The sequence below is a fragment of the Hyphomonas chukchiensis genome, assembly GCF_000682695.1.
GTDB lineage: Bacteria > Pseudomonadota > Alphaproteobacteria > Caulobacterales > Hyphomonadaceae > Hyphomonas > Hyphomonas chukchiensis.
In genome coordinates, this window is the sequence record NZ_AWFG01000014.1 from 1 (window position 1) to 53,975 (window position 53,975).

Sequence of the window (53,975 nt, forward strand, 5' to 3'; positions counted from 1 at the left end):
TTTCGGGCTTTGGGTGATGATCGAAATGCCGCTCGCGATCCTCAATATCCAGGAGATTGCCGAAGCCGCGCACCGCACGCGCCTGACCACATTCGTCATGGGCACGAATGACCTGGCCAAGGAATATCGCGCACGCCCAACGCCTGACCGGCTGGCCTTCCAGACAGCGCTGGGCCTCAGCATGGCAGCGGCGCGGGCCTATGGCCTTATCGCAATTGATGGCGTCTATAATGACATCAAGAACGAGCCCGGCCTGATCGACGAGTGCGAACAGGGCCGCACACTCGGTTTTGACGGCAAGACGCTGATCCACCCGTCGCAGCTGGAAGCGACCAACCGTATCTTTGCGCCCAGCCCGCACGATGTGGAGCAGGCAAAAGCCGTGATTGAGGCATTCGCCGATCCGGAAAATGCCGGAAAGGGTGTGCTGAAGGTCAACGGCAAGATGACGGAGCTGCTGCACCTCGACGAGGCGCGCCGCACAGTCGAGATGGATGCCGCCATCAAGGCCTTCGAGGCCGCGTGATGACCTATACCTATCTTCACAATCCGGGCTGCAGCACGTCGCGGAAAGGACTCGAACTGCTTGAGTCCAAGGGCATCAAGCCGGACGTGCGCAAGTATATGAATGCTTCCGAACAGCTCAGCGTGGCGGAGTTGAAGGATATTGCGAAGAAGATGGGCGGTGTCAGCCCGCGCGCCTTCCTGCGCGAGAAGAATGCGGCTGAGGCGGGTCTCGCCGAAGACGCCAAGGATGAGGTCGCCTATGCCGCCATGGCGGAGAATCCGAAGATCATCCAGCGTCCCATTCTGATTAAGGGTAACAAGGCCGTCCTGGGCCGACCGATCGAGAAGCTGCTTGAGCTGATCTGAGCATCCGAAATCAGCGCCAAAAAGGCCAATTCGATTGAATTTCATCGATTGGGGCGACGGAATATCAGCTTTGATGGGTGATAAGCGGATCATGATGCTGATCCTTTTCACCCTCGCCGCACTCCTCCTCGTGTTTGCCGCCTTCTGCATGTTTGGCCTGCCCTACATGCTGATGGGTCCGCGCGTGTTTGACCAACTGGCTGAGCGCCGGGAACAACAGGTCATGGCTGGCCTCTTGCTGGCTGCGGCGATTTCGCTCGTTCTGGCGCCTTTTTTCGCTTCCGGCTTGATTTCGGACGGTAGCCGCGTGCAGGTGATGGCCGAAACCCTGACTGGCTTCATCGGCCGCGCCTGATAGCTGAGCGCCGCCGCTGAAGCCTCATTGAGCGAGGCGGCAGATGGCAAGCGTACAGAAATCCAATCCCGGCAATTATTTCGAAGATTTCCATGTCGGCATGGAAATCATCCACGCAACGCCGCAAACGCTGACCGAAGGCGATGTCGCCCTCTATCGCGCCATGACGGGCAATCGCTTCGCACAGTATTCCTCAGCTGAATTTGCCAAGGCCGCCGGCATGCCGGGCCTCTGCATTGATCCGCTACACGCTTTCCATGTCGTATTCGGCAAGTCTGTACCGGATATTTCCCTCAATGCTGTGGCGAACCTTGGCTATGCCGATGGACGTTTCTTCCTGCCTGTCATGCCCGGCGATACGCTGAACACGGTGTCTGAAGTGATCGGCATCAAGGAGAACTCGAACGGCAAGACAGGCGTCGTATGGGTGCGCACGACTGGCTTCAACCAGCGCGGCGAGACGGTGATGTCCTTCGTGCGCTGGGTCATGGTCAACAAGTTCGAGATGGACAATCCGACGCCGGAGCCGGTTGTTCCGGACCTGCCTGAAGTGGTTCCCGCCATCGAACTGGTCGGCCACCCGGACATGAAGGCATGGGACATGGCCCTCGCGGGCAGCCCGTACACGTTCGACGATTATGCCGTCGGTGAGAAAATCAACCATGTCGATGGCATGACCGTGGAAGAGGCCGAACACCAGATCGCGACGCGTCTCTACCAGAACACGGCCAAGGTGCATTTCGATGCGCACGGCCAGAAGGACAGCCGGTTCGGCAAGCGCCTGATCTATGGCGGCGTGGTGATCTCGATTGCCCGGTCGCTGGCCTTCAACGGCCTCGCCAACGCAGGCCAGATGCTGGCGATCAATGCCGGTAGCCATGTCAGCCCGCTTTTCGCCGGTGACACGATCTATGCCTGGAGCGAAGTGCTGGACAAGGCCGAGCTGTCCGACACATGCGGCGCATTGCGCCTGCGCCTTGTTGCCGTGAAGGACCAGGACCCCGGCGCCTTTGCCTACAAGGATGATGCAGGCAAGTATGCTGCTGGGGTGTTGCTGGACTTCGACTATTGGGCCGCTATCCCCAAGCGCTGACGCGATCGCCGCTTCCGTCCGGCTTCGCCATGCTTATATAGGCGGTATGAGCGGATACGGTCCCTTTGACGGTTTCACGATTGCGGCCATTGCGGTGGCCGTGATCCTGTCTGCGCTGGTGAGCCTGATCGGCACATCGGCGCGCAAGCGCACAGTCGCGCTCGGCGAGGCGAAGGCTGAGGATCTCGCGGAAATGACGGGCATTATCGATCCGAAGCAATTACTGGCCGCCTTTGGCCCTCCGGACATGGGGCGTGTCTGGCGCACGGTCACGCTGCTGGATGTGCGCAAGGCCCGCCAGCCGCAGGGGTGGCTGATGTCGAGCGATCTTGTGGATTACGGATGCGCCGGGATTGCCGTGCTCGCGTTTTTCGTGTCGCACCCGCTTGTGTACGGCGCATTGCTGTTTGCGCTGTGCATTCAGATTGGCGGCTGGGTCGTCTCCACCCGGCTGCCGAAATAGGCCTTCAATCGCCAGCTATGCTGCTGGCCGAAAACGGAATACACACGCGCGATGAGAGTCTGGAAGATGAATGGCGCCGGCAATGCGTTTGCCGTGTTTGATGCCCGCTCGACGCCCTTCGCGCCGACGGCAGACCAGGTGCGCCAGATCGCGGCTGACCTGCAGGCCGACCAGGTGATCGCGCTTGAGCGTGATGCTACCAAGGACGTGTTCATGCGGATCTGGAATTCCGACGGCGGGGAAGTGGCTGCCTGCGGCAATGGCGCGCGCGCCGTGGCGCATCTCATCCTTGAGGAAACCGGCAAGCCGATGGTCACGATCCAGACCGAGGCCGACATGCTGAAAGGCTTCAAGGCCGATGGCGGTCTCGTTACCGTCGACATGGGCTCGCCCTTGATGGGCTGGGAAGACATTCCGCTGGCCGAGAAAATGGACGTGCGCGGCGTCGATGTGAAAGTCGGCCCGATGGACAATCCGACGCTTTCGCGGCCGGCTGTTGTGTCCATGGGCAACCCGCACGCGGTCTTCTTCGTGAAGGATGTCGATGCCTATGACATTCCGGCACTTGGGCCACTCGTGGAATGGCATCCGCTGTTTCCGGAAGGCACCAATGTCGGATTTGCGCAGGTGATCGACAAGGAAACCATCCGGCTGCGCGTGTGGGAGCGCGGCGCTGGCCTGACCAAGGCCTGCGGCACTGGCGCTTGCGCGGCGCTGGTTTGTGCAGCGCGCGCCAAGCTCACCGGGCGCAAGGCGCGGCTCGTGCTGGATGGCGGCACGCTGATCATCGACTGGCGCGAAAGCGACGACCATGTGTACATGACCGGACCAGTCGAGATGGAATTCGAGACCGTTATCTGACCGTTCACTGGCCCATTGGGCTTGATTCTGTGTCCAGACGGCGCGATGTGGCCCATCGAACCTGCCATGACTGATGCAACCATGCCTCCCAGCCCGACGCTGATTACGCTCGGATGCCGCCTCAACACCTATGAATCGGAGGTGATGCGCAGCCATGCCTCAGAGGCGGGCCTGAACGATGCCGTCATCATCAATACGTGTGCCGTCACGTCGGAAGCCGTCCGCTCGGCCCGTCAGGCGATCCGCCGGGCAGCCAAGGACCATCCCGGCGCGCCGATCCTGGTGACGGGCTGCGCCGCGCAGGTGGATCCGGCCATGTTTGCGGCCATGCCGGAAGTCACCCGCGTGATCGGCAATCATGAGAAGATGCAGGCCGAGACGTGGAAACCGGCGACGCTTCTGGGTGGCCACGAAAAGGTTCGCGTCAACGATATCATGTCGGTGCGCGAGACGGCGGCCCACCTGATTGACGGGATGGAGGGCCGCGCCCGCGCCTATGTGCAGGTACAGAATGGGTGCGATCATCGCTGTACGTTCTGCATCATTCCCTATGGCCGGGGAAATTCACGCTCGGTGCCCGCCGGAGAAGTCGTTGCGCAGGTGCGCCGGCTCGTCGAGACGGGCCATCATGAAGTCGTCCTGACCGGCGTGGACCTGACGAGTTGGGGCGCAGACCTGCCGGGCGCGCCACAATTGGGCAATCTGGTGCAGCGTATCCTGAAACTGGTCCCGGATCTGGCGCAGCTGCGCATTTCCTCCATAGATGCCATCGAGATTGACGATGCGCTGGTTGAGGCGCTGTCGGATGTGCGGCTGGCGCCCTATATGCATCTCTCTCTGCAGCACGGAGATGACCTGATCCTCAAGCGCATGAAGCGGCGCCACTCGCGCAACCAGGCGATTGCGCTGACGCAGCGTCTGCGCGACGCGCGGCCCGACATGGCCTTCGGTGCGGACCTGATTGCCGGTTTTCCGACCGAGACCGAAGCGCATTTCGACAATTCGCTGCGCCTCGTGGAAGAGTGCGGCATCAGCTTCCTGCATGCCTTTCCCTACAGCCCCCGGCCCGGAACGCCTGCTGCGCGCATGCCGCAGGTGGCGAAGGCTGAAATCAAGGCGCGTGCAGCGCGCTTACGTGCGGCGGGTGACAAGGCGCTAGTGGCCCATCTCGCCCGTCATGTGGGATCGACAACAGACGCGCTGGTTGAGCGCGGCGCGACTGCCCGCCTGCCCGACTTTACGCCTTTGCAGATCGAGGGCGACTTGCCGCCTGCTGGACGCGTCGCGCGTACCCATATAACCGGGCACAACAATACGCATCTGGTTGGGACTTTGGCATGATCCTGTGGTTCGGGAAAAAGAAGAAACAGGACGAGGCAAAGGCGGCTGGCGCGGCGATGGACGCGCCGGAACTCTCGGCAGACGAGATTGCCGCCCGCGATGCCGAAATCGCTGCGAAAGCGGCTGAAAAGGCTGAAATCGAGCGCGTCGTTGCCGAGGCCAACAAGGCCTGGGAAGACCGTCAGGCGCGCGAAGCGAGTGAGGCCGCCGCTGAATCCGCGCGCCTTGATGAAGAGGCCCGCAAGGCCGACGCCGCGCGCGCCGAGGCGCTGGCCCGGGCTGATGCCGAAGAGGCCAGGCGGCTCGAAGCTGAAGCCGAAGCGGCAAGGCTCGCCCGCGAAGAGCGCGAAGCCGCCCGCGCCAAGGCCGCTGCCGAACTAAAAATTCTGGAGGACCGCCGGGAAGCGGTGCGACTGCGCGAGGAACGTGAAGCAGCGGCCCGCGCGGCGCTGGAGGCGGAAGCCAATGATCCGGGCTTTGTGGCCAGGCTCGGCTCCGGTCTTGCCCGTTCGTCGTCGCGCCTTGGTTCGGGCCTCGCGGCCTTCAACAAGCGCAAGCTCGATGATGAAACGCTCGAAGATCTCGAAGACCTGTTGATCACGTCAGACCTCGGCGCGGCCGTGGCCCGGCGCGTGACGAAAAACCTGTCGAAGGAGCGGTTCGACAGGGAAATAAGCGAAAACGAGATCAAACAGGCGCTCGCGACCGAAATTGAGGAAGTTCTGTCGCCGCGCGAGAAGATCGTCGACTTCTCCGATGGACCGCGACCGCGCATTGTTCTCTTTGTTGGCGTCAATGGATCCGGCAAGACAACGACGATTGGCAAGATTGCCTCGAAACTGAAGGATCAGGGCGCCAAGGCCTTGCTCGTGGCGGGTGATACATTCCGCGCTGCCGCCATTGAGCAGCTGACAGTCTGGGGTGACCGGGCGGGCATTCCGGTCATGTCCAAGCCGACAGGCGCCGATGCGGCGGGTCTTGTCTATGAGGCGATCGAACGGGCACGCGAAGAGGATCTCGACCTCGTGCTCGTCGATACGGCCGGACGCCTTCAGAACAAGGCCGAGCTGATGGCCGAACTCGCCAAAGTGGTTCGCGTCATCCGCAAGATGGACCCGGACGCCCCGCATGATGTCATTCTCGTGCTCGATGCGACGGTTGGCCAAAATGCGCTCAGCCAGGTCGAGGCTTTCCGGCATACGGCCGGCGTGACAGGCCTAGTGATGACGAAGCTGGACGGTACCGCCAAGGGCGGTGTGCTGGTCGCGATTGCCGAAGCGCATGACCTGCCGATCCACTTTATCGGGGTTGGCGAAGGCGCCGATGACCTGCGCCCCTTCAGCGCCCACGCATTTTCGCACGCGCTGGTCGGGGCGATTGAGTAGGGCCTATTCCGCTGCCGTAGCGGTATCAAGGCCATCATCGAAAATGTCTTCAATACCTCGCCCGAACAGGCGGGCGATAGAGAAGGCGAGTGGCAGGGACGGATCATATTTGCCTGTCTCGATGGCGTTGACGGACTGGCGGGAAACGTCCAGCCGGTCAGCCAGTTCTGCCTGACTCCAGCCGCGTTCGGTTCTTAGGGCGCGCAGGATGTTCTTCATCGCCTAGACCGTCGGTCCCATGCAGTTGCGGTAGTAAGACAGGCCAAAGGCAATAAAGTATGCCGGACCGAACCAGAAAACTTCAATTGTGCCGATCACGGCAAAGATCTGAAGGAATCCGACGAGGAAAGCACCGCAGGCCACGATGGCGCCTGCCTCAGCAAGGGCACGCATCTGCCGGGCGCGGGTATATTCATCGGTTTCTCTGGCCTGGCGAAGGATGGCCCAGATCGCGGCAACGAGCGGCGCCGTCGTTGCGACGGCAAAGCCAGCGCGAATCCAGAGGGGAGTCGTGTCTTCATCGACCAGCCATTTCGCCGTGAGGATAAGCGCGACGTAAAGCGCCATCATGGGCCAGAACAGTCTTTTGTAACGTTTGTTGGCAGTACGAAATCCGAGCGTTGCCATGAGCACCTCCTTGTCTAGTGTGCTTTACACTTAGACAAGCAAGCTTGACATGTCAAGCAGGCTTTACAAAAGATCTATTCCGCTGCAATGGCGCGCGTTGGCGCGGCCTGTGCACCCCGCACGAGCCGCCCGGGCTTGGCGCCGGTCGGGTCGCCATCGCGATGTGTCACCTGCCCTACCAGAATCGTGGCCGTATAGCCGCTCGCCCGTTGCATCAGGCGCCTGCCACCAGCGGGAAGGTCGTGAATGACTTCCGGCAGGTGGAGCTTCATGTTGCTGGCATCGATGACATTGAGATCGGCGCGATATCCAGGTGCAATAAGGCCGCGATCATTGAAACCCATCCAGCGGGCGGTCTTCTGTGTCTGACGGTGGATCAGGTATTCCAGCGGCAGTTTCGGCCCGCGTGAACGATCACGGGCCCAATGGGTCAGCATGGTCGTGGTGAAGCTGCCATCGCAGATCATGCCGACATGGGCGCCGCCATCGGAAAGTCCGGGCAATGTCGCCGTGCTCTCCATCATGGCGCGGATCGGCTCGAGGCTGCCCTGCGCATAATTGAGGAAGGGCAGGTAGAGCATGCCGCGTCCGCCGCGCTCGAGCATCAGGTCGAGGGCCGCCTCTTCATTACTGACACCGCGCCGTGCTGCGATTGCCTCGATCGTGCGATCGGGGCCGGGCTCATAATCAACTGGATCAGTCAGCTGGAAGATCTTGCCGAAGCTGCGCAGCATGACTTTGAGGAAGGGGTTGTCGGTATCAGGCGCGTCGGCGAGCAGGCGCTTGCGAAAGTCCGCATCGTTCAGACGGCGCACTTTTTCTTCAAAGGGCAGGTCAGCGATTTCCCTGAATACGGGATGCGCACTGAATGTATTGAGTGTTAATTCAAGACCCAGCAATACGCCAACTGGGCGGGGCGCAACCTGCGCCGCCATTGGCAGGCCGTCATCCACTGCCTGTTCAATCGCGCCCAGCAACGCGCGCCAGCCTTCCGGCGCAACATCAGCCTGCGCGAGGGAGACCGATAGCGGACGGCCAGATGCCTCGACGATCCGGCGCAGCATGGCCGCTTCCTTTTGCGGATCGTTGAAATCGGACACGAACTGCAACACGCCGCGGCCGGCCTCTGACAGACCCATGGCGATACCGGTGAGTTCTGCTTCACTTGCCGTGAGCGTCGGCGTCGGCTGGCCGTCCGACGTGCGGTGGTTCAGCGTGCGCGAGGTCGAAAAGCCAATGGCGCCGGCCATGACGGCTTCTTTAGCGAGGCGCGCCATTTCCTTGATCTCGGCTGGCGTCGCATCCTCGCGATTGGCGCCCCGGTCGCCCATGACATAGACGCGCAGGGCCGCGTGGGGGAGCTGGGCGGCAAGGTCCACATCGAATTCGCGCTCGCCTAAAAAGTCGAGATAGTCCGGGAAGCTTTCCCAGGCCCAGGGCAGGCCCTCGGTGAGGACCGGGAAGGGGATATCCTCGACGCCCTCCATCAGGCGGATCAGCCGGTCATGATCCTCGGTACGGCAGGGCGCAAAGCCGACGCCGCAATTGCCCATCACGGCCGTCGTTATGCCATGGAGGGATGAGGGGCTGATCTCGCTCCCCCATGTGGCCTGACCATCATAATGCGTGTGCACGTCGACAAAGCCTGGCGTCACGATCTGGCCACGGGCGTCGATTTCCTCTCGCCCCTTGCCGTTTACCTTGCCCATGCCTGTGATCACGCCGCCATCGACAGCAACGTCCATCTCGCGGGGAGCAGCGCCGCTACCATCAAATACGAGCCCGCCGCGCAGGATAATGTCGTGAGTGGCCATGCGTTTCTTCCTCTTTTGGATCCAGAATGAAGGCGGGCTGTGAATAGTCAAACCCTGACGCCGCGTCGGGCTTCCCCGGCGCGCCAAACCCACGCATACACCTGCCGCCATGACCAGCACGCTCCTCCCCGTTGCTCTTTGCCTGATGTCTGCCGTCTCATTGGCGGCGTCGAACGTTTTGGTGAAGCGCGGTGGTGATATCCTGACGGCCCGTATGGTGCTGTCTATCGTAATGGCGCTCAGCGTTCTGCCGTTTGCGTTTTTCGTACCCTTCCCGCCGCGCGAGACCCTGCCTTTTTTTGCCGTCTCGATGGTGGTGCACTGGTTCTACCAGTTCAGCGCCATTCGCGCGCTGCATCGCGGGGACCTCTCGCTGGTCTTCCCGGTCATGCGCGGGCTCGGACCCTTGGCGACGGCGTTGATCGCGAGCCTTGTTCTGCACGAGAGCTTGTCGCCGTGGCAGATCGTTGGTCTCGTCGCTGCCAGCGCATCCATCATCGTCTTTGCCATGCCGACCGGCGCCACACTGGATGCCCGCCGGCTCGACCGGGCGGCGCTTTTCTGGTCAGTGATGACGGCGGCGGGGGTCGGCCTGTACGCCGTTGCGGATGCACGCGCGGTGAGAGAGATACCGACACCGATGACCTTCATCGTGTGGCTTTTTCTCATCGATTGGATTGGCGTCACGACCGTAACGCTCTGGCAGCGCAAGGGCGCCCTCATGAAGGCGGTCCGCCCTCAAATACGGGGAGGAATTGTCGCGGGCGTGCTGGGCACTTTTTCCTACGGCCTCGCCATCTTCGCCTACACGCTGACCGACACGGCGATTGTGACGGCGTTGCGGGAGACATCGGTCGTGTTCGCCGCGGCGTTCGGTGCTTTTCTTCTCCACGAAGGATTCGGGCGAAGGCGTACGATTGCCGCCGTTGTTCTCGCGTGCGGGCTCCTCCTGATGCAGGCGGGCGCCTGAGCGCAGGTCTGGCCCCGGCGCGCGGTGTATGCCAGAGAATGAGAAACATCCGGGAGCGGCTCTGCCGCGTATAGATATTCATGACTGACATGCCTGAAAAGAACTCCGCGCCAGCGGCCACCCGCAAGCCCGGCAATGTCTGGGCGGAACTTGGGCCGACGCTCGTCTTTGTCCTGATCTACAATGTGCTTCTGCGCTTCCCGGAAGGCGACGGCCTGCTCACGAAAGACACGGCGCTTTACTGGGCAACGGGCGCGCTGATTGTCATGACGATCGCCGTCATCGTGCAGAAGCTGGTCAAGAAGGAACGCATCCCGCCTTTCCTGATCGTTTCCTCCGTGCTGATCGGAACATTCGGCACGATCGGCATCGTGCTGCAGTCGAAAACCTTCCTCTTCATCAAGCCGACGATCATAAACCTTCTCTTCGCCGGGGTGATATTCGGCGGGCTCGCGGTCGGTCGGAACGTCTGGAAGATGTTTTTTGATGGTGCATTCCAGCTACCCGACTTTGCATGGCGGACGCTTGCGATCCGTTGGGGACTTTATTTTGTCGCTCTGGCGATCTGGAATATTATTCTCTGGCAGTTTTTTTCGGAGGAAACCTGGGCCAATTGGCGGCTGGGTAATATGGCAATTGGTTTTGTCTTTGCGCTCGCAAACGTGCCTTACACACTGAAGCATATGCTGCCGTCCGAGGACGCCGACAAAACCGCCTAGCGGGTGAGCTTTTCCGTTCCCGGCGGATTGGTGAAGGGTGGAAAAGCGGCCAGATGGCGCGTGGCGGCATAATGCGTCAGGGCCCAGACGACTGTCGGAAATGCAAGCTCGGACCAGGGAATGTTTCGCCAGTCGAACATGCCCACTTCAAGGCTCTCTGGCCCTGTATTTATTGAAGATTCCAGAGTTGCGCGGAACATGATCTGCACCTGGCTTATGCGTGGAACGGAATAAACCGCCAGCATTTGCTGAATGCGGATATCAGCGCAGGCCTCTTCTTTTGCCTCGCGCTGGGCGGCGTGCTCAACCGTTTCATTCTCTTCCATGAAGCCGGCTGGAAGGGTCCAGAACCCCCTGCGAGGCTCGATCGCGCGCCGGCACAAAAGCACTTTTCCATCGCTATCAGTCACCACCGATCCGGCGACTATTTTCGGGTTCACGTAGTCGATAAAGCCGCATGTGGCGCAGATCCGCCTTTCCCGGTTGTCGTCTGCGGGAACACCTGTTCTGAAATCAGGCGATATGGAACCATTTGCTAAGTCATCCGTCATCAAATCTTCAACCTATGTCTCTTATGGAGAAAACTGTTGATCCGCACACGGGCCAGCTGCTTTAAGCGGGCCACCAACCCAATTCCAGCGGGAAACCGCGCCAAACCCTGAAAGTAGAGCTTACAATGGCAACGACAACCAGTTTCAACCTCAACAAATCGCCCAGCCATTTGTTGCATCGCGCGCAGCAGATTGCTGCCAATCATTCGGCTTCCGCCCTGAAGGCGGCCGGCGTCACGCTGCGCCAGTTCTCGGTGCTCGCTGCCCTGTCCGGCAACGAAGGCGTCAGCCAGTCCGATCTCGTCAATGCAACCGGCATCGACCGTTCGACCCTCGCTGACATGGTCGCCCGTATGGAACAGGCTGGCCTGATCAAGCGCGTCGCGTCCAAGACCGATGCCCGCGCCAAGTCCGTTTCGCTGATGGCCAAGGGCCGCAAGGCGCTGGAAAAAGCCCAGCCGGCTGTCGACGCGGCCGATGCTGCCCTCTTCGAAGCGATGCCAAAGACCAAGCAGGACGCGCTCCTCTCGGGTCTTACCAAACTGGTTGACGATGCTGAAGCGCCTGCGCCAACCGCCAAAGCAACGGCTGAACCAGCGCCCGTGATCGTGCCAAAAGCGAAAGCCAAGCCGAAGGCAAAAGCCAAGCCGAAAGCGAAAGCCAAGGCCGCTTCGGAATCCAAGCCGGTGATCAAGTCGAAGCCTGCGCCAAAAGCCAAGGCCAAGCCTGCCGCCAAGAAAAAGAAGTAAGACTTTGGGGTCAGTTGCGGGGCGTGTCCAGCGCCCCGCTCACCTCTTTCACATCGTCCGGGCCCAGCGGCCCTGCGACATGTAACAGGATCTCGCCCTCGCTTGAGATCACGAATGTTTCCGGTACGCCGGTCAATCCAAAATCCAGTCCGCCCTGACCGTCAGGATCCTCCGCCACCCTGGCGAACGGATTGCCCATGCGCTGAAGGAATTCAGCGCCATTCTCGGCTGTATCCTTGTAAAGCACGCCATAGACGCGTCCGGGAAACCGTTCAGACAGGGCCATAAGCTGCGGGTGCTCCGCCTCGCAGGGGGCGCACCAGCTGGCGAACAGGTTCACGATAATGGTTTCATTTCCGGGCGGGGGCGCAAAGGCGATCTCTCCGCCGTCCAGCGTATTAAACGGGCGGTCAGGCGCAGCGCGGGATAGGCGTTCGAACTCGCCCTTTTTCGGGCTCAGCAATTGCGACAAGGCCAGTCCGGCAAAGAGGACAAGCAGTGCGACCGGGATGGCAGCGAGCCAGCGTTTCATGCTGCGTCCTCATCGCTTGCCTGCATGCGTTTGAGGGCCGCCTTGGCTGCGCGCGCCTTCAGGACGGTGCCGACAACGGCGCCGCCGATGAGAAAAGCGCCCAGTCCGTAGCAGGCCCAGATATAGGCCGCGTTCTTTCCGAGGTCGGGGAGGAGTTCCATCATGCGCCTGCCAGCAAGCGGGCCCGCTGGCGCGCTGCGCGCCGGGTCCAGATTTCTGCCCGCATCAGGGTCATCACCAATGCTCCGAACAGCAGGGAATGCCCAAGGCCGCTCATCATCAGCGGCCAGAGATAGACGGCCGCCATCTTGGGTCCGTCTGCTGTTATCACGCTCGCGTCCTGATGGAGCGAGGTGAACATGTCGACCGAGAACTTGATCAGCGGCACATTGAGGGCGCCCACCATGGCGAGGATGGCGCCGGCGCGAGCGGCCTTCTGGCGTGAGTCCATCGCTGCGCGCAGGGCCATGTAGCCGAGGAAGAGGAAGAAGAGGAACAGCACGCTCATCATGCGCGCATCGTCCCATTGCCACCATGTGCCCCAGGTCGGTTTGCCCCAGATCGATCCGGTCGCAAGGCAGAGCACGGTCCATACTGCCCCAAGCGGGGCAATGGCCTTGGCGGCAATATCAGCCAGCTCATGGCGCCAGATGAACCAGATGAAGCTGGCCGCAGCCATGGCGGAATAGCTCGCCATGGCGAGCCAAGCGGCGGGGACGTGGATGAACATGACGCGCATTATGTCGCCGCCCTGATAGTCGTCCTTCGGCACAACCCAGAGCCCCTGCCACAGGCCCCACGCGATCAGCGCAGCGCCAACCACATAGAAAAGCGGCGCGAGCCAGTGCGACAAGGCAAGAAACCGGTGCGGATTTGCAAAGGCTGACAACATGCCCATTCAGATACCCTTCCCTCAATCCGCCGCCAAGCGCAGGGCCGCAGCCATGGCAAACGGCGCCGCCGCCAGCGCAAATAATGTCGATGCGGCCAGCAATAGTGGCGCGGTATCGCCGAGGGCTGCCCCGCGCATGGCCATTGATCCGAATATCGCCGTCGGCACATAAAGCGGCAGGGCGATCAGGGCTATAAGTAATCCTCCGCGTCTAACGGTGGCCGAGAGCGCGGCGCCGACGCCGCCCCAGAAGAAGAAGGCCAGCCCGCCAATGCCGTAGATCAAAGCACCTGTCAGGAGACCGATGCCCGCTTGTGCCTGAAACATCAGGGCCAGGACCGGGCTCATCAGGGCCAGCGGCAGGCCGGCCGTCAGCCAGTGCGCGAATGTCTTGGCTGCCGCGATCGCCGACACGGGCGCGCCTGCCTGTAGCCACAGATCCAGAGCGCCGTCTTCGACATCGGCCTGGAAGATGCGTTCAAGCGTGACAAGACTGGATAGCGCAAGTGATACCCAGAGGATGCCGGGGCCGACAGCGCGCAGCATGCCGGGTTCAGTTCCGATACCCAGTGGTACAAGAACGGCTGCACCTGCGAAGAAGCCAAGCGGCAGGAGCGCGCCTGCGCCACCGGCCCAGGATTCCCCGAGCGCCTGCCGGAAAGCAGAGAGGATGGGTTTCGGGCTCACAGGGTGACCTCCCGGCTCGCCACAAAACCTGCGTCGCCATGGATGGCCGCAATAATCGCGCCTCCGCTCTGGCGATGGTTCGCCACCAAGGCGAGCAATTGCTCACGTCCGTCGGCATCGAGTGCCGTGAAAGGCTCGTCGAGCAGCCAGAGCGGGCGCCGATCCAGCATCAACCGGGCCAGCGCCGTGCGTCGCCTTTGCCCGGCGGAGAGGTAGCGTGCGGCTACTTCAGACGGGCGAGAAAGCCCCATTTCCCGGAGAATGGCGTCAATATCGGCGTCAGAGCCCCAGGCCTGTGCCCAGAGTTTCAGGTGCGCCCGCGGTGTCTCGTGAGGTTTCAGGCCCTCGCGGTGCCCGATCCAGTGGTGGGTGGCCCGGCGGTCCACTTGGCCGGCCTCAGGGCGCGTCAAACCACCCAGAATGCGCAGCAAAGTGGTCTTTCCTGCCCCGTTCGCGCCCCGCAGAACGACCGCTTCGCCGGGCGCAACGCTCAGCGACACGCCCTCGAACAGGACGCGCTCGCCCCGCAGGATCCCGAGATTGGTGGCGGTCAGCAACAGTAATTCCCCTCGGAATAGACCCTTTGTCCCAATTGCATCAGGTGCTTACCCTCTATATGACACGAGGCAACGCGCCGCCCGACGCGGCACCCACATGTACACATCAAGACGCGAGGTCTCCCGCATGCCGTCTCTCGACAGCTTTAAATCAAAACGCACGCTTACCGCTGCTGGCAAGACGTACACTTATTATTCGCTCGCCGCAGCCTCTGAAAACGGCCTTGGCGATGTGTCGCGCCTCCCGGCCTCGCTGAAAGTTCTCCTCGAGAACATGCTGCGTTTCGAAGATGGCAAGACGGTCACCAAGGACGACATCATGGCCTTCAAGGCCTGGCTCGACAACAAGGGCGCCACAAGCCACGAGATTGCCTACCGCCCCGCCCGCGTTCTGATGCAGGATTTCACGGGCGTTCCAGCCGTTGTTGACCTTGCCGCCATGCGCGACGCTGCCAAGAAACTTGGCGCCGCTGCTGACGCCATCAACCCGCAGGTGCCTGTTGATCTCGTCATCGACCACTCGGTCATGGTCGACAATTTTGCCCACGCCAATTCCTTCGAGAAAAACGTCGAGCGCGAATATGAGCGCAATGGCGAGCGCTACGAATTCCTGCGCTGGGGGTCCTCGGCCTTCAAAAACTTCCGCGTTGTGCCGCCGGGCACGGGCATCTGCCACCAGGTGAACCTGGAATACCTCGGCCAGACGGTCTGGACGAAAGAAGAAGACGGCGAAACGGTTGCCTATCCTGACACCTGCGTGGGCACGGACAGCCACACGACCATGATCAACGGCCTGTCGGTTCTCGGTTGGGGCGTTGGTGGCATCGAGGCCGAAGCGGCAATGCTCGGTCAGCCTGTTTCCATGCTCATTCCACAGGTTGTCGGTTTCAAGTTCACCGGCAAGCTCGCAGAGGGCGCGACCGCGACCGACCTCGTCCTGACCGTGGTCCAGATGCTGCGCAAGAAGGGCGTTGTCGACAAGTTCGTCGAATTCTTCGGCCCCGGCCTTGCGAACCTCACGCTGGAAGACGAAGCGACGATTTCGAACATGGCGCCGGAATATGGCGCGACCTGCGGCTTCTTCCCGGTCGACAAAGAAACCATCACATATCTCACGGATACCGGCCGCGATGCGGATCGCGTTGCGCTGGTTGAGGCCTATGCCAAGGCGCAAGGCTACTGGCGTCCAGACATGGCTGACCCGGTCTTCACCGACACGCTGGAACTCGACCTTGGCGACGTTGTCCCGTCGCTTGCCGGCCCGAAACGCCCGCAGGACCGTGTCCTGCTGACGGATGCGGCCGCGCAGTTCAAGAAAGACGTACTCGGCATCAAGGGTGGCGGCGTCGACAAGGACAAGGCGCCGGAAAGCGAAGGCGAATCCCGTTTCGCCGACGAAGGCGCCACGATGAACAAGACCATCCCGGACGATTATGGCGTACCGACCTTTGCCGTCGAAGGCAGCGACTATCACCTGCATGACGGCTCGGTCGTGATCGCGGCCATCACGTCCTGCACCAACACATCCAACCCGTCGGTCATGCTCGCCGCTGGCCTGCTCGCGCGCAATGCGCGCGCCAAGGGCCTTGTGTCGAAGCCATGGGTGAAGACGTCGCTCGCACCCGGCTCTCAGGTCGTCACCGACTACCTGCTGCGCGCGGGCCTGCAGGACGATCTTGATGCCATGGGCTTTAACCTTGTCGGCTATGGTTGCACCACCTGTATCGGCAACTCCGGCCCGCTGCCGCCGGCAATTGCCAAGTCGATCAACGAAAACGATCTCGTTGCCTGCTCGGTCCTTTCCGGCAACCGCAACTTCGAAGGCCGTATCAGCCAGGATATCCGGGCGAACTATCTCGCCTCCCCGCCACTGGTCGTCGCCTATGCGATCGCCGGCTCGCTTCACAAGAATCTGACCACCGATCCGCTCGGCATGGATCAGGACGGCAACCCTGTTTACCTGAAGGACATCTGGCCAAGCTCGAAAGAGATCGCCGAAGTCATGCGCGCTTCCGTGACGCCTGAAATGTTCCGCAGCCGTTATGCGGACGTGTTCAAGGGTGACGAGAACTGGCAGGGCATCAAGGTATCCGGCGGCCAGACCTATGACTGGCCAATGGCATCGACCTATGTTCAGAACCCGCCCTATTTTGACGGAATGGGGCTTGAGCCGGAAGCACCGGAAGATGTGAAGAACGCACGTGTCCTCGGCCTCTTCGGCGACTCGATCACGACCGACCACATCTCCCCAGCTGGCAACATCAAGACAGATGGCCCTGCAGGCGACTACCTGCGCGAGCATCAGGTGCCCGTGCTGGACTTCAACTCCTACGGCGCGCGCCGCGGTAACCACCAGGTCATGATGCGCGGCACGTTCGCCAATATCCGCATCAAGAACCAGATGGTGCCGGGCGTCGAAGGCGGCGTGACCAAGCATTATCCGGGCGGCGAAGAGCTGCCGATCTATGATGCTGCGATGAAGTACAAGGATGAAGGCGTTCCGCTGGTCATCTTTGCGGGCCAGCAATACGGCACCGGTTCGTCGCGCGACTGGGCCGCCAAGGGCACGATCCTTCTTGGCGTGCGTGCCGTCATCGCTGGCAGCTTCGAGCGTATTCACCGCTCCAACTTGATCGGCATGGGCGTCCTGCCGCTGGAATTCACCGGCGACACGACTTGGGAATCGCTTGGCCTGAAGGGCGACGAGCAGGTTTCCATCGCAGGTATCAGCGACATCACCCCGCGCATGATGCTGCCGGTCACGATCACGAAGGCTGATGGCTCGACCACAAGCATTGAGTGCCGTGTCCGTATCGATACGGAAAACGAGCTCGATTATTACCGCAATGGCGGCATCCTTCACTATGTGCTGCGCAACCTGGCCCGTGAGGCCCTCTAGGGACCGCGTTGCACAATCTGATCTTCAAAAGCCCTCCGCGTTTGCACGCGGGGGGCTTTTAACAGTCCTCACACCCCTGTGATTGTCATGCGATTTGGCATGGGCCTATAACGAGACTGTCATGAAACACGCCCGCATCCTTGTTCTTGCCATCTCGCTGTTCGTTGCCCTGCCTGCAGCGGCGCGCCAGCCGATGTCTGTTGCGGATACCTCGCCCGTCCTGGTGGAGCTGTTTGCGTCGCATAATTGCCGGGCATGCCCGAAAGCGCATCGCACGCTTGCGGAGGTCGATTCCCAGCGTGATGATGTGCTTATCCTGACATGGTCTGTCGATTACTGGGACTATCTCGGTGAGAAGGACCCGATGGCGATGGCCGAGTCCAAGGATCGCCAGCGGGCCTATGTCGACCGTTTCCGCCTGCGCGGACCCTACACGCCCCAAACCGTCTATAATGGTGTTGAGCAGTGCCCTGGTAACAAGCTGCCACAGGTTGAGTCCGCGCTGGAGCGGACGAACCGCGTTGCTCCGTCTCCGGCCCACCTCACACGCAAGGGCGGCAAGATCGAGCTCACAGGCAATGTGAAAGAGCTGACGGACATATTCGTGATTGATTATCTGGATGGCGATGCCAACCCGACGGACATGGTCCACCCGGTGACCCATGTCACCTCCATTGGTCCATGGCTGGGCGGCCGGGTCGAGATTGATCCATCGGTATGCAAGTCGACCTGTGCGCTGGTCGTTCAGGAAGCGGGCTTTGGCCGTGTGCTCGCCGCGATGGACCTGCCAGCGCGTTAGAAATTGTTGTCGAATGACAGCCGGAAGTGCAGCCCGCCTGACAGCCATTCACTCGATGCGTCGCCATTGATCTGCCGGCAGCTCAGGTTGATCATCCGCGATCCGAAGCCATCCTTGCCCACGCGGGCCGCGTCGGTTGCGGGTCCGCCAATTTCTTCCCAGCTCAATACGACGCGTTCCACGGCTTCTTCCGCATCGTGCTCTACATGCCAGAGTGTGCGCACCACACCCGCATGATCGGTCGACCATGCGCCATACTTGACGGCATTGGTGGCGAGCTCGTGGATGATCAGGCTGAGCGGCGTCACCACGCCGGGGGCAAGATCAATATCCGCGCCTTCGATTTCATGCGCATTCTGTCCCAAGGCATAGGGCTCAAGCAGGACGTCGACGAGGTTCTTCAGTTTGACGGGACTTTTATCCTTTTCACTGCGAAGGGCGGCAGCATGCGCCAGGGACAGGGCATGAATGCGGTCGTGGATGACTTCACTTGCAGCGGCATGTTCCGGGGTTGTGCGACCCGATTGCCTGACCAGCGACAGAACGATGGTGAAGAGGTTTTTGACGCGATGATTGAGTTCGTGTGCCAGCAGGTCTGTCTGGTCCTTGGCGGCGCGGGCCAGCGCAAGGGAACGTTCGGCCCGTTCAGCGCGCAGGGCGCGCCAGAACAGATAAACCATGCCAGGTATGACGGCGAGCGCTGCCAGGCCGAGAAACAGGAGCAAGTACCGCGCACGTCTCTCGGTCGACTCGGCCCGGCTCATGGCATCATGCAGAATGCGGACTTCCTCGTCTTCAAGGGTTGCTGCGATCTGCCTTGCCTCGTCAAGCAGGGCCTTTCCCCTGTTCGTTCCCAGTGCCGCAATGGCGCCATCCCGGTCGCCTTGTCTTGCTTGATCCACGGTACGGTCGAGCTCGGCAAACTTCTGGTCCAGCAATGATGTCAATTGCGGCAGGAGTTCTGCCTGCAAGGCATTCAACTCCCCATCCTTGGCCTGATAATAGGCTGCCATGGCGTCATCATACGCCTGACGACCTTCGATATAAGGTTCAAGATAAGAAGGATCTTCCGTCAGGAGGTATCCGCGCTGGCCCGTTTCGGCATTGATCGCCGACAGGAGGACGCGCCGGATTTGCATTGTGCGTTCCGAGCTGAGGACAGCCTGATCACGGCTTTCAATTCCTGCCGAGAAGGCTTGCAATGTGAGATATCCGACAAAGCCCATGCCTGCGATAAGTGCGCCCAGGAGTAACAATACCCAGCGGGCGGCGCTTTGAAGGCGGTCTATGGCCATGGGTTCATTTCTCTTTGGTGACCGCAGCGGGCCGAAGGTAAAGACTACCGTTACTTGATCGGCCTGCTCAAGCTCATTTTCATGGCTGTGCTGGAGAGGCGGTGTCGCTGGGGAGCGGCGGTCGCACAATGGATGAGATCGGCGGCGTGAACTCATTCCAGTCGAATTCGGTCAGTTCGAAAGCCCAGCCTGACGCTTTCTGATTGATTGTGCTGCCGCGCTGTGCGCCTTCCCCGGCTTCGATTGCACGCAGCGTGACGAAATAGCCGTCAGGCTCCCTATAGGCCTGAAGGTCCACTTCCAGCCCGTCATGCGTTTCGGTGATGTGACGCCCGACCGGGCGGGTTGTCAGCTTGCGGGCCGGTTTGACGCCTATGGGCTGGAAGCGTGACAGCGCCAAGGCAGGCGTGGAGGCCGCAATCCGGCTGACGAGGCGATAGTCCTGATAGGGCGGTGCGGGCCGAAAGCTGCGATCACTGCTGCCGACAGAGCGTTGCAGGTAGAGACTGTTGCCGCGCGCATCAAACAGGCGCACGGCCGATACGGCATCCGAATGGATGTCGATGATGTCGAGATCCAGCCAGGCATCATGATTGTAAAGCGGCGGCAGGTCGCCGTTCACGCGGAAGGCCTGTTCTTCCCCTGGCAGGCGGGCATAGACGTTCGGGCCCTTCCGGCCGGTGATCAGGGAAGCTGTGACCGTATCCGCCTCGTTGATGATCTCGATCAGGGCGCCGGTCCCGCCCTCGCGCGGATCGCCGAGGCCGATACGGTTCATCTTGCCAGGATCGCGTGTGCGGCCTTCGCCCCATGTGAGGTCGCCCAGACCGCCGGCGAGGCTTGCCAGCCGGTCAGCGCGCACCGGATAGCCACCGGAACCCTCAAGCGTCCAGCCATCGGGGCCGTTGATCAGGCTATAGGATTCGTCGGCCAGCGTGATCCGGATTTTTGCGGCATCCGCCCGCGCCTCCGCAAAATCCGGCAGGACCGGTTTGCCCATGCGGCCGGTCGACTGCGGCGTCTCTTGTCCGCCCAAATTCAGAAAGACAGCCAGCAGGGTCAGCAGGCCCGCCAGGGCTGCAAGCGCCTGAAGGCGCCGTACGCGTTGGACGTGGCGAATGTCGGTCACGCGCTACGCCCCTGACGATGACGCTGGCGGCGCCAGACCAGCAGGCCGATGAGTCCGACCAGCAGGGGGCCACCCCAGATATTGATGACCTTGAGGGTTCCCTCAAGCCGGTCAATCTCCCGGCGGTAATCGCGCTCGATTCCGCGCAGGCGTCCGCGCAGCTCGATAATATCCGAGCGCAACTGCGTCAGCTCGGTACGCTCGGAATCATTCAGGTCTGCTTCAAGGTCACCGGAGAAGAATCCGTCAGCCGCGCCGATTTCCTGAAGCTCCTCAAGCCGGGCCTGCGCTGTTTTCAGGCGGCTTTCCAGCTCAGCCTGCTGGCGGAAATATTTCGCTTCGGCGTTTTCACGCATCTTGTCGATCCGGGTCATCGGGCGAAGGCTGGGTGAGCGCGAGCGGAGACTCGACAGCTCGCCACCGCCCGAAAGGGCGTCAAGGGCATTCAGCACGAGTGCGCCGTCATCCGCCACAACGGTCCCGCTACCGGGCACGATGTAGAAATCATCCGCAATCGTATCAACATCCGCAATCAGCACAATCTGGGCATCGGTCTCGCTCTTGCTGATATGCGGCGGCGCATTGGCCGCTTCTGCGCGCATCAGTTCGGCCAGAGTGGGATCGGACGGCTCGTCAAGTGCAGGCGCGCCCGCGGGAAAGGCTGTCACCAGCGGGCCCGACAGACGGCCCGCCAGAACGAGCGGCGTGGGCGCCGTCTTGTAGGATTTGAGAACATCGCCAGGCTTCATGTCGCGCACGGCCTCGGCTGCGTCGATATAGGACGGGCTGGGTCCGGTCTCTATGAGCGGAGAAAAGCTGACCCCCTTCGGCAATGTGCCGGTGACAAACGCGCCGGGTGCGCCGAAATTGACCCTCCGGGTCAAGTCGGCCGTGACGAGATCGCCCTTGTTCATGTCCGATGAGGGGGCGCCTATGAACAGGGGGTGAGCCAGTTCTTCGGTGCGGCCATTGCCGGTATCGACGGGTACGGGCAGCGCGTTCGCCGCATCGGCCACCGCATCCTCCGAAAGGTTCACGCCCCAGGCCTTGCCCAGAACGCCAAGATCGGAGCGGGGGTGATCATTGGCCCGGTCGAACATGCTGGTGCCGACGGCGGTCTTGGCTGCGGGATCGACCATGATGACGGCGCGGCCATGACGCAGGACATATTGGTCGATCAGCCATTCCTGGCGCGGGGCCAGTTCAGGCGGATGCGCAATGAAGAGGACATCCAAGTCCTCAGGCAGGGACTGGAACTCTTCCGAGATCGGAACGATCTCGAACGATTTCGCAATGTCGGAGAGGAGCGTATAGCCGCCCTCGCCACCGGGCGCTGTCATGCCCGGCAGGGACGAGAGGATGCCGACGCGCGGCGGATCCGGATCATCCAGGCGTGCCACCATGCGCGTCAGGTCATATTCGAGCGTGACTTCGTGCTCGGGCGCCAAGAAGGGGATGACGCGCTGGTCGTCGACGGCGTTGCGGCCAATTATGCCGAAATAGAGCGGGTCCGTGCCACTCGTGCCCACGGCGGTGATGCCGGCGGCCAGCGCTTCGTCCTCGGCCTCGGAAAAGGGCGAAGGGTCAATCTCGCGCACGATCACCTGACCATGGGATTGGCTGCGATAGGCTTCCAGCAGTTCACGCACACGCGCCGCATAGGCACGCACCGCCGGATATTCCTGTCCCACACCGCGTGTGTAAACGAAGGTGATTTCGACCGGTTCGGCGACGCCTCTCAGCGTGTCCTTGGTGCCTCGCGACAGCGTGTAGAGATTGTTCTCGGTGAAATCCACGCGCGCGCCGGACAGCAGCTTTTGCATGACCAGGTTGCCCGACACGAAGATCGTGGCGGCAAGGGCCGTGGCGGCGAACATGTAATGCTTCGCCTTCATCCTATCCGAGCCTCTGCCGCGTCGCCCAGAGGCCGTTCAGCGTGGCCCAGAAAGCCGTGAAGCCGAGGAAGAATACGACGGCGCGCAGTTCCAGCACGCCGCGCTGTGCGCCTTCAAACTGGGTCAGGAAGGAGAATGAGGCAACGAGTTCAGCGCCGCCCGTTCCGAATACGGACTTCACGCCAGAGAGGACCAGTGGCCAGCCGGCCGCCGTGAAAACGAAGGCGATGACCACGCTGATCACGAAGGCCGTGACCTGGCTGCCCGTCAGGGCCGATATGGCTGCGCCGATTGAGAGGTAGGCCCCCGCCATCAGGAAGCTCACCAGATAGGTCAACATGATGGCCGCATTGTCCGGGCTGCCAAGCACATTGACCGTCACCCACATGGGCGCCGTCAGTGCGAGACCAACGCCGGCAACGGTCCATGCGGCCAGTAGCTTGCCGAGCACAAGTCCCGGCATGCCGAGCGGCAGGGAGAGGAGTAATTCATCGGTCCCGTCGGATCGCTCGTCTGCCCAGAGGCGCATGGCGAGGGCCGGCAGGAAGATCATGTAAAGCCAGGGATGCCAGACGAAGAAGGGCGCGAGATCGGCAGAACCGGTATCAAAGAACCGGGAGGCTTCCCAGGTGAACACGCCCAGCGCGAGCAGGAAGACTGCAAGGAAGACATAGGCCATGGGCGTTGCGAAATAGGCGCCCAGCTCGCGTCTGTAGGTGGCGGTGAATCCGCCGAACTGTTCGCGCAGCCACATCTTCATGCCGATTCTGCCTCGGCCTGATCGGTCAGCCTTGTAAAGGCGCCTTCCAATGTCCCGTCTTCCGACTTCTTCGCCAGTGCTTGCGGCGTGTCATCGGCAATTACCATGCCCCGGTCGACCACGATCGCGCGCGAGCACATGGCCGGCACTTCGGTCAGCGTATGCGTCGAAATCAGAATGGCTTTGTGCGGCGCCATGCGGGCAATCAGCGCGCGCACGGCGCGTTTCTGATTGGGGTCGAGACCGTCTGTCGGTTCGTCCAGCAGAAGCACAGGCGGATCATGCAGGATGGCCCCGGCAAGCCCTACGCGGCGGCGGTAGCCCTTGGAAAGCGAACCGATACGCTGGTCACACACGGTAGAGATACGCGCGTCAGCGATGGCGCGCTCAACGCCATCCTTGCGCGCAACGCCCTTCATGCCGCGCGCGGATGCCATGAAAACCAGGAATTCCGGCGGCGTCATGTCTTCGTAAAGGGGGGCGCCTTCCGGCAGGTAGCCAAGCGCCCGCTGTGCCTCGCGCCGATTAGAAAGAATGGATTTGCCATCAATCAGCGCGTCGCCGCCATCCGGCTCCAGCACACCGGCAATCATGCGCATGGTCGTGGACTTGCCGGCACCATTCGGCCCGAGAAAGCCGAGCACTGTGCCCTTCTCAAGCCGGAAGGACACCCCGCGCACAGCATGCTTTGCGCCAAATGATTTTTCCAGCCTCTGAATGTCGAGCATGTATCTGGTTCGCACGCCTTTCTGGAAGCATACTTTGATACCGCCCTTCGCTGCGTGTGGCCAGAGTCCCCGCTGTAGTCGGGCGTGTCATTTCACGCAGAAAAGCGCGCGACGTCTTCCAGCATGGCCTTGGCGGCGGCCTCGACAATCTTGCCGCCATCTTCCGCGTTGGACTGGGTCGGGTCAGACCCGATCCGGCCATCCGGGAAATCACGCCGATACTGGACGGCGTCGCCGATCTTGCCATTGGGCGCGATTTTCGGGCTCATTTCCACCTCGGGCCGCGCCCGGTCCGGATAGGCATGATAGGTCACCGACACTTCGGAGGCTGTCGCATGGCTGCCATGGCCAACGGGATAAAGCTTGTTGCAGAGGCCCATCACGTCCCGGAAGTCCCACCAGTCGCGCCGCTTCAGTGACAGGCCCGGGCGATTGTCCTCGCCGCGCGGGTCGAAACTGCGCCGCGCGTGAATCTCGCTGAACGCCGCCTCGATCGTGTGGATATTGCCGCCATGGCCATTGTACCAATAAAGGCGCTCGAAACCGTGCCGCATCAGGCTCTCGGTCCAGTCCGTCATCGCGGCAATCATCGTCGTGGGCCGCAGGGTGATCGTACCGGGAAAGCCAAGATGGTGCTGGGCGCAGCCGACATTGAAGGTCGGTCCGACCAGAATGTCATCCGGCGCGAGGCTCTCGGCATGGCGGGCGATGATTTCCGGGCAAAGGGCATCCGTGCCGATAAAACCGTTCGGCCCGTGCTGTTCCATCGAGCCAATCGGGATGACAATGGTACGCGACTTGGTGAGCCAGCGTTCGATGTCCTGCCAGGTCGATACGGGAAGCAGCATGGGCTTAGTCCTTTCGCGGTCCGAGGCGCGTGGTAATATGGCCCATCTTGCGTCCGGCGCGCGCTTCGCGCTTGCCATAGAGTGTCAGCGTCTCGTTCGGGGCCAGCATGGCCGGATCGATCAGGCCTGCTTTCCCGATCAGGTTTAGCATCTCCGCATCAAAAAGCCGATGCGTGTCGCCCAGCTTCCAGCCGGCAATGGCCCTTATGTGCTGTTCGAACTGACCCGTCTGACAGGCTTCCGGTGTCCAATGGCCGGAATTGTGGACCCTCGGGGCAAATTCATTGGCAATGAGGCTGCCATCCGCCATGACAAAGAATTCGAGTGCCAGGACGCCGACATGGCCGAGCGCATCGACCAGCGAGACGGCCTGGCGCCGTGCCTCCATCTCAACTTCGCGCGACAGGCCTGAAGGCACGATCGAGCGCGCCAGGATGCCCTCTTCATGCACATTGCGGGGCGGCGCCCAGCTGGCGGTCTCGCCGCCGCTTGAGCGGGCCACAATGACCGAAATCTCGCGTTCGAAGGCGACGGCGGCTTCAAGCACGCAAGGCGCGCCCTCTACGGCTTGCCAGCCTGCCGAGATATCGCTCTCAGTCTTCAGCCAGGCTTGTCCCTTGCCGTCATAGCCGTCGCGGCGCGTTTTCAGGACACCCTTGCCGCCGAGGACGGCAAGAGCAGGGGCGATATCAGTCTCGGCATCAATCGTCCGGTAATCCGCAGTCGCGATGCCGATACTGTTGAGAAAGGCTTTCTCGTCAGCCCGGTCCTGCGACACGGCCAGCGATTTTGCGCCAGGATGCAACGGGGTGCCGGTGGCGGCAATCGCTTCCACAGCGCTGACCGGGATATTCTCGAACTCCAGCGTGACGACATCGCAGGCGCGGGCAAAGCCCGACAGCGCATCATCGTCATCATAGCCGGCCTGCCAGTGTTTCATGGCAACGCGGGCAGCAGGCGCATCATCTTCCGGGCAGAAGACGTGCACATCAAAGCCAAGCTGGCTCGCCGCACTCGCCAGCATCCGGCCCAATTGTCCGCCGCCAAGGATCCCGATCACGGCGCCGGGTGGCAAGGCAGTCATCCCTCGGGAACCTCGGCTACGCCGTCAGTCTGGGCGGCGCGATAGGCGTCGAGCTTGGCCGCGACGGCGGCGTCGCTGAGGGCAATGATGGCCGCAGCCATCAGGCCGGCATTCACCGCGCCAGCTTCGCCAATGGCCAAGGTACCGACCGGCACGCCGCGCGGCATCTGAACGATTGAAAGAAGGCTATCGAGCCCTGACAGGGTCTTGGACTGGACGGGCACCCCGAGAACGGGCAGCGGCGTCATGGCCGCCGTCATGCCGGGCAGGTGCGCTGCGCCACCGGCGCCCGCAATGATCACTTTCAGGCCGCGGCCCTTGGCGGCCTTGGCATATTCGGTCAGGCGGTCAGGCGTGCGGTGCGCGGAAACGATCTTCGCCTCGTGGGGCACGCCCATCTCTTCAAGAATGGCTGCCGCATGGCGCATGACTGGCCAGTCCGACTGACTGCCCATGATGATACCGACTTTAGGTGAAGTGGTCATTCTGATCCTGCTTGTTCCGGCAAATGACAGACTGCTTCGACATTGTTCCCGTCAGGGTCGAACACGAAAGCTGCGTAATAATTCGGGTGGTAATGGGCGCGCAGACCCGGTGCGCCATTGTCACGGCCACCTGCTTCAAGTGCCTGCCGGTGGAAAGCGTCCACACCCGCGCGCTTGTCTGCGACGAATGCTATATGCAGACCGCTATGGGGCGACGAAGACTGGGTGATCCAGAAGGAAGGTTTGTTGCCACGTCCATAGCCACATGACGGCGGTCCGCCTGCTTCTTCGGGTTTCACCATCACCATAGCTGCGCCGATCGGGCCAAGGGCCCTATCATAGAAATCCCGCGATCGTTCAAAGCTCGCAACATTGATAGAGAGATGATCGATCATGAAGACACCGGGCTTTTAAGCGGCAGGGCTGGTCATTGTGGCCAGAAAGCGCGCACCATAAGAATGCCGTGCGCGCGGTCAACTGGTGCCCTGTTTACACGTCACAGGTGAATCATCTGCTGCACGTCTCCCCCTCGCCACAAATCGCGTATATCCTTGGACCATGACGGAAGAATTCCATCAGGTTTCGCAGGATCAGCGCCGCGCATTGCTCGACATTCTCGGTGTCGATCTCGCGACGCTTGGCCGCCGCGAACGGGCAGCTCTGGAGGCGCTCAGCGAAGAGGTGATCGCCCTGCGCGAAGAGGCAGCGCGCCTGCGGGCGGAACTCGCCGATGCCGAGCTGCTTGCCGACAATGACGCGCTCTGCCCTGTATTCAACCGCCGGGCCTTCGAGCGCGAGGTGCGGCGCGAAATTGCGCTGGCCGGGCGTTTCCGCACCCCCCTTTCGCTGATTTTCATTGATCTCGACCATTTCAAGAAGGTCAACGATGTCTTCGGGCACGCCGCGGGTGACGATGTCTTGCTACGCATATCGGATATTTTGCTGAAGAATACGCGCGAAACCGACATTGTCGGACGCCTCGGCGGCGACGAGTTCGGGATTGTGCTGGCGCAGGCGAGTCATGCTGACAGCCTAGCCAAGGCGCGCCAGCTGACACACCTGATCGACCAGTTGATTGTCTGCAATGGCGCGGATGAGGCGGTGCCGAAGGTTCATATTGGCGCGTCATGCGGTGTGGCCGAATGGCAGGAAGGACAAGGCGCAGACACGCTAGTGGCGCGGGCTGATCAGGACATGTTCGCCCAAAAAGCGCGCAGGAAATCAGGTCGGCCGCTCCACGCGTGATCCGACACCATTAAACTCACGAAATGCGTGGTTCGCCCCCTTAACGCCACCCTTCTTCTATGATTAAGTGTGGCAATAAAGACACAAGTTCTTAACCGCAGAAGGAGACTGCCCATGTCGCTCAACGGTCGGATCAGTGAGCTCGCCAACAAACACCGCGAACTGGATGAGAAGATTTCTCAAACCCAGAAGCACCCGTCGGCTGATGCTCTTGAGCTAAAGGATTTGAAGCGACAGAAACTCAAGATTAAAGAACAACTGCAATGGTTGAAGGCCAGCTAGCGCAGTAGAGGCGGAACAGGTCCTCCGCCGACGCGCCTGGAACTGGTGCAGCAACGGGCGGAGGACGACCCATGCGAGATATTCTAGACCAGGACCGGCCGATGACACTCGGTGCGGTGAAACTGGCCACAGTCATTCTGGGGCTGGCGCTCCTGATGGCTGCGCTTTTCGTCCTGCTCGGGGCCTTGCTGGCCTTGTTCAACGGGCATGTCATCATGGCGCTGACCCGGCTCGCGTTCGGGTTTGCCCTCATAATTTTCCTGTTTGTCACCGTTCGGCTGCTTGGCGAGATCCTTGCGGCCCTGCACAGGCTGAACGACCGGCTCGCCATTCTGGGCGACGATATTCGAACGACCAGCCGCGTAGCGTCCGCGCCGCCTGAAACAGACGGGGAATAGCCGCAATGGGCGAACCCGTCACAGCGATCCTCGGCCTTGGCCGGGAAGTCGGCGATGCCATCGCGCGCCGTTTCAGCGAAACCGGCCACCGTGTAATGGCGGCTGATCCAAGCGCAGAGCGTCTGGTTACAGCGCGTAATGCCGTGCCGGAGGACGTCGTGTTTCACCATGGCGAACTGCATACGCGTCTCGGCCTGCGCAACGCCTTCACCGCCGCCGTTGAAGGCTTTGGCCGCATCGACAATGCGGTCATCATTCCCGAACTGGAGGCGCCGGACACGCTTCTCGACTTTGCCAGCGAGAAATTCGACAAGGCAATCGCCAAGTCAATTCGTGGTACGGCCCTCGCACTGCAGGTTTTCGCCGAGCGCCTCTCCGAGCAGGAAGACCTGCCAACCGTGGGCGTCGAGCGGTTGCGGCAGAAGGGAACGATCACTTTCGTCCTCTCCTACTCCGCGATTGCCTCCATGCCGGGCCAGTTCACTGAAACCATTTCGCAGAATGGCGTGCTTGGCGTCATGCGCGCTGGCGCAGTCGAACTTGCCGAGATGTCCATTCGCGTGAATGCCATTGTCGCCGTTCGCCCGAGTGAGGAGCGTGTCCAGAGCTGGACGACACGCCGCACGCCACTGGGGCGCACGGCGCAGGCTGATGAGATAGCCGATGCCTGCCGTTTCCTGGCGTCGCCTGAAGCCGCCTTCATTACCGGCGAGGCGCTGCGGCTCGATGGCGGCCGCATGCGCCTCTCCGGCTTGCTGGACTAGTATCTAGGCCCGTGTGAGGGCCGAGACACCTTTGGCTTCCGGCATAACTTCATAGGTCGCAACGCGCTCTGCCGTGAAGTCGGTCGATAGGACCGTGGACACTTTGACGAACTCGCCTGTCGCCCGTTCCGGGGTCAGCGTCATCAGGATGTAGCCGTGGCCATCCGGATCGTGCCATTCGACTTCCGGGTTGGCGTCGGCAAACCGCTGGCCCAGGTCCGGCACGTCGGTAATGTAGGCACTGATGCCGGGTGAGGTGATCGATGTCGTCACGAATTCCACGCCAACGCGCTCGCCCTTGTCGTCAAGGAGCGTATCGGCCCAGGCCGAGTGAATATCGCCTGTCAGCGTCACGAGGCGGGCGCCGGCGGCCTCAACGCTGTCATACAGGCGTCCGCGCGCGGCAGGATAACCGTCCCAGGCGTCCAGATTGAACGGCAGGCCAAGGGCCGAGAAGCCGATCATCTGTTGTACTTGCGGTATCGCCTGGGCGATTTGCTCCGGGGTAAAGGCTTTCGACATGTCGGGCAGGGCGACGCGGGCCATCATGACCTGATTGGCGATCACCTGCCACGTCTTGCCGTTCGCGACAGATGCCTTCAGTCCCTTGTCGATCCAGGCTTCCTGTGCGGCGCCCATCATCGTGCGCGCGGGGTCATTGATGACTTTCAAATGCGCCTCGATCTGGGCCTTCATTTCGGTCTGGTCGGATGTGGTGACGGCATCGGTCCAGCCAATGCTGGGCGAGCGACCAGTGAGGCGGGTTTCCGTTGCAAAAATCGTTGCCACATCGCCAAACGTGAAGTCGCGCCAGACGGCCGAGGTGATGTTGCCGGATTCCGGTTCGCGCATTGGCATCCATTCGAAATAGGCCTGGATGGCGCGCAGCTTGCGATCAGACCATTCGCCTTCGCCCTTGTCCGGATTGTGGTTTTCGGCGCCGGTGCGATAGCTGTCATTGGCGCTCTCATGGTCGTCCCATGTGCAGATCCAGGGCGCAGCGGCATGCGCGGCCTGCAGGTTGGGGTCTGTCTTGTATTGCGCATGGCGCTTGCGATAGTCGTCGAGCGAGACAATTTCCGTCGCTGGCTCGTGTAGGCGGCCAAGGGCCTCGGCCGTTTGCGATCCATAGCCGTCGACGCCGTATTCATAGAGATAGTCGCCAAGGTGAATGATCGCGTCGAGATTCGGCTCGGCGGCGAGGGCCTTGTAGGCGTTGAAATAGCCGAACTGCCAGTTGGAACAGGAAACCACGCCAAGCCGGATAGGCGTCGTGCCAGAGGTGGCGGTCGTGCGTGTCATGCCTTCGGGCGAGGCCACATCGCCTGCGCTGGTCAGCGCGGTGAAGCGGTATGTGTAGCGGGTTGCCGGGCTAAGGCCCGCAACGTCCACTTTCACGCAAAAATCATGCGATGCCTCGGCGCTGGTCATGCCGGTAATGAGGGGTGTCTCGTTGTTATCGGCCGCGAACACATCAAAGCGCACAGGGATCGGGCCCGTGCCGGACTTCGGCGTGATGCGTGTCCAGAGGATCATCTTGGTTGGCAGCGGATCGCCGGATGCCACGCCATGGTCGAAGGAAACCTCGCCCTCATAGGCCGGCGCGGCGGGCGCCAATGCATTGGTGGCTGGCTTTGCGCACGCGGCAAGGCTAAGGGCTCCGGTGGCTGCGGCGCCAAGAAGGCCGCGTCGGGTAACTGCGCTCATGATATCCTCCAGTGAGTTCGGGCCGCTTGTAGGGCGCGACTACGACAACTGAATGACGCTTGGCGAACTCCGAGTCTATAAGGGTGCAAATGGAAAAGATTTCTCTCACTGCCAGCGCAACAGACGCCGGCCTGCGCCTCGACAGCTTCCTCGCCGACAAGGCCGGGTCCCTCTCGCGTTCACGCGCCAAGTCGCTGATCAAGGAGGGTGCCGTCATGATCAATGGCGTGCCGACTGACGATCCGCGCAAGGCCGTTGTCGAAGGCAGCACCTATACGCTGGCCCTGCCAGAGCCCATTCCCGCCGTCCCGCAGCCCGAGGATATCCCGCTCGAAATCCTGTTCGAGGACGAACACCTCATCATCATCAACAAGGCCTCCGGCATGGCCGTTCATCCTGCGCCCGGCAGCTGGGACGGGACGCTGGTCAATGCGCTCCTCTTCCATTGCGAGGGCCAGTTGCCCGGCATCGGCGGCGTCGAGCGGCCCGGCATCGTCCACCGCCTCGACAAGCTGACGACGGGCGTGATGGTCGCGGCCAAGACCGAAGCGGCCCATGTCGGTCTGTCCGCCCTCTTCGCCACCCATGATATCGAACGGTCCTACCTCGCCGTCACGCGCGGCGCGCCCCGGCCCTTGTCGGGCACAATTGACGAACCGATTGCCCGCGCCACCGGCGACCGCAAGAAAATGGCCGTCGTGCGCAATCCCGACGGGACGCACGGGCGTGAGGCGATCACGCATTACAAGGCGCTCGAAACATTCGGCCTGCGCGACAAGGGCACCGGCCTGCCGGCTGCGGCGCTCGTCAAATGCACGCTCGAGACAGGCCGCACGCACCAGATCCGCGTTCACATGAGCCATGTCGGCGCCAGCCTGATCGGCGATCCCGTCTATGGCCGGTCAAAAGGCGTCACCGCCTGGGGCTCAGGTGAGGATTTCGATACGGCGCGTGATGCGGCCCGCCGGTTTGAGCGTCAGGCCCTGCACGCGGCCGTTCTCGGCTTTGTCCACCCGATCACAGGCGAAGACCTCCACTTCGAGGCCCCGCTGCCTCAGGACATGACGGACCTCATCGCAGCCTTGCGTCTCTTGCCCAAGGACGATCACGATTAGGTCCGGCAAGGTCGGGGCTGTTGCCCCTGCCCTTACTGACCATTCGAGGTGACAGCCGCTTCTTCCGTTACAATCGGTTCAAACCGCAGTTTCCTGGCCTGTAGCGTGATCTTGCCGATCTTGTCGGTGTCGGCCTGGATCTTCACGGGCACTGTCGCGCCATTTTCCAGCGGCGCCAGCCACATGCGCAGCGGGCCATCAATGCCTGACAGGTTGTCCTTGTTGGACTCGCCCTTCTTGTAGCCGGCGACTTTTTCCATCGTCACATGACATTCGATGGCATTGCCCGACCAGGCATCGGTCTTGACCTGTTTCATGCCGGCATTCTTGAGGTGAAGGTAGGTCAGCTGGCGCCCGTCGAAGATGCGGATTGGCCCGCCGCAAGGGTCGGCGCCCGGTGCGCGGGGCTCCAATGCAAACGTGATCAGCGCCGTGATCGGGTCATTTGTCTTAAGCACCTGCTCGGTCGTTGCGGCCGGGTCGCCCAGGTTCCCGAATTCCGGCTGGGCCTTCATCGTGAAGCTGTCCGGCCCGATGGTCAGGTTGACGCGGCGGTTCTTCTTCCCGTCGCGGTTCTGCGAGACATAGGAATAGGTTTTCAGCGCATTGTCGCGCGTATAGCCGGACGCCTGCAGGACCATGTCATAATTGATGAACCAGTCGGCAATGCCGGTCACCTTGACCCGGGAATTGATCACGTAATTGTCGGGCTTCATGTCGACGGTAAAGCTCGCACGGCCCGTTGCCGGGATGAACAGCACATAGGCCTTGGCTTCCAGTTCATAGATCATGCGTGTCGGCGTTCCGGCCTTCACGCCCGCCAGCACTGTCGGCGCAGCTGAGCTGGCCGGCGCTGTATCAGCCACGGCAATGCCAGCCATTGCGAGGGCAAGGCCGGAAGCAAGCAAGTATGCGCGTTTCATCAGGTCGTATCCTTCGGATTAGGGCCCATCGCACTCTTATATAGGGGTGCAACACCAACAGCGCCTGAACAAGATTGCCCCTATAATGCCCCAATCAGGCATAGGGTTGCAGTCAAGATTCATGACAGGCCATGACATGGGGCTGCAAAACTCTTGCCTGGCATGTGGCTTCGGAGTTGACACAGGCCCCTCCTACTGTGTAACGACGCGCCTTCGAGACAACCCTGAACATGCAATCGGAGCGAGGCCCATGTCCCGCGAATGTGAACTTACCGGCACCAAGCCGATCGTTGGCCACCTGGTGAGCCACTCCCAGGTGAAAACCAAGCGCCGGTTCCTGCCGAACCTGATCGACGTGACGCTTCATTCCGAAGCCCTCGACCAGAAATTCAAGATGCGTATCGCGGCGAAAGCCCTGCGCTCCGTCGACAAGCTCGGCGGCCTTGACGGTTTCCTGGCCAAGGCAAAGGACGACAAGCTTTCGTCCAAGGCCCTCAAGATCAAGCGCGACATTGCCAAGAAGGCTGTTGCTGCTGCCGCCTGATCGCTCCTGGCGACCGGCAAACTGAAAAACGCGCTCCTTCGGGGGCGCGTTTTTGTTTGTCCGGAAGTCTGGAAGCTGAAACAGGCCGCGCGCCCCGGCGAGCAAAATTGTAAAACATGTTGGACATTTCCCCGGACCATCGCTATGTAAAACATATCTTACATGGCTGGGAAAGGACAAGCACATGTCATGGACTGAAATCCGCGCCCTCGGGTCGCTTATCATCGCCACATGGGCCCTCTGGTTCCTGCAGATGCGGTTCCTTGATGGCGGGCAGGTCGTGGACCTGCCGCCCGAGCGCATGTTCAGCACATATCTCTCCGTCATCGTCGTGACGATCATTGGCGAAATTCTCGTGACAATCGGCATTTCGATTGTCGGCGTCGTCCTGAATAGCGGGACGGTCGAAAGCGCGGACTTTGAGGACGAGCGGGACAAGCAGATTGAGCGACGCGCCGGGATTATTTCATACTGGTTCCTGATCGTGGTCGTGAACATACTCGCGCTTCGGCTCATCCAGCAGGAAATCTATACGAGCTCGGTCTTCGCGCCGCTCGCGATTGCATCGACCAGCGGCATCGTCTTCACGCTTCTGGCCGTGCTGTTTGCCGCCCATATCGTGAAGATGGCCGCCAAACTTATCCTCTACAGGGTATAGGTCATGGCCAAGGGCAAGGTCCGAAACCGCATCAGGGAGTTGCGCGCCGAGACGGGCGGCATGACCCAGTCGCAACTCGCTGAAGCCGCCGGGGCCACGCGCCAGACCATCATCGCTATCGAGCAGGAGAAGTATGCGCCGTCGCTTGAGCTTGCCTTTCGCATATCGCTTGCGTTCGGCGTGCCATTCGAGGCGGTCTTTTCGTTCGAACCTTGACTTCCCGTAATGCGCGCCGTCTGCTCGGTCATCTTCAGACCTGACCGGAAGGCTGCCATCCATGCGCACCCCCTGCCTCGCCCTTTTCGCCCTCCTGCTCACCGCATGCGGCGGAAATGCACCGCCAGCGCCTGAAACACCTTCGGCCGCAAAAGTCACCGTCATCACTGGCGGCACGATCTATACGGGCAATCCGGACCAGCCGACGGTCGAAGCCGTTGTCGTCGGCGCGGACGGGCGCATCACGGCGACCGTTCCGCCAACCTCTGCCGACTGGAGCGACGATGAAGTCACACTCATCGACCTCAAGGGCGGGGTCATGTTCCCCGGCTTTACCGATGCGCACGTTCACCTGCTGGGCGTTGGCCAGCGCGAACTGACCCTGAACCTTGAAGGCACCGCGTCCGTCGCCGAGCTCGTCAGCCGCGTCGAAGCGGAAGTGACCGACAAGGCGCCCGGTTCCGTCGTGTTCGGTCGCGGCTGGATCGAAACCGGCTGGCCTGAGGCGCGTATGCCCATGGCGTCGGACCTCGATCCTGTCAGTCCGGACCACAAGGTCATCCTGCAACGTTCCGATGGCCACGCCATGGTTGTGAACGCCGCTGCGCTTGCCGCCGCAGGGATCACGAAGGACACGCCCGATCCTGAAGGCGGCCGCATTGAGCGCACTGAAGACGGCACGCCAAATGGCCTCCTCATCGACAACGCGATGAATCTCGTCGCGCCGCTGATAGTTGCGCCGGATGCCGAGGGCCTGAAGACGGCGCTTGAAACTGGCGCAAAGCTTTATGCGTCGCGCGGGTGGACGGGAGGTCACAATATGAGCGTCGCGCCCGAACAGATCCCCCTGATGGAAGAACTGGACCAGGCGGGCCGCCTGCCGATCCGGCTCTACAATGCGCTCGATGTTGAAGGCTTTGACATTGCCGCAGGCCGCCAGATGGAAACCGACACGATCACCAACCGCGCCGTGAAGATCTACATGGATGGCGCCCTCGGCAGCCGCGGCGCCCTGCTGATCGAACCCTATAGCGACCGCCCGGATACGTCTGGCCTCGCCCTGATGAGCCCGGAAGACCTCGCGGCGATCATGGCCCGCGCGGATGCCGCCAATGTCCAGCTCGCCATGCATGCGATCGGCGACCTGGCCGATCGGCGCATCCTCGAAGCGGTCGAGGCGGGCGGCTATGATGCGTCCCATCGCTGGCGCATCGAACACGCGCAGAACTTCGCTTTGGCGGACATACCCCGCGTCGGCGCAGATGGCCTGGTGGCCTCGATGCAGCCCTCCCATGCCATTGGCGACCTTTTCTTTGCGCCCTCGCGCCTCGGCATGGACCGCCTTGCCGGCGCCTATGCCTGGCGCAGTCTCTGGGATAGCGGCGCAGTGGTGGCTGGCGGGTCCGACGCGCCCGTCGAGGTTGGATCGCCGCTGATCGAGTTCTACGCTGCCGTCTCCCGCAAGAGCCTCAAGGGTGAATCCGCCGAAGGCTGGCACCCGGAACAGGCCCTGACACGGGAAGAGGCGCTTGCCCTCTTCACATCAAACGCTGCCTATGCCGCCTTCGAGGAAGACGATCTCGGCACGATCGAGCCCGGCAAGCTCGCCGATTTTACCGTCTTCGACCGCGACCTGATGACCGTGCCGGAAGCGGAAATCCTTCAGGCCAAACCGCTGATGACCATGGTGGGCGGCGAAGTTGTCTGGACGGCGCTGAACTAGGCGTCTGGAAAGTTCCGCTCCCAGAAGGGCTGAAGCGCTTCAAGTGCCTTGGCCCTATTGGCAATTGCATCGAGTTTCGGCGCGTTGGCCGAAAACCATGCCTGGCGCGGTGTCCAGTGCACCATTACGCCGACATAGAGGTCAAGCGCCGAAAACCGCTCGCCGAGAAACCAGGGCGCGCCTGCGACCTCTTCAACAATATGCCACAACCGCTCACGATAGGCCGCGACTGCAGCCTTGAAAGGCGCCTGCGCCGCCTCAACGCTGACAAAGCGGGACGGGTCATCCACATAGGTAAAGGTCGGATAGATATTGGCCACGAGGTAAATCAGCCATCGCAGGAAAGCGGCCTGTTCCGGCGCGCCATTGCCCGGCACAAGATCATCCCGGCCTGTATGCTGGGCGAGCCAGAGCGTGATCGCCGCGCTCTCTGTCATGATCTGCCCGTCGGGCAGAACCAGCGTCGGGATCTGCTTCAGCGGATTGACGTTTTCCAGCTTGGCGCGCGCTTCGGGTTCCTTGAACAGGTTGCCGACCTTCTCGAAACGGTAGTCCAGTCCGTAATGATCAAGCTGCGCCTCAACCAGCGCCGAGCCCCATCCGGGCGTGCCATAGAGTATGAAGCCTGCCATTTTTACAGCTACGGGCTCTCTTTCGATTTGGTCAAGTCCTTGCTCCAAACCTACCGGCGACATGAGTTTTCCCCTACGTCGCACTAGGCGTGTGCGCGTCGCGTGCTAGAACCTATACTGAAACGACACATCCTCCCCGACGAGACTGATATTTCATGACTGTAATGAGCGAAACCGATGCCCTTGAGGGCCTGAAGCCAACAGAAAAAGTCAACGTGAAGAAGGTCTTCGGCCTCGACACGGCCATGACCGTTCACGGCTTCAAAACCCGCACCGAATACGTGCCCGAGATCGATCCGTCCTACCGGTTCGACCCGCAAACGACCATGGCTGTTCTGGCCGGCTTCGAGCACAATCGCCGCGTCATGGTCCAAGGCTATCACGGCACAGGCAAGTCGACCCATATCGAGCAGATCGCTGCGCGCCTCAACTGGCCGATGATCCGGGTCAACCTCGACAGCCATGTCAGCCGGATCGACATGGTCGGCAAGGATGCCATTGTCCTCAAAGAGGGCAAGCAGATCACCGAATTCCGCGAAGGCATCCTGCCCTGGGCCCTTCAGCGCCCGGTCGCCATCTGTTTCGACGAATATGACGCCGGCCGCCCGGACGTGATGTTCGTGATCCAGCGCGTTCTGGAAGCGAGCGGCAAGCTCACACTGCTCGACCAGAACCGCGTCATCGCGCCGAACCCGTTTTTCCGTCTCTTCGCTACGACGAACACGGTCGGCCTCGGCGACACGACCGGCCTCTATCACGGCACGCAGCAGCTGAACCAGGGCCAGATGGACCGCTGGAGCATCGTCACGACGCTGAACTATCTTGAGCACGATGCTGAAGTCGAAATCGTGAAGACCAAGGCGACCGGCGTGGATGATGACACACTGTCCAAGATGGTTACGCTCGCTGATCTCACGCGGAACGCCTTCATGGCGGGCGATCTCTCCACCGTGATGAGCCCGCGGACCGTGATCACATGGGCTGAAAACTATGCGATCTTCCAGAATCTCGGCCATGCCTTCCGCATGACCTTCCTCAACAAGTGCGATGAACTCGAGCGGCCTCTCGTGGCCGAGATGTACCAGCGCTGCTTTGCCGAGGAACTGCCCGAGAGCGCACTGATGGTGAAGGTCGCCTGAGCGGAGACACCTGAATGACAACGACCAGCCTGACCCTTAAAAGCCATGACGGCTTTACCTTTGGTGCCGTGCGCATCGAAGCAAAAGGTGTACGCAAGGGTGGGCTGATTGTCGTACAGGAAATTTTCGGCATCAATTCCGACATGATCCGCGCTGGCGAGCGCTTCGCGGCTGAAGGCTACGAAGTGCTCCTGCCGTCCATGTTTGATCGTCAGAAGCCCGGCTTTGCCCGCGAAGACCATTCAGTCGAAGCCATGACTGAGGGGGCTGGTTATGCGCGGGCCAATGGCCTGGACGCGGCTATGGCCGATATTGGCGCCTGTGTTGATGCCCTGGAGCGCCCGGTCTTCATCACCGGCTTTTGCTATGGCGGATCGATTGCCTACCTGGCCGCCTGCCGGCTGAGGGGCATTGTTGCGGCTTCCGCCTATTATGGCAGCCTGTTGCCATCCTTCCAGACGGCGGAACCGAGATGTCCCGTCGCGGCCCATTTCGGCAGAAACGATCCGCACATCCCGATGGAAGGTGTTGAAGCCTTCGCGGCGGCCCGCAAGGATGTGCAGGTACACATCTACGACGCTGGCCACGGCTTTGCCCGGCAGGGGTATGATGATCATGATGCCGCCAGTGATGCCCTTGCCTTCAAACGCACGCTGGACCTGTTCTCAGACGCGGTGCAGTGATGGCAAAGGAAACAAGCCCGCAGGAACTCTTCAAGCAGGCCCTCGCCGCCACGACCAAGGCGATGAGCGCCGACCGCGAGGTCGAAGTCGGCTTTGGCAATGATGCCGGGTCAGATGCCGCGCGCATCGTGCTGCGCCCGCCGCCGGTCGAGGTGCCCGCGCCTGTGGCCGCCCGTATCCGCGGCGAGGCAGATGCCGTGGCGCTCCGCCGGGCCCACCATAATGAGGCCGCCCACCTCCAGCACCGTCCGCAGGGCGACCTGCCGCGCCGCGTCTATGATGCTGCCGAACATGCGCGCATCGAAAGCCTCGGGGCCAACGCCATGCGCGGTACGGCCAATAATCTCGATGCCGTGCTGGAACATCGCAGCAAGTCCGGCGAATTCGCCATGGGCGCCGAAGAGCCCGAGGCGATCCTTGCGCCCGCGCTTGAATTCCTCCTGCGCGAAAAGCTGACAGGCCGCCCCCTCCCGGAAGGCGCGAAACGCGTGGCCGATGTCTGGCGCGAACGCGTCGAGGCCGATACAGGCGGCGCGCTCGACAAGCTGATTGGCCAGTTGCACGACCAGTCCGGTTTTGCCCGCACCATCCGCGAAATGATCCGCGACCTGACGGCAGGCGACCAGTCCGGCGACGAGTCGCAATCCGAGGACGAGCAGCAACAGGAAGAAAGCGAAGACGACCAGCAATCCCAGCAGGGCGAGCAGGACATGGAGTCCGAAGAGCCCATGGGTGCCTCTGCCGAGGAGATGGAAGCCGGCGACACCGAGGAAATGGACGGCGAGGAAACCAATGTCAGCGTCGATCAGGACGCCGACATGGAAGCCGATGACGAACCGGACGACAGCGATGACGGTTCCAAGCCGTTGCGTCCCAACTTCCGTGACGGCGACGAGCGCGACCGCTTCAACTATCAGGTCTTCACGCGCGCCCATGATGAAGTGGCGCAGGCCCCCGATCTTTGCGACCCGGAAGAACTGACCCGGCTGCGTGCCTATCTCGATCACCAGCTTCAGGGCCTTCAGGGCGCCGTGTCGAAACTGGCCAACAAGCTGCAGCGCCGCCTCATGGCGCAGCAGAACCGCTCGTGGAGCTTTGACCTTGAAGAGGGCGTGCTGGATACGGCCCGTCTCACGCGTGTCATCACCGATCCGACAGCGCCGCTCAGCTTCAAGCAGGAAGACGACAGCAATTTCCGCGACACGGTCGTCACGCTCCTGCTCGACAATTCCGGCTCCATGCGGGGTCGCCCGATCATGGTCGCGGCCCTCTGCGCTGACATCCTTGCCCGCACGCTTGAACGCTGCGGCGTGAAGACCGAGATTCTCGGCTTCACCACAAAGGCATGGAAGGGTGGCCTGTCGCGTGAGGACTGGGTGCGCGGCGGCAAGCCGAACGGCCCCGGCCGTCTCAACGATATTCGCCACATCGTCTACAAGCAGGCCGATGCCCCATGGCGCCGTGCCCGCAAGAACCTTGGCCTGATGATGCGCGAAGGCCTGCTGAAAGAGAATATCGACGGCGAGGCCCTGCTCTGGGCGCATGACCGCCTGCTCGCCCGCCCCGAACAGCGCAAGATCCTGATGGTGATTTCCGATGGTGCGCCGGTGGATGATTCCACGCTCAACGTGAACATCGGCAACTATCTGGAGCGCCACCTGCGCCAGGTCATCGACGAGATCGAGAATCGCAGCCCGATCGAACTCATCGCCATCGGCATCGGCCATGACGTGACGCGCTATTACAAGCGCGCCGTTACCATTGTTGACGCCGAACAGCTCGGCGGCGCGATGACCGAACAGCTCGCCAGCCTGTTTGACGAGAACGGCCCCAATCCGCAGGCCATGGCCATCCCGCCGCTGACGGAGCGTACGGTGCGCGGCGCCGTCTCCGGGGCCGCAAGCGGCGCGCCGAGTTATGGCGGCCGCAAGGTCGATCTTGGCCGCGACGTCAAAACCACGACGCTTCAGGCCGTGAAAGGCCCGAAACGCTAGGCAAAAGCCTGTCCCATATTTTTGCCTTCATGCTAGGGTTTGATGGGGCAAGTCAGGGGACGAAACGATGCTGCAAAAAATGATCCGCACGCCTGTAGCCAAGCTTGCCTGCGTGGCCCTCTTCGGCCTCATGGCTGCCTGTGCCTCCAAGCCGGAACCCGACCGCCTCGTCCTGCTTGGCGATGCGCAGGCTGCCGGGGACACCGCCGAACAGGTCGCCCAGGCCCGCGCCCTGCTCGCTGATCCTACTGTCACGGGCGACCTGCGCGCAGACCTTGGCGATATCCTCGCAGACGCCGGCCAAACCGAAGCCGCCCTCGTCGCGTATCGCCAGGTGCTGACCGAGGCGAGCGCCGCGACGCCGCCCGACTATGCCTACCAGATAGACCTGCGCGCCCGCATGGCCGAGATCGCCCTTGCTGCGGGCGACAAGCCGCGCGCCACCGAAGAACTGTCCGCCGCCATCAGGCAGGTCCGCATCCATCTCGGCGCAGACCATCCGCGCCTCGCCCCGCTCCTCGCCTTCGCCATCGAGAACGATCTCGATACAGCCCGCATCACTGAGATTACGGGCCTCAATGTCGGTGATGCGCTGGCCGAAAGCGTGGAGCGTGGCCGCGAGCGCACCTTTGCCGCCGCCTCGACCCGCGGCCGCGCCCTCGGCCCGGAACCGGACTTTGACCTCGTCCGCGTCTTCTTCGGCACCAACCGCGCCCCCACGATCAAGCGCGTCGCCATGGTTGACGGCAAGCCGGTCTTCGATCCCTATAAATACTATGGCGGCAAGCATGCCCCGCTCGCCACGGGCAGCGTCATGGTCTCCGTGCCGCGCAACCGCGCCGTCGGCGACATCCCCAAGCCCAGCATTTTCAGCTTCGACCGCCGGCCTGATCCCGCCAAACATGTCATCCTCGGTGACATGCAGGTGGACGCGACCATGGCTGAATTCCTCGCCAATGTGCGCATCTCGCTCGCCCGCTCGCAGCGCCGCGAGATTTTCATCTTCATCCATGGCTACAATAATGATTTCCCGACAGCGGTTGAGCGCACCGCCCAGCTCGCCGTAGACCTCGAAATCGACGGTGCACCCGTCCTCTACTCATGGCCTTCGGCCGGCAGCGTCTTCGGCTACAAGGCCGACCGCGCCCAGATCACGCAGGCCACGATCGACGACCTCGAACATTTCCTCCACGTCCTCACCGAGCAGACCGGCGCGGAGCGCGTCAATATCGTCGCCCATTCCATGGGCAATGAATTCCTCGTCCGTGCCCTGCAGGAAATGGCCGACGACGAGCGCGCCGTGCCCTCGCCCTTCGATCAGGTCGTCTTCGCCTCGCCCGATGTCGACGCCGATGACTTCATCGAGATGATGAACCGCGTCCATGGCCTCGCCAGGGACATGACGCTCTATGCCAGCGCAAAGGACCGCGCCCTGCAGGCCTCCAGCCGCTTCAACAAATCCGGCCGCCGCGCAGGCGATGCGAGCGAGCCGGTCCTGCTCGCGGGCCTCAACACGGTCGACACGACACCGGGCTCAACGGGCGGCCTTGCGCTTGGCCATTCCGACATCTTTGGCGCCGCCTTCCCGGATTTCCAGGCCATCACATGGCTCAGCCTCGAGCCGGAGCAGCGCTGCGTCCTCGGCAAGCGCGAAGGCAAGACCGGCACGGCCTGGATCTTCGGCACGCCGCGGGCGGACTATTGCGACGCCGAAGACTTCGCCACCGCCATGACCGCCGTCCGCCGCCTCGGCCCGGACAAGGCGCTCACCGAACTCCAGTCCCGCGCCCTCTCCGGCATCGGCGACGCCGCCCGCTGGCAATCGGCCCTGCGAATTGTCGAGAGCCTGAACGAATAGGCCGGTTCATCCCGGCCGCTGTGCCACGGCCGCAAAGGCGGGTCTTATCTCGTTCAGGTACTTGATCGCCTTCTCGCGATGCTTAGTCGATTTCGCCTTCTTGGGCATGCGGCTCAGCCAGTGCTTGTTCGGGCCGATGGGTCTTTCCCGCGACAGGGCCAGCGTTGTCGGCAGCGGCTGGCGCGACATCACGTCGACATAGGTATCCAGTTCGGCCAGCGAGGTGAACACCAGCTCCACCCCGTCAATTTCCACCATCAGCACCGGCCAGCCTTCGCCCGGCACAGGCCCCGGCCTTGGCGGGTCGAACACGGTCGCCGTGTTCAAGCTCTGGCCGTCCAGCGGCGTGTGCACCCAATAGGTCATCACCGAAATCGGCGGCGTCTTCCAATAGGTAATCTGGTAGAACTTCACTTCCCGGCCCCTCGCTCCGGCACGCTATCTTGACGGGATAAATCTAGGCAGCGCGCCCGGCATGGCAAGAGTTGGCGCAAGTCGGGTTGGCGGCATCACTCCGCTTAACCAATCCTGCGCTTGCTACCAAAGAGAGCCTTGATGTATACTGAAAGTAGATATCCGGTGGTGAGGGATAGAGCTAATGCAAAATGAAGTCGAAATATCCGATCTCATATCGAAGTTGGCCAGTGGTATACGGCAGGCTGAGAAGACCTCTAGGCAGTCAGGAGAGAAGCCGACGATTGCGCTTTCTGCCTGCGAAATTGAACTCTATGTCGAGGCCCAAGTGGAAAGTGGCGGCGGAATAAAGTTTTGGGTAGTTAGCGCCGAAGCAAAAGGCGGGCTTAAGCGCTCTCACAAGATAAAGTTGACGTTCGGACCCGCAGGGCAACCGAGTGCATTCGTGTCTGCATCGCAGGGGGCTGCCCCGCCGATACCAGAAAAGGTGAATAGAGATCGGAAGTAGAACTAGCGAGGTGCCAATGGATGGCTAATCCTGAAACAGCTCGGTGGCTAAGGCAAAAGCTGAACGAAGATCGTGATTTCGTAATGAAATATGACCGTCAATGGGTCGCGGTCCGCTATAATGAAGTCATAGCGGCTCGTCATAATGTGCGCGAACTGATTACGCTCGTGTCCGAGATAAGTGGAATGGATGACCCTATCAAGGAGAAACCCGTTATAAGTTTTGTTACCGCTGGGATTTTACAGTAATGTCCCGAACTATCACATTCACTCATGACTATGACTGGCACAATCAACCAGGCGGCGCCGCTCACAACCGCCGACCTTACTCCGAAGTTGTGATTTTCGACCAGCCCATTTCGCTTCAGCTATCAGTATTTGCCATCGTAGATACCGGCGCGGATTGGCTCCAATTGCCTGAAGAAGCGCTTTATCAACTTGGCTACACATCTAGCGGAAGCACACCAGTGTTGGATGCTTCAATGTGCAATGTGCCGTTCAACATTTACAATGGGGTTGAGGTTGAAATAGAAGGACAATCGGTGACTTTAGACCATGTACTAGCCCGACCTGGAGTGCCTGCTTTGCTGGGCCGAGCCGCCTTTTTTACCGTATTTGAGCCGGGATTTGACAGGACTGGCTGGCTTTACAGATTTTAAGTCAGTTCTTCCCGAACTTCCGGTCCCGTCCCGCCAGCAGTCTCAACCGCAGCGCATTCAGCTTGATGAAGCCTTCCGCATCCTTCTGGTCATAGGCGCCGTGGTCGTCCTCGAAGGTCACGATCTTCTCCGAGTACAGAGAATAAGGCGATGAGCGGCCGATGAGATAGGCCTGGCCCTTGTAGAGCTTGATCGTCACGTCGCCGGTCACCCAGCGCTGCGAGTAATCGATGGCGGCCTGAAGCATCTCGCGCTCCGGGCTCCACCAGAAACCGTTATAGATCAGTTCGGCATATTTCGGCATCAGCTCGTCTTTCAGGTGGCTTGCGCCCCGGTCGAGTGTGGCCTGTTCGATGCCGCGGTGTGCCACCAGAAGGATCGTGCCGCCCGGCGTTTCATAGATGCCGCGCGACTTCATGCCCACGAACCGGTTTTCCAACAGGTCGAGCCGGCCGATGCCATGCTTCTTGCCATAGGCGTTCAGCGTGGTGAGGATCGTCGCCGGGCTCATTGCCTCGCCATTGATGGCGCACGCATCGCCCTTCTCGAAGCTGATCGTGATGACTTCCGGCGCGTCAGGTGCCGCTTCCGGGCTCACGGTGCGCATGTGCACGAATTCCGGGGCTTCCTCGGCCGGGTTCTCCAGAACCTTGCCCTCGGAGGAGGAGTGCAGCAGGTTTGCATCGACCGAGAAGGGCGCCTCGCCCTTCTTGTCCTTGGCGATTTCGATACCGTGGGATTCGGCAAATTTCATCAGGTCGGTGCGGGATTTGAAGTCCCAGTCGCGCCATGGCGCAATCACCTTGATGTCCGGGTTCAGGCCATAATAGCCGAGCTCGAAGCGCACCTGGTCATTGCCCTTGCCGGTCGCGCCATGACAGACGGCATCGGCGCCCACCATGTCGGCAATCTCGATCTGGCGCTTGGCGATCAGCGGACGGGCGATGCTTGTGCCCAGCAGGTAGACGCCTTCATACACGGCATTGGCGCGGAACATCGGGAACACGAAATCGCGCACGAATTCCTCGCGCACATCCTCGATAAAGATGTTTTCCGGCTTCACGCCGGCGGCCAGCGCCTTCTTGCGGGCCGGTTCCAGTTCCTCGCCCTGCCCCAGGTCCGCCGTGAAGGTCACCACCTCGGCGCCGAACTCGGTCTGCAGCCATTTCAGGATGATGGATGTGTCGAGGCCGCCGGAATAGGCGAGGACGACTTTCTTCGGGGCGGCTTTGGCCTTGGACATGCGCGTGCACCTTTATTGTGCGTGTTTTCAATGGGTGTTGCCTTAAGGACAGAAGCCCGTGATGACAAGCCGGGGGCAGGGCCATTTCCTATGGTTAAAGAAGCCCTAAGCGGCTATAAATGGCCAACACCGTTTCATACAGAGGCGCCTTTCGGGGCGTAAGACTGCCCGATGTTCACGAAGGATTTCACCAAGCCGGAACCGGTTCGCCCGATGATTCCGGAAAGCGTGCGCCAGACTGTGCGCGCCGCGCAGGATGCTGGCCGCCGCGCCGAGGAGCGCGCGAACATGAACATGCCGTTCCGCGCCCGTCTGCGTGCCCGCGATGCCGTGCGTCCGCAATCCACCCTCGCCATCATTTCCGGTATCCAGGCCAAGGCCGCCGACACGGCCAGGCCCGTAAAGCCATTGCATAGTCGCGGGCCTGTGCGCCCGCTGCGCGCCGTATCGACCAATCCTGGCCTCCTGCCGCATGGCCGTAATGGCAAGGGTGGCGGGCAGGACGATGACGATACGGGCAGTCGCCTGGCCGATATTTCCCAGCTCGCCTTTGCCGGCCTTGCCGTTCTCGGCCTCGCCGGCCTCTCCGTCATGGCCGCCGACAGCGCCCTGCATAATGGCGACCCTGAGTCCGGATCGGAAGCCGATCCCCTGCGCATGGCGGACGTCGATCCGGTTGTCGCACCCAGCGCCGCCTCGTCCATCGCCATGGCTGAGGCGTCGACCCCTGTCGGCACCGCGCCGACCCCATGGTTCAATTATCAGGGCGTCGCGGACCAGCTTGCCGCCCGCAAGGCCGCCTTTGAGACCGCGCAACGTGAAGCCGCAACCGCCGAGGCTGAGAAGGCCCGCATCGAAGCGGCCAATGCGATTGCCGATGCCGAGGCCCAGCGCCTCGCCGAAGCAGCCCAGCAGGATGCCGCCACCGAACGCGCCCGCGCCGCCGCTGCCGAGCTGGAGAAGACCCGTCTGGCCGAGGCTGAAGCCGCCCGCGTCGCCGAGGCAGATGCCCAGCGCCAGGCCGCGCTCGAAGCCGAACAGGCTGCCGCCGCTGAGGTAGAGGCCAAACGCCTCGCCGAGATCGAAGCCCGCCGCGTCGCCCAGGCCGAAGCCGAAGCGCAGCGCGTCGCCGATCTCAAGGCCAAGCAGGCCGCAGATGCCGAAGCCAAACGCCTGGCCGATGCCGCCGCCGAGCAGAAACGCCTCGCGGCCGTGGCCTCCGAAAACCAGAAAAAGCGTCTTGCCGCTGCCGAGGCTGAAGAGCGTCGCCTCGCCGCCCTGAACGCGAGCGCGGCCATTCCCGCCTCTGTCGCCGTCAAGCCATCGGCAACGCCAAAAGCGTCGGTCCAGATGGTCGCCTATTCAGGCCCGATCCCGGCGGCGGCCACGCTCAAACCCGATATGCGCCCCACTTTGGTCGCTGCTGCCCCACTAACGGTCACGGAACGGTCCGTGAATACCCCGGCCTATACCCAGTCTGCCCCCAAAGTGCGCCCCTTCGCGGCCGCTGAAGCCCTGCCAAGTCCCCGCAATGTCGATGAATTCGTGGCTGAACGTGTCTCGCTGACCGCTGCCGAAGCGCTTGATCCGACGCTACTCAACACACTGCGCCATGACTTCCTCCGCATGGTCGAAACCGAGGCAGATGGCGCTACCCGGATCCTCGCCACGCCCGATGGCCGAAAGCTCGAGATCCGTATTGAACGCTCCACAACGCGCGAAGCCAGCAAGCCCACCGTGCGCCCGCTCAATTATACCGGCCAAGCGACCGATTCCGTTGTCCGCTATGTCGCCGATGTCATGCCGATGAAAGTATCCGTCACCTGTCGCGACCTGGCCTATTCATTCCCGGGGCAGGAGCGCGGACGCTTTGCCGCGTGCGAGGCCCCAACCGGCGGCTGGGTGCTCGGCCGTGCCTCGGACGCGGGCGCCTGAGGTCAGGACTGATTCTGTAGCTGCCGCTGCACTTTGCGCGTGAGATGCTTCTCGATCACGCGCACATTCTTGGTATTCGATTTGAAGAAAAAGTCGAACGCATCGCCAACGACCGGGATCGCCCCGAGCGTCGTATCGAACAGCAGGTTCCAGCCAATATGGGCCAGGGCGATCGGATGCAGCTTCAGCCGCGCTGCCGTGTAAAGCGCATAGGTTCCCGCCAGTCCTGTCGCGACGTCCCCCGCCACAGGCACCAGTCCCAGCACTGAATCCAGCCCGAACCTGATGCCCATCAGCGAGAAACGCGAATCCAGCACGCGCGCAAACATCTTGAGATGGCGCATCTCGTCCTCGAACGTGCGCCCGTTCCCCAGCTCCACGTTCAGGAGTTCGCTATCCGGAGTGCGATCCTTGCCCATTATCCCCCCCTCATGCGCCCTTATTGCTGCGCAAGTGCACCCAGAATTGAAACAAGGCTGATGATGGTCCGCGTGTCTTCATCGACCAGCAGCACATCATCATCGACGCGTGAATAGTAATATCCCGGCGGCGGCGCTTTCAGGTCATAGCGGTCATAATCGCGGAACCGGTCATATTCACGCGGCAGGTGGCCGCCAATGTCATATTTCTTGGCCTGTCCCGGCGGGATACAGCCTTTCTTGGCAAGTCCTGGCGGGCACGCCTTCGGTCCGCCATGTGCACCGGGATCGGCCAGCGCGACGGGGCTCAGGGCTGCCGAAAGGGCAAGGATGGCGAGGGTTCTGGTAAGCATGGAATATCCTTCTTTCCAGCCAAACGCGAGCGGACCGGCCGGGTTCCGTTGCACGGGCCGTTGCGTGCTTTCCCAAAGCCTGCTGAAACCGCCGCATGATCGACACGCATGTCTACAAACTACTAAGCCAGTCTGATTGGGAAGCCGCCAAGGCATCTGGCGTTACGGCTGTCCCGCTGGACGCGGCAGACGGCTATGTTCACCTTTCAGGCATCGCGACCGTCGCGGAGACGGCCCGGCTCTATTATTCAGGCCGGCCGGTCGTGCATCTCCTTGAGTTCGCCGTGGCAGACCTGCCGCCCCTGGAATGGGAACCGAGCCGGGGTGGCACACTGTTTCCGCATCTCTACGGCGACCTGCCTATCGCCCAAGCGTCTCGCCAATGGCAGCTCGGCCCGGATGCGGATGGTGCGCCGATCATGCCGGAGGATCTCTAGATGGGACTGACTGATCTTGGCATTGCCGCTGTCAAACTCCTGCCGCCCGAAGCCGCCCATACGGCGACCATAAAGGCCCTCGAGAAGGGGCTTGGCGTGCCGCTCAAGGCGCCACAAGCTGATCCGATACTGGCGACCAAACTGCCGAAATCCGGCCTGACATTCGCCGCCCCTGTCGGGCTTGCAGCGGGCTTCGACAAGAATTGCGAAGTGCCCTCCGCCATGGCGCGCTTCGGCTTTGGCTTTATCGAATGCGGCACGGTCACGCCCCTGCCGCAGCCGGGCAATCCGAAGCCGCGCCTCTTCCGCCTGAGTGAAGACAAGGCCGTCATCAACCGTATGGGCTTCAATAATTTCGGCCTCGAATATTTCGTGCGGCGTCTGTCGAAATACCGCGCTGCGCCGCCCATCGGGGCCAATGTCGGCGCGAACAAGGAAAGCAGTGACAGGATCGCTGACTATGTGCGCGGCATCGAGGCGGTTGCACCCCATGCGGCCTATGTCACCGTCAATATTTCCTCGCCCAACACGCCAGGCCTGCGCGGCCTGCAGGACAAGGCTTCGCTGGAATCCCTGCTGACGGCCTGCGGCGCCGCTGACAGGGCCGGGAAACCCGTCTTCCTGAAGGTCGCCCCTGATCTCGATGCCGAGGCGATTGCCGATATTGTCGGTGTGGTTCGCAACCAAGGTGCATGGCTGTCGGGACTTATCGTCTCGAACACCACGCTTGCCCGGCCAAACAGCCTGACCAGCCGTGACAAGGCCGAGATGGGTGGCCTGTCCGGCGCCCCGCTCATGGCGCCTTCGACTGAAGTGTTGAAAGCCTTTGCCCGGGCGCTCAAAGGTGAATTTGACCTGATCGGTGCCGGCGGCATTGCCAGCGGCGCCGATGCCTATGCCAAGATCAAGGCGGGCGCCCATGCCGTGCAGCTTTATTCAGCAATGGTCTATGAGGGCCCCGGGCTTGTCAGCCGGGTCCATTCGGAACTGGCTGGCCTGTTGAAGGCCGACGGGTTCACGCGGCTGGAACACGCGGTCGGGAAAGACCTCTGAAAAGCCCCGGCACGAACCAGCCAAGCGCCACCGCGCGATAGAAATACATCATCAGGAAGGCGGTCCAGACACCCGCATTGCCCCAGATCGGCCGCAAGGCCATGTCCGTCGCCAGATAGAGGGCGGCAGATATAAGCCCGGCCGTGCGTAACGCCCTGCCCTGCGTTGTGCCGAGGAACAGCCCGTCCAGTTGCCAGGCCGCAACGCCGATGATTGGCACAGCGGCGCAGAAGGGCAGGAAGTCCAGTGCTGCCCGGCGTGCTTCCGGGTCGGCGATAAAGGCCCTGATCAGCCAGCCACCGCCGAGGAAATAGGTAAGGGCAAACAGGGCGCCGAAGCCGATTGCAAATTCCGATGTGAGGCGCATGGCCCGGCCAAGGCGCTGGCCATCACTGGCCCCATAGGCCTCGCCGGCTTCCTTCTCGGCGACGAAGGCAAAGCCATCGAGCACGAAGGCTGAGACGGTGATGAATTGCAGCAGGACTTCGTTGCCAGCCGTTGCCGCAGTGCCGATGAGCGTACCGGAGCGGACGAACCAGCCAAAGCTGAACACGAGGGCCAGCGTGCGGATCATGATGTCACGATTGGCCGAGAACAGGGCGGCAAGGCGTGCCTTGTCCAGCAGTCGGGCAGGCGCCTTGAAGCCGCCGCGCACGAGTACCAGGCCCAAGGCCAGCGCCGTCCATTCTGCGATGGCTGTCCCGGCGCCAATGCCTGTCGGCCCAAGGTCCAGCCCGGCCACGAACCAAATATCGAGGCCCACATTCACGCTGTTCATTACGATCTGTACCGCCAGCATCTGCCCGGTCTTTCCCGTGCCGATGAGCCAGCCGGTAATGCCCAATCCCATCAGGTAGGCGGGGGCGCCGAAGATGCGGGCGTTGAAATAGCCGGCGGCGAGGGCCTCGACATGCTCGGTGCCGGCAAAGGCGGCGAAGGTGAGCCAGCGGAGCAGGGGCGAGAGGAGGAAAAGCGCTGCCCCGATGGCGGCGCCAAGCATCAGCGCGCGCAGCAATGTGGCCCGCACTTCCGGCGCGTCGCCCCGGCCATTGGCCTGCGCCGAAAGGCCGGTCGTGGACATGCGCAGGAAGCCGAATCCCCAATAGATAAAGCTGTATGCGACGGCGGCGATGGCGACGGCGGCAAGATCTGCCTTGTCACCGAACCGGCCCATGGCGAACGTGTCGGCGATGCCTGTGGTCGCCGTTGCGGCCTGTGCCAGCACGATGGGAACGGCGAGGGAGAAGACCTTGCGGCGCGTCAGCATTGGCGGCCAGCCTAACCGAGGGCGTGGTAGAGCACGCGCGCTGCCGGGAGCGTCAGCAGGGCATAGAGGGGCCCCGTCAGGGCCAGTGCGGTGACAGCGAAGAGTGTTGAGCGGTTCTTCGCGGGGTATTCCGTGACCGTTCCGAGTCCGCTCAGCATCAAACCGCCGAGTGCAAGGCCGGCCAGCGTGTCGCTCGGCCAGTGGGCGCCGACATATATGCGCGACGCCCCGATGAGCAGGATGAGCAGCGTGAGACAGCTAACCGCCCACAAGCGCGGAGCGCCCTTGAACGTCATGAAGGCAAGGAGGGCCAGCCCGCCATAGATCAGGGTGGAATTGGTGGCGTGCCCGCTTGGGAAGCTGAAGGCTTCGACGCCGCCATAGAGATCCACCGTAGGCCGGGGCCGCGCGACCCAGGCCTTGATCAGGCGGACAATGATGGGCGTCAGCACGAAGGCCGCCGAATAGGCCGCCAAGGCGCGCCAGTTGCGATAGACGCCGAGGGCGACGAGGATCAAAGGCCCCATGAACCAGAGATACTTTGCGTCGCCGAAAGCGGAGACGAAGAGCATGACATTGGTCAGTGCCGGCGTGCGCCAGCCAGGCACCTGGTCGGTGAGGGTACGGTCGAAGGCGTCGATATCCCAGAGGCCCGCGATGCCCGATACGAGTAGCGCCAGGACAAGCGCGCAGAGCGCTGCGGGCACCGCAAGGGCGGTGCGCCGCAATCTGTGCCTAGACGGCGTCTCGGGCTCGGAAGACCTCTTCATCGAACTCTCCTTCCCACTTGGCAACCGCCGTTGCAACCGCGAGGTCGCCGGTGATGTTGGTCACCGTGCGCGCCATGTCGAGGATGCGGTCGAAGGGGAAGAGGAGGGCGATGATGAGCACGGTCTGGTCCGCTGACACGCCAACAACGCTGAGCGTGGTGGCGGCAAGGAACAGGCTGACCGAAGGAATGCCTGCCGTGCCGATCGACACGAGCGTCGCCATCAGGGCGATGGTAAAATACATGCTGAACGTCATCGGCAGGCCGAGCGCCTGGGCAGCGAAGAGGGCGATCAGGCCCTGATAGAGCGCCGTCCCGTCCATGTTGATGGTCGCGCCGAGCGGCAGGACCGAGGAGGCAATCGATTTGCTGATGCCGAGGTTCTGCGTGGCGCAGGACATGGTCATTGGCAGGGTGGCGTTGGACGACGAGGTCGAGAAGGCCACGGCCTGCGCATCGACGGCGCCCCTGAAGAAGTCGAACAGCGGCAGGCGCAGAATGACCTTCACGATGATGCCGAAGGTGAAAAGCATGTGCAGGGCGCAGGCGATATAGAGTGCCGCCGTCATCTTGCCGAGCACGGCGAGAATGGTGAGGCCCCGGTCGCCCATGACCCAGGCCATCAGCGCGAAGACGCCGATAGGCGCCGTTTCCATGACGATCAGTGTCAGTTTCATCATCGCTTCGGCGGCGCTGTTCATCACATTGGCCAGCGGTTTGCCGGCATCGCCCGAGACGAGAATGCCGATGCCGAACATGATGGCGAAGAAGATGATCGGCAGGACGTCGCCATTGGCCATGGCGGCCACCGGGTTGGTCGGGATAATCGACAGGATCGTGTTCATCAGCTGCTCGGCGACACTGCCGGGCTGCGGGTTGGCAGCCAGCTGGGCGCGCGTGTTTTCCAGGTCAGCCGGATTAACGGTGGTCGTATCGAACCCGGCGCCGGGCTGGATGATCGAGCCCATCAGCAGGCCGAAGGAGACCGCGATCAGCGTCGTACACATGTACATGGCAAGCGCGCGGCCACCGAGACTGCCGAGCTTCTTGGGGTCGCCCATGGCCAGCACGCCCGAAACAAGCGTGGTGAAGATGAGCGGGACGACCAGCATCTTGATCAGATTGATGAAGGCATCGCCAATGGGCTTGGCCCATGCGGTGACATTGGCGCCAGCGGCCTCTGCCCCCATGACCTGTCGCAGGATGAGGCCGGTGATCGCGCCCAGCGCCAGGCCGACCATCACCCGCTTCCACAAATCTATCTTGAACCACCAGCCCATTACGCCACTCCCATGTGTCATTCGAAGCCGGGACGGTAGGGGGGCTTTGCAGGGAAGGCAAATGCCGAGATCGCGATTTTGCCAGCTGTGGTGCAGACTGCCCGCGTAATGCCCATTGCCCTTTGATGGCCCCCGGCCCTATGTCTGCGCCGCATGAGCGCCGAGATGTCTCCCCTGCCAATTGATGATGTGCTGGATGAGGTCTGCGCGGCGCTGCGGGACGGCCATCGCCTCGTGCTCGCTGCGCCGCCGGGCGCCGGCAAGACGACGCGTGTGCCGCTGGCACTGGCCGGACTGACGGGCGGACCTGTCGTGATTGCTGGGCGCATCCTGCTCCTGGAACCGCGCCGTGTGGCCGCGCGCATGGCGGCGGTGCGGATGGCGCAGAGCCTTGGCGAGCCGCTGGGACAGACGGTCGGACTGACCACGCGGGTCGACCGGAAAGTCTCGGCCGCAACGCGTATCGAAGTGATCACCGACGGCCTCTTCACGCGGCGCATCCTGTCGGACCCTGAAATGAAGGGCGTCGGCGCGGTCATCTTCGACGAATTCCACGAGCGGCGCCTCAATGCCGATCTTGGTCTTGCGCTCGCGCTTGAGGCGCAGGGCGTTCTGGCCGAGGATCTGCGCATCCTCGTCATGTCAGCCACGCTGGATACAGGCCGCGTCGCCACCACGATTGATGCGCCCGTGATCGAGAGTGCCGGGCGCCAGTTCGAGGTGGAGACGCGCTATCTCGGTCGCTCGACCGACCGGATCGAGGACCGGATGGCGGCGGCGGTTCGCCGCGCATTGCGGGAGGAGGAAGGCTCCATCCTTGCCTTCCTGCCGGGCGCGCGGGAGATATCGCGTGTGGCCGAGCGGCTGGAGGACCTGCCGGACGGCTGCCGTGTTGCTCCCCTCTTTGGCGCGCTGTCACCGGCTGAACAGGACGCGGCGGTTTCCCCTGCCCCGCCCGGTATCCGCAAGATTGTGCTGGCGACCGATATTGCGGAGAGCGCGCTGACGATTGAAGGCGTGACCGTGGTGATCGACAGCGGTCTCGCGCGCGTCGCGGAGGACGATGCAGGCGGCCTCGGTCAGCGCCTGACAACGGTGAAGGCGTCGCGCGCATCAGTCGATCAGCGCCGGGGCCGGGCGGGCCGTACCGCGCCCGGCGTCTGCTACCGGCTCTGGGACGAAGCGGCGACACGCGGCCTTGTCGCCGCGCCGCAGCCGGAAATTCTTGGCAGCGATCTGTCGGGCCTCGTGCTGGCCCTCGCTGAATGGGGCGAGCGCGATGCGGGAAATTTGACATGGATGGACGCGCCCCCGGCGGGCAAACTGAAGGCCGCGACCGACATGCTGACGCGGCTCGGCGCGCTGGA

61 protein-coding genes (1 of these 61 running past the window's edge) are annotated in these 53,975 nt (G+C 62.1%); 33 read left to right on the top strand and 28 right to left on the bottom strand.

Annotated elements, in window-relative coordinates:
• The 8 genes from HY30_RS05530 to ftsY all read left to right on the top strand — a co-directional run.
• Positions 1-526: HpcH/HpaI aldolase/citrate lyase family protein (locus HY30_RS05530; RefSeq protein ID WP_034738013.1), on the top strand; the 526-nt coding region annotated here is incomplete at its 5' end.
• Positions 526-873, top strand: coding sequence for an ArsC/Spx/MgsR family protein (locus HY30_RS05535; RefSeq protein ID WP_034738015.1), 348 nt, complete (start codon positions 526-528; stop codon positions 871-873). The genes HY30_RS05530 and HY30_RS05535, both read left to right, overlap by 1 nt.
• A gap of 91 nt (positions 874-964) precedes the next feature.
• On the top strand, positions 965-1,228 hold the full coding sequence (locus HY30_RS05540) for a hypothetical protein (RefSeq protein ID WP_155839258.1): 264 nt from the start codon (positions 965-967) through the stop codon (positions 1,226-1,228).
• Between the two features lie 43 nt (positions 1,229-1,271).
• On the top strand, positions 1,272-2,321 hold the full coding sequence (locus HY30_RS05545; RefSeq protein WP_034738017.1) for a MaoC family dehydratase: 1,050 nt from the start codon (positions 1,272-1,274) through the stop codon (positions 2,319-2,321).
• Between the two features lie 46 nt (positions 2,322-2,367).
• Complete coding sequence (locus HY30_RS05550; protein WP_034738018.1) at positions 2,368-2,784, top strand: hypothetical protein; 417 nt, start codon at positions 2,368-2,370, stop codon at positions 2,782-2,784.
• Positions 2,785-2,835: 51 nt separating this feature from the next.
• A complete protein-coding gene (gene dapF, locus HY30_RS05555) occupies positions 2,836-3,645 on the top strand; it encodes a diaminopimelate epimerase (protein WP_034738019.1) in 810 nt (269 codons plus the stop codon).
• A gap of 66 nt (positions 3,646-3,711) precedes the next feature.
• The gene (gene mtaB, locus HY30_RS05560) at positions 3,712-4,986 is read left to right on the top strand and encodes a tRNA (N(6)-L-threonylcarbamoyladenosine(37)-C(2))-methylthiotransferase MtaB (protein WP_034738125.1); all 1,275 of its coding nucleotides are present in this window, start codon (positions 3,712-3,714) and stop codon (positions 4,984-4,986) included.
• Entirely contained in the window at positions 4,983-6,371 is a 1,389-nt protein-coding gene (ftsY, locus tag HY30_RS05565) for a signal recognition particle-docking protein FtsY (RefSeq protein ID WP_034738020.1), read from the top strand. Before mtaB ends, ftsY begins: the two co-directional genes overlap by 4 nt.
• A gap of 3 nt (positions 6,372-6,374) precedes the next feature.
• Here ftsY and HY30_RS05570 read toward each other — a convergent pair whose 3' ends face one another.
• The 3 genes from HY30_RS05570 to HY30_RS05580 form a co-directional block, all read right to left on the bottom strand.
• Positions 6,375-6,590, bottom strand: coding sequence for a helix-turn-helix transcriptional regulator (locus HY30_RS05570; RefSeq protein WP_034738021.1), 216 nt, complete (start codon positions 6,588-6,590; stop codon positions 6,375-6,377).
• A 3-nt stretch (positions 6,591-6,593) separates the two neighbouring features.
• Positions 6,594-6,998, bottom strand: coding sequence for a hypothetical protein (locus HY30_RS05575; RefSeq protein ID WP_034738022.1), 405 nt, complete (start codon positions 6,996-6,998; stop codon positions 6,594-6,596).
• 74 nt (positions 6,999-7,072) lie between these two features.
• Positions 7,073-8,812 carry an N-acyl-D-amino-acid deacylase family protein gene (locus HY30_RS05580; protein ID WP_034738023.1) on the bottom strand — a complete coding sequence of 580 codons (1,740 nt, stop codon included), beginning with the start codon at positions 8,810-8,812 and terminating at the stop codon, positions 7,073-7,075.
• 109 nt (positions 8,813-8,921) lie between these two features.
• Between HY30_RS05580 and HY30_RS05585 the strand changes: the two genes are divergently transcribed.
• Together HY30_RS05585 and HY30_RS05590 are read left to right on the top strand one after the other, a co-directional pair.
• Positions 8,922-9,782, top strand: a complete 861-nt coding sequence (locus tag HY30_RS05585) for a DMT family transporter (RefSeq protein WP_034738024.1) — start codon at positions 8,922-8,924, stop codon at positions 9,780-9,782.
• Positions 9,783-9,862: 80 nt separating this feature from the next.
• Positions 9,863-10,501: an inner membrane-spanning protein YciB gene (locus HY30_RS05590; protein WP_034738026.1), complete on the top strand. Its 639-nt coding sequence runs from the start codon at positions 9,863-9,865 to the stop codon at positions 10,499-10,501.
• Here the strand turns inward: HY30_RS05590 and HY30_RS05595 are convergent.
• Complete coding sequence (locus tag HY30_RS05595; protein WP_034738028.1) at positions 10,498-11,052, bottom strand: NUDIX hydrolase; 555 nt, start codon at positions 11,050-11,052, stop codon at positions 10,498-10,500. The two genes, HY30_RS05590 and HY30_RS05595, sit on opposite strands and share 4 nt — an antisense overlap.
• A 125-nt stretch (positions 11,053-11,177) precedes the next feature.
• Here HY30_RS05595 and HY30_RS05600 point away from each other — a divergent pair, with 125 nt between their 5' ends.
• Positions 11,178-11,801: a MarR family winged helix-turn-helix transcriptional regulator gene (locus tag HY30_RS05600; protein WP_034738030.1), complete on the top strand. Its 624-nt coding sequence runs from the start codon at positions 11,178-11,180 to the stop codon at positions 11,799-11,801.
• Between the two features lie 10 nt (positions 11,802-11,811).
• On the opposite strand, the gene HY30_RS05605 is transcribed toward HY30_RS05600, so the two are convergent.
• The 5 genes from HY30_RS05605 to ccmA are packed head-to-tail and all read right to left on the bottom strand — an operon-like array spanning position 11,812 to position 14,469.
• Positions 11,812-12,333 (bottom strand): redoxin domain-containing protein, encoded by a 522-nt coding sequence (locus HY30_RS05605; protein WP_034738032.1) that lies wholly within the window; start codon positions 12,331-12,333, stop codon positions 11,812-11,814.
• Entirely contained in the window at positions 12,330-12,497 is a 168-nt protein-coding gene (ccmD, locus tag HY30_RS19665; RefSeq protein ID WP_081812079.1) for a heme exporter protein CcmD, read from the bottom strand. Before ccmD ends, HY30_RS05605 begins: the two co-directional genes overlap by 4 nt.
• The gene (gene ccmC / locus HY30_RS05610) at positions 12,494-13,231 is read right to left on the bottom strand and encodes a heme ABC transporter permease CcmC (RefSeq protein ID WP_241765657.1); all 738 of its coding nucleotides are present in this window, start codon (positions 13,229-13,231) and stop codon (positions 12,494-12,496) included. The genes ccmD and ccmC overlap by 4 nt, the downstream gene beginning before the upstream one ends.
• Positions 13,232-13,246: 15 nt before the next feature.
• Positions 13,247-13,912 carry a heme exporter protein CcmB gene (gene ccmB, locus HY30_RS05615; protein ID WP_051614912.1) on the bottom strand — a complete coding sequence of 222 codons (666 nt, stop codon included), beginning with the start codon at positions 13,910-13,912 and terminating at the stop codon, positions 13,247-13,249.
• Positions 13,909-14,469, bottom strand: coding sequence for a heme ABC exporter ATP-binding protein CcmA (gene ccmA, locus HY30_RS05620; RefSeq protein WP_241765658.1), 561 nt, complete (start codon positions 14,467-14,469; stop codon positions 13,909-13,911). The genes ccmB and ccmA overlap by 4 nt, the downstream gene beginning before the upstream one ends.
• A gap of 127 nt (positions 14,470-14,596) precedes the next feature.
• Here ccmA and acnA point away from each other — a divergent pair, with 127 nt between their 5' ends.
• Both acnA and HY30_RS19090 read left to right on the top strand, forming a co-directional pair.
• Complete coding sequence (acnA, locus tag HY30_RS05625; protein WP_034738131.1) at positions 14,597-17,368, top strand: aconitate hydratase AcnA; 2,772 nt, start codon at positions 14,597-14,599, stop codon at positions 17,366-17,368.
• A gap of 121 nt (positions 17,369-17,489) precedes the next feature.
• Entirely contained in the window at positions 17,490-18,167 is a 678-nt protein-coding gene (locus tag HY30_RS19090) for a DUF1223 domain-containing protein (RefSeq protein ID WP_051614914.1), read from the top strand.
• Here the strand turns inward: HY30_RS19090 and HY30_RS05635 are convergent.
• From HY30_RS05635 to HY30_RS05675, 9 genes are all read right to left on the bottom strand, one after another.
• Positions 18,164-19,462, bottom strand: coding sequence for a CHASE3 domain-containing protein (locus HY30_RS05635; protein WP_034738036.1), 1,299 nt, complete (start codon positions 19,460-19,462; stop codon positions 18,164-18,166). The two genes, HY30_RS19090 and HY30_RS05635, sit on opposite strands and share 4 nt — an antisense overlap.
• Before the next feature lie 79 nt (positions 19,463-19,541).
• Positions 19,542-20,591: a DUF4340 domain-containing protein gene (locus tag HY30_RS05640; protein WP_034738038.1), complete on the bottom strand. Its 1,050-nt coding sequence runs from the start codon at positions 20,589-20,591 to the stop codon at positions 19,542-19,544.
• A complete protein-coding gene (locus tag HY30_RS05645; RefSeq protein WP_162176899.1) occupies positions 20,588-22,468 on the bottom strand; it encodes a GldG family protein in 1,881 nt (626 codons plus the stop codon). The genes HY30_RS05640 and HY30_RS05645 overlap by 4 nt, the downstream gene beginning before the upstream one ends.
• Positions 22,469-22,487: 19 nt before the next feature.
• On the bottom strand, positions 22,488-23,246 hold the full coding sequence (locus HY30_RS05650) for an ABC transporter permease subunit (protein ID WP_051614916.1): 759 nt from the start codon (positions 23,244-23,246) through the stop codon (positions 22,488-22,490).
• Positions 23,243-23,974: an ABC transporter ATP-binding protein gene (locus HY30_RS05655; protein ID WP_034738042.1), complete on the bottom strand. Its 732-nt coding sequence runs from the start codon at positions 23,972-23,974 to the stop codon at positions 23,243-23,245. The genes HY30_RS05650 and HY30_RS05655 overlap by 4 nt, the downstream gene beginning before the upstream one ends.
• A gap of 92 nt (positions 23,975-24,066) precedes the next feature.
• Entirely contained in the window at positions 24,067-24,822 is a 756-nt protein-coding gene (locus tag HY30_RS05660) for a creatininase family protein (protein WP_034738044.1), read from the bottom strand.
• 4 nt (positions 24,823-24,826) lie between these two features.
• Positions 24,827-25,906: a 5-(carboxyamino)imidazole ribonucleotide synthase gene (locus tag HY30_RS05665; RefSeq protein ID WP_034738046.1), complete on the bottom strand. Its 1,080-nt coding sequence runs from the start codon at positions 25,904-25,906 to the stop codon at positions 24,827-24,829.
• On the bottom strand, positions 25,903-26,391 hold the full coding sequence (gene purE, locus HY30_RS05670; RefSeq protein ID WP_034738048.1) for a 5-(carboxyamino)imidazole ribonucleotide mutase: 489 nt from the start codon (positions 26,389-26,391) through the stop codon (positions 25,903-25,905). Before purE ends, HY30_RS05665 begins: the two co-directional genes overlap by 4 nt.
• Positions 26,388-26,786: a VOC family protein gene (locus HY30_RS05675; protein ID WP_034738050.1), complete on the bottom strand. Its 399-nt coding sequence runs from the start codon at positions 26,784-26,786 to the stop codon at positions 26,388-26,390. The genes purE and HY30_RS05675 overlap by 4 nt, the downstream gene beginning before the upstream one ends.
• Positions 26,787-26,949: 163 nt before the next feature.
• Between HY30_RS05675 and HY30_RS05680 the strand changes: the two genes are divergently transcribed.
• From HY30_RS05680 to HY30_RS05695, 4 genes are all read left to right on the top strand, one after another.
• Entirely contained in the window at positions 26,950-27,636 is a 687-nt protein-coding gene (locus HY30_RS05680) for a GGDEF domain-containing protein (protein WP_051614918.1), read from the top strand.
• A 114-nt stretch (positions 27,637-27,750) separates the two neighbouring features.
• Complete coding sequence (locus HY30_RS05685) at positions 27,751-27,918, top strand: YdcH family protein (protein ID WP_034738052.1); 168 nt, start codon at positions 27,751-27,753, stop codon at positions 27,916-27,918.
• 71 nt (positions 27,919-27,989) lie between these two features.
• Entirely contained in the window at positions 27,990-28,316 is a 327-nt protein-coding gene (locus HY30_RS05690) for a hypothetical protein (protein WP_155839259.1), read from the top strand.
• A gap of 5 nt (positions 28,317-28,321) precedes the next feature.
• Positions 28,322-29,080: an SDR family NAD(P)-dependent oxidoreductase gene (locus HY30_RS05695; protein ID WP_034738056.1), complete on the top strand. Its 759-nt coding sequence runs from the start codon at positions 28,322-28,324 to the stop codon at positions 29,078-29,080.
• A gap of 3 nt (positions 29,081-29,083) precedes the next feature.
• Here HY30_RS05695 and HY30_RS05700 read toward each other — a convergent pair whose 3' ends face one another.
• On the bottom strand, positions 29,084-30,787 hold the full coding sequence (locus tag HY30_RS05700) for an alkaline phosphatase D family protein (RefSeq protein WP_034738058.1): 1,704 nt from the start codon (positions 30,785-30,787) through the stop codon (positions 29,084-29,086).
• 89 nt (positions 30,788-30,876) lie between these two features.
• On the opposite strand from HY30_RS05700, the gene HY30_RS05705 reads away from it, so the two are divergent.
• Positions 30,877-31,902 carry an RluA family pseudouridine synthase gene (locus HY30_RS05705; protein WP_034738060.1) on the top strand — a complete coding sequence of 342 codons (1,026 nt, stop codon included), beginning with the start codon at positions 30,877-30,879 and terminating at the stop codon, positions 31,900-31,902.
• 32 nt (positions 31,903-31,934) lie between these two features.
• Here the strand turns inward: HY30_RS05705 and HY30_RS05710 are convergent, their stop codons facing one another.
• Positions 31,935-32,825: a DUF3108 domain-containing protein gene (locus HY30_RS05710; RefSeq protein ID WP_034738062.1), complete on the bottom strand. Its 891-nt coding sequence runs from the start codon at positions 32,823-32,825 to the stop codon at positions 31,935-31,937.
• A gap of 250 nt (positions 32,826-33,075) precedes the next feature.
• Between HY30_RS05710 and rpmB the strand changes: the two genes are divergently transcribed.
• From rpmB to HY30_RS05730, 4 genes are all read left to right on the top strand, one after another.
• The gene (gene rpmB, locus HY30_RS05715) at positions 33,076-33,369 is read left to right on the top strand and encodes a 50S ribosomal protein L28 (RefSeq protein WP_034738064.1); all 294 of its coding nucleotides are present in this window, start codon (positions 33,076-33,078) and stop codon (positions 33,367-33,369) included.
• A gap of 184 nt (positions 33,370-33,553) precedes the next feature.
• Positions 33,554-34,027, top strand: coding sequence for a hypothetical protein (locus tag HY30_RS05720; RefSeq protein ID WP_034738066.1), 474 nt, complete (start codon positions 33,554-33,556; stop codon positions 34,025-34,027).
• A gap of 3 nt (positions 34,028-34,030) precedes the next feature.
• Positions 34,031-34,243, top strand: a complete 213-nt coding sequence (locus HY30_RS05725) for a helix-turn-helix transcriptional regulator (protein WP_034738068.1) — start codon at positions 34,031-34,033, stop codon at positions 34,241-34,243.
• A gap of 61 nt (positions 34,244-34,304) precedes the next feature.
• Complete coding sequence (locus HY30_RS05730) at positions 34,305-35,966, top strand: amidohydrolase (RefSeq protein WP_034738070.1); 1,662 nt, start codon at positions 34,305-34,307, stop codon at positions 35,964-35,966.
• Here HY30_RS05730 and HY30_RS05735 read toward each other — a convergent pair.
• Positions 35,963-36,598, bottom strand: coding sequence for a glutathione S-transferase family protein (locus HY30_RS05735; RefSeq protein ID WP_034738072.1), 636 nt, complete (start codon positions 36,596-36,598; stop codon positions 35,963-35,965). The genes HY30_RS05730 and HY30_RS05735 overlap by 4 nt on opposite strands.
• A 155-nt stretch (positions 36,599-36,753) precedes the next feature.
• Here HY30_RS05735 and cobS point away from each other — a divergent pair, with 155 nt between their 5' ends.
• From cobS to HY30_RS19095, 4 genes are all read left to right on the top strand, one after another.
• On the top strand, positions 36,754-37,737 hold the full coding sequence (gene cobS, locus HY30_RS05740; RefSeq protein ID WP_199285873.1) for a cobaltochelatase subunit CobS: 984 nt from the start codon (positions 36,754-36,756) through the stop codon (positions 37,735-37,737).
• A gap of 14 nt (positions 37,738-37,751) precedes the next feature.
• Positions 37,752-38,420, top strand: coding sequence for a dienelactone hydrolase family protein (locus HY30_RS05745; RefSeq protein WP_034738076.1), 669 nt, complete (start codon positions 37,752-37,754; stop codon positions 38,418-38,420).
• Positions 38,420-40,414 carry a cobaltochelatase subunit CobT gene (cobT, locus tag HY30_RS05750; protein ID WP_051614920.1) on the top strand — a complete coding sequence of 665 codons (1,995 nt, stop codon included), beginning with the start codon at positions 38,420-38,422 and terminating at the stop codon, positions 40,412-40,414. Before HY30_RS05745 ends, cobT begins: the two co-directional genes overlap by 1 nt.
• A gap of 67 nt (positions 40,415-40,481) precedes the next feature.
• Positions 40,482-42,272, top strand: coding sequence for an alpha/beta hydrolase (locus HY30_RS19095; protein WP_051614922.1), 1,791 nt, complete (start codon positions 40,482-40,484; stop codon positions 42,270-42,272).
• A 6-nt stretch (positions 42,273-42,278) separates the two neighbouring features.
• On the opposite strand, the gene HY30_RS19100 is transcribed toward HY30_RS19095, so the two are convergent.
• Complete coding sequence (locus HY30_RS19100; protein ID WP_051614924.1) at positions 42,279-42,686, bottom strand: hypothetical protein; 408 nt, start codon at positions 42,684-42,686, stop codon at positions 42,279-42,281.
• Between the two features lie 184 nt (positions 42,687-42,870).
• On the opposite strand from HY30_RS19100, the gene HY30_RS20660 reads away from it, so the two are divergent.
• The 3 genes from HY30_RS20660 to HY30_RS19960 are packed head-to-tail and all read left to right on the top strand — an operon-like array spanning position 42,871 to position 43,852.
• Complete coding sequence (locus HY30_RS20660) at positions 42,871-43,194, top strand: trypco2 family protein (protein WP_034738077.1); 324 nt, start codon at positions 42,871-42,873, stop codon at positions 43,192-43,194.
• A gap of 20 nt (positions 43,195-43,214) precedes the next feature.
• Positions 43,215-43,442: a hypothetical protein gene (locus HY30_RS19955; RefSeq protein WP_155839260.1), complete on the top strand. Its 228-nt coding sequence runs from the start codon at positions 43,215-43,217 to the stop codon at positions 43,440-43,442.
• Positions 43,442-43,852 (top strand): hypothetical protein, encoded by a 411-nt coding sequence (locus tag HY30_RS19960; RefSeq protein WP_155839261.1) that lies wholly within the window; start codon positions 43,442-43,444, stop codon positions 43,850-43,852. The genes HY30_RS19955 and HY30_RS19960 overlap by 1 nt, the downstream gene beginning before the upstream one ends.
• Before the next feature lies 1 nt (position 43,853).
• Here the strand turns inward: HY30_RS19960 and HY30_RS05770 are convergent, their stop codons facing one another.
• Positions 43,854-45,095, bottom strand: coding sequence for an argininosuccinate synthase (locus tag HY30_RS05770; protein WP_034738078.1), 1,242 nt, complete (start codon positions 45,093-45,095; stop codon positions 43,854-43,856).
• 171 nt (positions 45,096-45,266) lie between these two features.
• On the opposite strand from HY30_RS05770, the gene HY30_RS19105 reads away from it, so the two are divergent.
• On the top strand, positions 45,267-47,030 hold the full coding sequence (locus HY30_RS19105) for a cell envelope integrity TolA family protein (protein ID WP_051614926.1): 1,764 nt from the start codon (positions 45,267-45,269) through the stop codon (positions 47,028-47,030).
• Positions 47,031-47,032: 2 nt separating this feature from the next.
• On the opposite strand, the gene HY30_RS05780 is transcribed toward HY30_RS19105, so the two are convergent.
• Entirely contained in the window at positions 47,033-47,449 is a 417-nt protein-coding gene (locus HY30_RS05780) for a DUF4112 domain-containing protein (RefSeq protein ID WP_051614928.1), read from the bottom strand.
• A gap of 20 nt (positions 47,450-47,469) precedes the next feature.
• Entirely contained in the window at positions 47,470-47,802 is a 333-nt protein-coding gene (locus HY30_RS05785) for an RcnB family protein (protein ID WP_034738079.1), read from the bottom strand.
• A gap of 95 nt (positions 47,803-47,897) precedes the next feature.
• Between HY30_RS05785 and HY30_RS05790 the strand changes: the two genes are divergently transcribed.
• Entirely contained in the window at positions 47,898-48,239 is a 342-nt protein-coding gene (locus tag HY30_RS05790; RefSeq protein WP_034738080.1) for a DUF952 domain-containing protein, read from the top strand.
• Positions 48,240-49,292, top strand: a complete 1,053-nt coding sequence (locus tag HY30_RS05795) for a quinone-dependent dihydroorotate dehydrogenase (protein WP_034738082.1) — start codon at positions 48,240-48,242, stop codon at positions 49,290-49,292.
• Here HY30_RS05795 and HY30_RS05800 read toward each other — a convergent pair.
• Genes HY30_RS05800 through HY30_RS05810 form a run of 3 tightly spaced genes read right to left on the bottom strand, consistent with a single transcriptional unit; the run spans position 49,255 to position 52,608 of the window.
• Positions 49,255-50,559: an MATE family efflux transporter gene (locus tag HY30_RS05800; protein WP_034738084.1), complete on the bottom strand. Its 1,305-nt coding sequence runs from the start codon at positions 50,557-50,559 to the stop codon at positions 49,255-49,257. The genes HY30_RS05795 and HY30_RS05800 overlap by 38 nt on opposite strands.
• A gap of 11 nt (positions 50,560-50,570) precedes the next feature.
• On the bottom strand, positions 50,571-51,329 hold the full coding sequence (locus HY30_RS19110) for a phosphatase PAP2 family protein (RefSeq protein ID WP_081812083.1): 759 nt from the start codon (positions 51,327-51,329) through the stop codon (positions 50,571-50,573).
• On the bottom strand, positions 51,295-52,608 hold the full coding sequence (locus tag HY30_RS05810) for a dicarboxylate/amino acid:cation symporter (RefSeq protein ID WP_034738086.1): 1,314 nt from the start codon (positions 52,606-52,608) through the stop codon (positions 51,295-51,297). The genes HY30_RS19110 and HY30_RS05810 overlap by 35 nt, the downstream gene beginning before the upstream one ends.
• 153 nt (positions 52,609-52,761) lie before the next feature.
• On the opposite strand from HY30_RS05810, the gene hrpB reads away from it, so the two are divergent.
• Positions 52,762-53,975, top strand: partial view of an ATP-dependent helicase HrpB gene (gene hrpB / locus HY30_RS05815; RefSeq protein WP_034738087.1) — the 5' portion only. Its footprint extends 1,225 nt past the window's final position; 1,214 of the gene's 2,439 nt are visible here — the first part of the coding sequence; the start codon lies at positions 52,762-52,764; its stop codon lies off the right edge, out of view.

What these genes read in the sequence shown, in the direction of transcription:
- acnA (WP_034738131.1), top strand. Translation starts at nt 14,597, where the DNA reads ATGCCGTCTCTCGACAGCTTTAAATCAAAACGCACGCTTACCGCTGCT.
- HY30_RS05660 (WP_034738044.1), bottom strand. Translation starts at nt 24,822, where the DNA reads ATGCTGCTTCCCGTATCGACCTGGCAGGACATCGAACGCTGGCTCACC.
- HY30_RS05790 (WP_034738080.1), top strand. Translation starts at nt 47,898, where the DNA reads ATGATCGACACGCATGTCTACAAACTACTAAGCCAGTCTGATTGGGAA.
- HY30_RS20660 (WP_034738077.1), top strand. Translation starts at nt 42,871, where the DNA reads ATGCAAAATGAAGTCGAAATATCCGATCTCATATCGAAGTTGGCCAGT.
- HY30_RS19110 (WP_081812083.1), bottom strand. Translation starts at nt 51,329, where the DNA reads ATGAAGAGGTCTTCCGAGCCCGAGACGCCGTCTAGGCACAGATTGCGG.
- HY30_RS05645 (WP_162176899.1), bottom strand. Translation starts at nt 22,468, where the DNA reads ATGTTCGCCGCCACGGCCCTTGCCGCCACGATCTTCGTGTCGGGCAAC.
- HY30_RS05770 (WP_034738078.1), bottom strand. Translation starts at nt 45,095, where the DNA reads ATGTCCAAGGCCAAAGCCGCCCCGAAGAAAGTCGTCCTCGCCTATTCC.
- ccmC (WP_241765657.1), bottom strand. Translation starts at nt 13,231, where the DNA reads ATGGGCATGTTGTCAGCCTTTGCAAATCCGCACCGGTTTCTTGCCTTG.
- HY30_RS05810 (WP_034738086.1), bottom strand. Translation starts at nt 52,608, where the DNA reads ATGGGCTGGTGGTTCAAGATAGATTTGTGGAAGCGGGTGATGGTCGGC.
- HY30_RS05785 (WP_034738079.1), bottom strand. Translation starts at nt 47,802, where the DNA reads ATGCTTACCAGAACCCTCGCCATCCTTGCCCTTTCGGCAGCCCTGAGC.
- HY30_RS05545 (WP_034738017.1), top strand. Translation starts at nt 1,272, where the DNA reads ATGGCAAGCGTACAGAAATCCAATCCCGGCAATTATTTCGAAGATTTC.
- HY30_RS05735 (WP_034738072.1), bottom strand. Translation starts at nt 36,598, where the DNA reads ATGGCAGGCTTCATACTCTATGGCACGCCCGGATGGGGCTCGGCGCTG.
- HY30_RS05680 (WP_051614918.1), top strand. Translation starts at nt 26,950, where the DNA reads ATGACGGAAGAATTCCATCAGGTTTCGCAGGATCAGCGCCGCGCATTG.
- HY30_RS05635 (WP_034738036.1), bottom strand. Translation starts at nt 19,462, where the DNA reads ATGGCCATAGACCGCCTTCAAAGCGCCGCCCGCTGGGTATTGTTACTC.
- HY30_RS05590 (WP_034738026.1), top strand. Translation starts at nt 9,863, where the DNA reads ATGACTGACATGCCTGAAAAGAACTCCGCGCCAGCGGCCACCCGCAAG.
- HY30_RS05600 (WP_034738030.1), top strand. Translation starts at nt 11,178, where the DNA reads ATGGCAACGACAACCAGTTTCAACCTCAACAAATCGCCCAGCCATTTG.
- rpmB (WP_034738064.1), top strand. Translation starts at nt 33,076, where the DNA reads ATGTCCCGCGAATGTGAACTTACCGGCACCAAGCCGATCGTTGGCCAC.
- HY30_RS05725 (WP_034738068.1), top strand. Translation starts at nt 34,031, where the DNA reads ATGGCCAAGGGCAAGGTCCGAAACCGCATCAGGGAGTTGCGCGCCGAG.
- HY30_RS05675 (WP_034738050.1), bottom strand. Translation starts at nt 26,786, where the DNA reads ATGATCGATCATCTCTCTATCAATGTTGCGAGCTTTGAACGATCGCGG.
- HY30_RS05580 (WP_034738023.1), bottom strand. Translation starts at nt 8,812, where the DNA reads ATGGCCACTCACGACATTATCCTGCGCGGCGGGCTCGTATTTGATGGT.
- HY30_RS05745 (WP_034738076.1), top strand. Translation starts at nt 37,752, where the DNA reads ATGACAACGACCAGCCTGACCCTTAAAAGCCATGACGGCTTTACCTTT.
- purE (WP_034738048.1), bottom strand. Translation starts at nt 26,391, where the DNA reads ATGACCACTTCACCTAAAGTCGGTATCATCATGGGCAGTCAGTCGGAC.
- HY30_RS05595 (WP_034738028.1), bottom strand. Translation starts at nt 11,052, where the DNA reads ATGACGGATGACTTAGCAAATGGTTCCATATCGCCTGATTTCAGAACA.
- HY30_RS05605 (WP_034738032.1), bottom strand. Translation starts at nt 12,333, where the DNA reads ATGAAACGCTGGCTCGCTGCCATCCCGGTCGCACTGCTTGTCCTCTTT.
- HY30_RS19095 (WP_051614922.1), top strand. Translation starts at nt 40,482, where the DNA reads ATGCTGCAAAAAATGATCCGCACGCCTGTAGCCAAGCTTGCCTGCGTG.
- HY30_RS05700 (WP_034738058.1), bottom strand. Translation starts at nt 30,787, where the DNA reads ATGAGCGCAGTTACCCGACGCGGCCTTCTTGGCGCCGCAGCCACCGGA.
- mtaB (WP_034738125.1), top strand. Translation starts at nt 3,712, where the DNA reads ATGACTGATGCAACCATGCCTCCCAGCCCGACGCTGATTACGCTCGGA.
- HY30_RS05795 (WP_034738082.1), top strand. Translation starts at nt 48,240, where the DNA reads ATGGGACTGACTGATCTTGGCATTGCCGCTGTCAAACTCCTGCCGCCC.
- ccmD (WP_081812079.1), bottom strand. Translation starts at nt 12,497, where the DNA reads ATGATGGAACTCCTCCCCGACCTCGGAAAGAACGCGGCCTATATCTGG.
- HY30_RS05570 (WP_034738021.1), bottom strand. Translation starts at nt 6,590, where the DNA reads ATGAAGAACATCCTGCGCGCCCTAAGAACCGAACGCGGCTGGAGTCAG.
- HY30_RS19955 (WP_155839260.1), top strand. Translation starts at nt 43,215, where the DNA reads ATGGCTAATCCTGAAACAGCTCGGTGGCTAAGGCAAAAGCTGAACGAA.
- HY30_RS19090 (WP_051614914.1), top strand. Translation starts at nt 17,490, where the DNA reads ATGAAACACGCCCGCATCCTTGTTCTTGCCATCTCGCTGTTCGTTGCC.
- HY30_RS19105 (WP_051614926.1), top strand. Translation starts at nt 45,267, where the DNA reads ATGTTCACGAAGGATTTCACCAAGCCGGAACCGGTTCGCCCGATGATT.
- HY30_RS05540 (WP_155839258.1), top strand. Translation starts at nt 965, where the DNA reads ATGATGCTGATCCTTTTCACCCTCGCCGCACTCCTCCTCGTGTTTGCC.
- HY30_RS05650 (WP_051614916.1), bottom strand. Translation starts at nt 23,246, where the DNA reads ATGAAGATGTGGCTGCGCGAACAGTTCGGCGGATTCACCGCCACCTAC.
- HY30_RS05655 (WP_034738042.1), bottom strand. Translation starts at nt 23,974, where the DNA reads ATGCTCGACATTCAGAGGCTGGAAAAATCATTTGGCGCAAAGCATGCT.
- HY30_RS05695 (WP_034738056.1), top strand. Translation starts at nt 28,322, where the DNA reads ATGGGCGAACCCGTCACAGCGATCCTCGGCCTTGGCCGGGAAGTCGGC.
- HY30_RS05575 (WP_034738022.1), bottom strand. Translation starts at nt 6,998, where the DNA reads ATGGCAACGCTCGGATTTCGTACTGCCAACAAACGTTACAAAAGACTG.
- ftsY (WP_034738020.1), top strand. Translation starts at nt 4,983, where the DNA reads ATGATCCTGTGGTTCGGGAAAAAGAAGAAACAGGACGAGGCAAAGGCG.
- HY30_RS05780 (WP_051614928.1), bottom strand. Translation starts at nt 47,449, where the DNA reads ATGGGCAAGGATCGCACTCCGGATAGCGAACTCCTGAACGTGGAGCTG.
- HY30_RS05665 (WP_034738046.1), bottom strand. Translation starts at nt 25,906, where the DNA reads ATGACTGCCTTGCCACCCGGCGCCGTGATCGGGATCCTTGGCGGCGGA.
- HY30_RS05550 (WP_034738018.1), top strand. Translation starts at nt 2,368, where the DNA reads ATGAGCGGATACGGTCCCTTTGACGGTTTCACGATTGCGGCCATTGCG.
- HY30_RS19960 (WP_155839261.1), top strand. Translation starts at nt 43,442, where the DNA reads ATGTCCCGAACTATCACATTCACTCATGACTATGACTGGCACAATCAA.
- HY30_RS05730 (WP_034738070.1), top strand. Translation starts at nt 34,305, where the DNA reads ATGCGCACCCCCTGCCTCGCCCTTTTCGCCCTCCTGCTCACCGCATGC.
- cobT (WP_051614920.1), top strand. Translation starts at nt 38,420, where the DNA reads ATGGCAAAGGAAACAAGCCCGCAGGAACTCTTCAAGCAGGCCCTCGCC.
- HY30_RS05535 (WP_034738015.1), top strand. Translation starts at nt 526, where the DNA reads ATGACCTATACCTATCTTCACAATCCGGGCTGCAGCACGTCGCGGAAA.
- HY30_RS05710 (WP_034738062.1), bottom strand. Translation starts at nt 32,825, where the DNA reads ATGAAACGCGCATACTTGCTTGCTTCCGGCCTTGCCCTCGCAATGGCT.
- HY30_RS05705 (WP_034738060.1), top strand. Translation starts at nt 30,877, where the DNA reads ATGGAAAAGATTTCTCTCACTGCCAGCGCAACAGACGCCGGCCTGCGC.
- HY30_RS05720 (WP_034738066.1), top strand. Translation starts at nt 33,554, where the DNA reads ATGTCATGGACTGAAATCCGCGCCCTCGGGTCGCTTATCATCGCCACA.
- HY30_RS05585 (WP_034738024.1), top strand. Translation starts at nt 8,922, where the DNA reads ATGACCAGCACGCTCCTCCCCGTTGCTCTTTGCCTGATGTCTGCCGTC.
- dapF (WP_034738019.1), top strand. Translation starts at nt 2,836, where the DNA reads ATGAGAGTCTGGAAGATGAATGGCGCCGGCAATGCGTTTGCCGTGTTT.
- HY30_RS05690 (WP_155839259.1), top strand. Translation starts at nt 27,990, where the DNA reads ATGCGAGATATTCTAGACCAGGACCGGCCGATGACACTCGGTGCGGTG.
- HY30_RS05685 (WP_034738052.1), top strand. Translation starts at nt 27,751, where the DNA reads ATGTCGCTCAACGGTCGGATCAGTGAGCTCGCCAACAAACACCGCGAA.
- HY30_RS05800 (WP_034738084.1), bottom strand. Translation starts at nt 50,559, where the DNA reads ATGCTGACGCGCCGCAAGGTCTTCTCCCTCGCCGTTCCCATCGTGCTG.
- cobS (WP_199285873.1), top strand. Translation starts at nt 36,754, where the DNA reads ATGACTGTAATGAGCGAAACCGATGCCCTTGAGGGCCTGAAGCCAACA.